Source organism: Stenotrophomonas sp. RS-48, assembly GCF_030053245.1.
GTDB lineage: Bacteria > Pseudomonadota > Gammaproteobacteria > Xanthomonadales > Xanthomonadaceae > Stenotrophomonas > Stenotrophomonas maltophilia_P.
This window is the reverse complement of record NZ_JASGBV010000009.1, coordinates 56,338-112,250: the sequence shown is the minus strand read 5'-3', so window position 1 is coordinate 112,250 and position 55,913 is coordinate 56,338. Positions and strand designations below refer to the sequence as shown.

54 protein-coding genes, 1 pseudogene and 1 riboswitch (2 of these 56 only partly in view) are annotated in these 55,913 nt (G+C 68.0%); of the genes and pseudogenes, 34 read left to right on the top strand and 21 right to left on the bottom strand.

Translation table 11 applies throughout. The features are described from left to right. A protein-coding gene (locus QMZ25_RS02360) for a TldD/PmbA family protein (RefSeq protein ID WP_074902370.1) crosses the window boundary here: on the bottom strand, positions 1–498 show its beginning. It extends 1,137 nt beyond the left edge of the window; 498 of the gene's 1,635 nt are visible here — the first part of the coding sequence; its start codon is at positions 496–498; the stop codon falls past the left edge of the window. 28 nt (positions 499–526) lie between these two features. Continuing rightward, positions 527–2,158 carry a TldD/PmbA family protein gene (locus QMZ25_RS02355; RefSeq protein ID WP_277381262.1) on the bottom strand — a complete coding sequence of 544 codons (1,632 nt, stop codon included), beginning with the start codon at positions 2,156–2,158 and terminating at the stop codon, positions 527–529. 659 nt (positions 2,159–2,817) lie between these two features. Between QMZ25_RS02355 and QMZ25_RS02350 the strand changes: the two genes are divergently transcribed. After that, complete coding sequence (locus tag QMZ25_RS02350) at positions 2,818–3,432, top strand: DUF938 domain-containing protein (RefSeq protein WP_164152952.1); 615 nt, start codon at positions 2,818–2,820, stop codon at positions 3,430–3,432. 39 nt (positions 3,433–3,471) lie between these two features. Here QMZ25_RS02350 and QMZ25_RS02345 read toward each other — a convergent pair whose 3' ends face one another. Next, positions 3,472–7,158 carry an indolepyruvate ferredoxin oxidoreductase family protein gene (locus tag QMZ25_RS02345; protein WP_283219062.1) on the bottom strand — a complete coding sequence of 1,229 codons (3,687 nt, stop codon included), beginning with the start codon at positions 7,156–7,158 and terminating at the stop codon, positions 3,472–3,474. Positions 7,159–7,330: 172 nt separating this feature from the next. Between QMZ25_RS02345 and QMZ25_RS02340 the strand changes: the two genes are divergently transcribed. Continuing rightward, entirely contained in the window at positions 7,331–7,969 is a 639-nt protein-coding gene (locus QMZ25_RS02340; protein ID WP_065182080.1) for a tetratricopeptide repeat protein, read from the top strand. A 72-nt stretch (positions 7,970–8,041) separates the two neighbouring features. Here the strand turns inward: QMZ25_RS02340 and QMZ25_RS02335 are convergent, their stop codons facing one another. Further along, positions 8,042–9,526 carry an AAA family ATPase gene (locus QMZ25_RS02335; RefSeq protein WP_065182079.1) on the bottom strand — a complete coding sequence of 495 codons (1,485 nt, stop codon included), beginning with the start codon at positions 9,524–9,526 and terminating at the stop codon, positions 8,042–8,044. A 123-nt stretch (positions 9,527–9,649) separates the two neighbouring features. Between QMZ25_RS02335 and QMZ25_RS02330 the strand changes: the two genes are divergently transcribed. The 9 genes from QMZ25_RS02330 (at position 9,650) to QMZ25_RS02290 (ending at position 18,645) form a co-directional block, all read left to right on the top strand. After that, positions 9,650–10,279, top strand: a complete 630-nt coding sequence (locus tag QMZ25_RS02330; protein ID WP_053519980.1) for a ParA family protein — start codon at positions 9,650–9,652, stop codon at positions 10,277–10,279. A gap of 51 nt (positions 10,280–10,330) precedes the next feature. After that, entirely contained in the window at positions 10,331–10,807 is a 477-nt protein-coding gene (locus QMZ25_RS02325) for a histidine phosphatase family protein (RefSeq protein ID WP_053519979.1), read from the top strand. A 4-nt stretch (positions 10,808–10,811) separates the two neighbouring features. Next, positions 10,812–11,429, top strand: coding sequence for a YceI family protein (locus QMZ25_RS02320; RefSeq protein ID WP_283219061.1), 618 nt, complete (start codon positions 10,812–10,814; stop codon positions 11,427–11,429). Next, positions 11,426–13,498 (top strand): phospholipase D family protein, encoded by a 2,073-nt coding sequence (locus QMZ25_RS02315; RefSeq protein WP_283219060.1) that lies wholly within the window; start codon positions 11,426–11,428, stop codon positions 13,496–13,498. The genes QMZ25_RS02320 and QMZ25_RS02315 overlap by 4 nt, the downstream gene beginning before the upstream one ends. A 10-nt stretch (positions 13,499–13,508) precedes the next feature. Then, positions 13,509–13,943, top strand: coding sequence for a hotdog fold thioesterase (locus tag QMZ25_RS02310; RefSeq protein ID WP_065182077.1), 435 nt, complete (start codon positions 13,509–13,511; stop codon positions 13,941–13,943). A 120-nt stretch (positions 13,944–14,063) separates the two neighbouring features. After that, the gene (locus tag QMZ25_RS02305; RefSeq protein ID WP_053519975.1) at positions 14,064–14,855 is read left to right on the top strand and encodes a lysophospholipid acyltransferase family protein; all 792 of its coding nucleotides are present in this window, start codon (positions 14,064–14,066) and stop codon (positions 14,853–14,855) included. A gap of 7 nt (positions 14,856–14,862) precedes the next feature. Further along, entirely contained in the window at positions 14,863–15,897 is a 1,035-nt protein-coding gene (locus tag QMZ25_RS02300) for an alpha/beta fold hydrolase (RefSeq protein WP_080375346.1), read from the top strand. A gap of 56 nt (positions 15,898–15,953) precedes the next feature. Next, on the top strand, positions 15,954–18,023 hold the full coding sequence (locus QMZ25_RS02295) for a tetratricopeptide repeat protein (RefSeq protein WP_283219059.1): 2,070 nt from the start codon (positions 15,954–15,956) through the stop codon (positions 18,021–18,023). 10 nt (positions 18,024–18,033) lie between these two features. Further along, positions 18,034–18,645, top strand: coding sequence for a YbhB/YbcL family Raf kinase inhibitor-like protein (locus QMZ25_RS02290; RefSeq protein ID WP_180876358.1), 612 nt, complete (start codon positions 18,034–18,036; stop codon positions 18,643–18,645). 83 nt (positions 18,646–18,728) lie between these two features. On the opposite strand, the gene QMZ25_RS02285 is transcribed toward QMZ25_RS02290, so the two are convergent. Both QMZ25_RS02285 and QMZ25_RS02280 read right to left on the bottom strand, forming a co-directional pair. Continuing rightward, positions 18,729–19,556, bottom strand: a complete 828-nt coding sequence (locus QMZ25_RS02285) for an META and DUF4377 domain-containing protein (RefSeq protein WP_128990212.1) — start codon at positions 19,554–19,556, stop codon at positions 18,729–18,731. A 73-nt stretch (positions 19,557–19,629) separates the two neighbouring features. Beyond that, entirely contained in the window at positions 19,630–20,424 is a 795-nt protein-coding gene (locus tag QMZ25_RS02280; protein ID WP_053520271.1) for an undecaprenyl-diphosphate phosphatase, read from the bottom strand. A gap of 219 nt (positions 20,425–20,643) precedes the next feature. Between QMZ25_RS02280 and glnA the strand changes: the two genes are divergently transcribed. The 12 genes from glnA (at position 20,644) to QMZ25_RS02220 (ending at position 33,923) form a co-directional block, all read left to right on the top strand. Continuing rightward, positions 20,644–22,053, top strand: coding sequence for a type I glutamate--ammonia ligase (gene glnA, locus QMZ25_RS02275; protein ID WP_053520266.1), 1,410 nt, complete (start codon positions 20,644–20,646; stop codon positions 22,051–22,053). A 319-nt stretch (positions 22,054–22,372) separates the two neighbouring features. Further along, on the top strand, positions 22,373–22,711 hold the full coding sequence (locus QMZ25_RS02270; RefSeq protein WP_004134334.1) for a P-II family nitrogen regulator: 339 nt from the start codon (positions 22,373–22,375) through the stop codon (positions 22,709–22,711). A 22-nt stretch (positions 22,712–22,733) separates the two neighbouring features. After that, a complete protein-coding gene (amt, locus tag QMZ25_RS02265; RefSeq protein WP_053520267.1) occupies positions 22,734–24,161 on the top strand; it encodes an ammonium transporter in 1,428 nt (475 codons plus the stop codon). A gap of 137 nt (positions 24,162–24,298) precedes the next feature. Then, positions 24,299–25,045: an N-acetylmuramoyl-L-alanine amidase gene (locus QMZ25_RS02260; protein WP_283219058.1), complete on the top strand. Its 747-nt coding sequence runs from the start codon at positions 24,299–24,301 to the stop codon at positions 25,043–25,045. A 144-nt stretch (positions 25,046–25,189) separates the two neighbouring features. Next, a complete protein-coding gene (locus QMZ25_RS02255) occupies positions 25,190–26,350 on the top strand; it encodes an MltA domain-containing protein (protein WP_283219057.1) in 1,161 nt (386 codons plus the stop codon). A gap of 184 nt (positions 26,351–26,534) precedes the next feature. Beyond that, positions 26,535–27,488 (top strand): alpha/beta hydrolase, encoded by a 954-nt coding sequence (locus QMZ25_RS02250; RefSeq protein ID WP_065182072.1) that lies wholly within the window; start codon positions 26,535–26,537, stop codon positions 27,486–27,488. A gap of 144 nt (positions 27,489–27,632) precedes the next feature. Beyond that, positions 27,633–27,914 carry a hypothetical protein gene (locus tag QMZ25_RS02245; RefSeq protein ID WP_053520269.1) on the top strand — a complete coding sequence of 94 codons (282 nt, stop codon included), beginning with the start codon at positions 27,633–27,635 and terminating at the stop codon, positions 27,912–27,914. Between the two features lie 82 nt (positions 27,915–27,996). After that, entirely contained in the window at positions 27,997–30,042 is a 2,046-nt protein-coding gene (locus tag QMZ25_RS02240) for a TonB-dependent receptor (protein WP_065182071.1), read from the top strand. 65 nt (positions 30,043–30,107) lie between these two features. Next, positions 30,108–31,169: an ATP-binding protein gene (locus QMZ25_RS02235; RefSeq protein ID WP_053518064.1), complete on the top strand. Its 1,062-nt coding sequence runs from the start codon at positions 30,108–30,110 to the stop codon at positions 31,167–31,169. After that, positions 31,162–32,610 (top strand): nitrogen regulation protein NR(I), encoded by a 1,449-nt coding sequence (gene ntrC / locus QMZ25_RS02230; RefSeq protein ID WP_065174140.1) that lies wholly within the window; start codon positions 31,162–31,164, stop codon positions 32,608–32,610. The genes QMZ25_RS02235 and ntrC overlap by 8 nt, the downstream gene beginning before the upstream one ends. A 93-nt stretch (positions 32,611–32,703) precedes the next feature. After that, entirely contained in the window at positions 32,704–33,270 is a 567-nt protein-coding gene (locus QMZ25_RS02225) for a superoxide dismutase family protein (protein ID WP_053518061.1), read from the top strand. 32 nt (positions 33,271–33,302) lie between these two features. Continuing rightward, positions 33,303–33,923 (top strand): superoxide dismutase family protein, encoded by a 621-nt coding sequence (locus QMZ25_RS02220; protein ID WP_283219056.1) that lies wholly within the window; start codon positions 33,303–33,305, stop codon positions 33,921–33,923. A gap of 151 nt (positions 33,924–34,074) precedes the next feature. Here QMZ25_RS02220 and QMZ25_RS02215 read toward each other — a convergent pair whose 3' ends face one another. Further along, the gene (locus tag QMZ25_RS02215; protein WP_128989265.1) at positions 34,075–34,962 is read right to left on the bottom strand and encodes a hypothetical protein; all 888 of its coding nucleotides are present in this window, start codon (positions 34,960–34,962) and stop codon (positions 34,075–34,077) included. Positions 34,963–35,055: 93 nt separating this feature from the next. Here QMZ25_RS02215 and QMZ25_RS02210 point away from each other — a divergent pair, with 93 nt between their 5' ends. Next, positions 35,056–36,351 (top strand): acetyl-CoA C-acetyltransferase, encoded by a 1,296-nt coding sequence (locus QMZ25_RS02210; protein WP_111186508.1) that lies wholly within the window; start codon positions 35,056–35,058, stop codon positions 36,349–36,351. 97 nt (positions 36,352–36,448) lie between these two features. Here QMZ25_RS02210 and QMZ25_RS02205 read toward each other — a convergent pair whose 3' ends face one another. The 3 genes from QMZ25_RS02205 to QMZ25_RS02195 form a co-directional block, all read right to left on the bottom strand. Continuing rightward, entirely contained in the window at positions 36,449–37,759 is a 1,311-nt protein-coding gene (locus QMZ25_RS02205) for a heme biosynthesis HemY N-terminal domain-containing protein (RefSeq protein WP_053518053.1), read from the bottom strand. Continuing rightward, a complete protein-coding gene (locus tag QMZ25_RS02200; RefSeq protein WP_283219055.1) occupies positions 37,756–38,745 on the bottom strand; it encodes a uroporphyrinogen-III C-methyltransferase in 990 nt (329 codons plus the stop codon). Before QMZ25_RS02200 ends, QMZ25_RS02205 begins: the two co-directional genes overlap by 4 nt. 104 nt (positions 38,746–38,849) lie before the next feature. Then, entirely contained in the window at positions 38,850–39,656 is an 807-nt protein-coding gene (locus QMZ25_RS02195) for a uroporphyrinogen-III synthase (protein WP_283219054.1), read from the bottom strand. A gap of 35 nt (positions 39,657–39,691) precedes the next feature. On the opposite strand from QMZ25_RS02195, the gene QMZ25_RS02190 reads away from it, so the two are divergent. From QMZ25_RS02190 to QMZ25_RS02170, 5 genes are all read left to right on the top strand, one after another. Further along, entirely contained in the window at positions 39,692–40,159 is a 468-nt protein-coding gene (locus QMZ25_RS02190; protein ID WP_053518047.1) for a YiiD C-terminal domain-containing protein, read from the top strand. A gap of 32 nt (positions 40,160–40,191) precedes the next feature. Further along, the gene (locus QMZ25_RS02185; protein WP_065182065.1) at positions 40,192–40,617 is read left to right on the top strand and encodes a hypothetical protein; all 426 of its coding nucleotides are present in this window, start codon (positions 40,192–40,194) and stop codon (positions 40,615–40,617) included. A 56-nt stretch (positions 40,618–40,673) separates the two neighbouring features. Continuing rightward, a complete protein-coding gene (locus QMZ25_RS02180) occupies positions 40,674–41,111 on the top strand; it encodes a rhodanese-like domain-containing protein (RefSeq protein ID WP_053518043.1) in 438 nt (145 codons plus the stop codon). 100 nt (positions 41,112–41,211) lie between these two features. Then, entirely contained in the window at positions 41,212–41,730 is a 519-nt protein-coding gene (secB, locus tag QMZ25_RS02175; protein ID WP_004153553.1) for a protein-export chaperone SecB, read from the top strand. 19 nt (positions 41,731–41,749) lie between these two features. Continuing rightward, the gene (locus QMZ25_RS02170) at positions 41,750–42,775 is read left to right on the top strand and encodes an NAD(P)H-dependent glycerol-3-phosphate dehydrogenase (protein WP_283219053.1); all 1,026 of its coding nucleotides are present in this window, start codon (positions 41,750–41,752) and stop codon (positions 42,773–42,775) included. Positions 42,776–42,926: 151 nt separating this feature from the next. Here the strand turns inward: QMZ25_RS02170 and QMZ25_RS02165 are convergent, their stop codons facing one another. The 5 genes and pseudogenes from QMZ25_RS02165 to QMZ25_RS02145 all read right to left on the bottom strand — a co-directional run bounded on the left by QMZ25_RS02165 (position 42,927) and on the right by QMZ25_RS02145 (position 46,270). After that, entirely contained in the window at positions 42,927–43,406 is a 480-nt protein-coding gene (locus QMZ25_RS02165) for a nuclear transport factor 2 family protein (protein ID WP_283219052.1), read from the bottom strand. Positions 43,407–43,502: 96 nt separating this feature from the next. Beyond that, positions 43,503–43,814 (bottom strand): annotated as a pseudogene (locus QMZ25_RS02160) (hypothetical protein); the annotation flags it as partial. A gap of 523 nt (positions 43,815–44,337) precedes the next feature. Beyond that, positions 44,338–45,384 (bottom strand): ACR3 family arsenite efflux transporter, encoded by a 1,047-nt coding sequence (gene arsB, locus QMZ25_RS02155; protein ID WP_283219051.1) that lies wholly within the window; start codon positions 45,382–45,384, stop codon positions 44,338–44,340. Between the two features lie 14 nt (positions 45,385–45,398). Further along, positions 45,399–45,902 (bottom strand): arsenate reductase ArsC, encoded by a 504-nt coding sequence (locus QMZ25_RS02150; RefSeq protein WP_065182163.1) that lies wholly within the window; start codon positions 45,900–45,902, stop codon positions 45,399–45,401. Positions 45,903–45,940: 38 nt separating this feature from the next. Further along, the gene (locus tag QMZ25_RS02145; RefSeq protein WP_053518034.1) at positions 45,941–46,270 is read right to left on the bottom strand and encodes a metalloregulator ArsR/SmtB family transcription factor; all 330 of its coding nucleotides are present in this window, start codon (positions 46,268–46,270) and stop codon (positions 45,941–45,943) included. A gap of 17 nt (positions 46,271–46,287) precedes the next feature. Here QMZ25_RS02145 and arsH point away from each other — a divergent pair, with 17 nt between their 5' ends. Then, positions 46,288–47,028, top strand: a complete 741-nt coding sequence (gene arsH / locus QMZ25_RS02140) for an arsenical resistance protein ArsH (RefSeq protein ID WP_065182062.1) — start codon at positions 46,288–46,290, stop codon at positions 47,026–47,028. A gap of 34 nt (positions 47,029–47,062) precedes the next feature. Here arsH and QMZ25_RS02135 read toward each other — a convergent pair whose 3' ends face one another. After that, positions 47,063–47,587 carry a DUF6622 family protein gene (locus QMZ25_RS02135; protein WP_283219050.1) on the bottom strand — a complete coding sequence of 175 codons (525 nt, stop codon included), beginning with the start codon at positions 47,585–47,587 and terminating at the stop codon, positions 47,063–47,065. A 321-nt stretch (positions 47,588–47,908) separates the two neighbouring features. On the opposite strand from QMZ25_RS02135, the gene QMZ25_RS02130 reads away from it, so the two are divergent. From QMZ25_RS02130 to QMZ25_RS02120, 3 genes are all read left to right on the top strand, one after another. Then, the gene (locus tag QMZ25_RS02130) at positions 47,909–48,484 is read left to right on the top strand and encodes an Ax21 family protein (protein WP_065174160.1); all 576 of its coding nucleotides are present in this window, start codon (positions 47,909–47,911) and stop codon (positions 48,482–48,484) included. Between the two features lie 220 nt (positions 48,485–48,704). After that, complete coding sequence (locus QMZ25_RS02125; protein WP_283219049.1) at positions 48,705–49,679, top strand: Dyp-type peroxidase; 975 nt, start codon at positions 48,705–48,707, stop codon at positions 49,677–49,679. A gap of 73 nt (positions 49,680–49,752) precedes the next feature. Continuing rightward, the gene (locus tag QMZ25_RS02120) at positions 49,753–50,172 is read left to right on the top strand and encodes a hypothetical protein (RefSeq protein WP_283219048.1); all 420 of its coding nucleotides are present in this window, start codon (positions 49,753–49,755) and stop codon (positions 50,170–50,172) included. A gap of 16 nt (positions 50,173–50,188) precedes the next feature. On the opposite strand, the gene pnuC is transcribed toward QMZ25_RS02120, so the two are convergent. The 5 genes from pnuC to QMZ25_RS02095 all read right to left on the bottom strand — a co-directional run bounded on the left by pnuC (position 50,189) and on the right by QMZ25_RS02095 (position 55,626). Further along, the gene (gene pnuC / locus QMZ25_RS02115) at positions 50,189–50,761 is read right to left on the bottom strand and encodes a nicotinamide riboside transporter PnuC (protein WP_053518445.1); all 573 of its coding nucleotides are present in this window, start codon (positions 50,759–50,761) and stop codon (positions 50,189–50,191) included. 8 nt (positions 50,762–50,769) lie between these two features. Further along, positions 50,770–52,959 carry a TonB-dependent siderophore receptor gene (locus QMZ25_RS02110; protein ID WP_283219047.1) on the bottom strand — a complete coding sequence of 730 codons (2,190 nt, stop codon included), beginning with the start codon at positions 52,957–52,959 and terminating at the stop codon, positions 50,770–50,772. A gap of 70 nt (positions 52,960–53,029) precedes the next feature. Next, a riboswitch (TPP riboswitch) is annotated at positions 53,030–53,124 on the bottom strand. A gap of 43 nt (positions 53,125–53,167) precedes the next feature. Further along, complete coding sequence (locus QMZ25_RS02105) at positions 53,168–54,292, bottom strand: phosphotransferase (RefSeq protein ID WP_283219046.1); 1,125 nt, start codon at positions 54,290–54,292, stop codon at positions 53,168–53,170. A 123-nt stretch (positions 54,293–54,415) separates the two neighbouring features. After that, positions 54,416–54,799, bottom strand: a complete 384-nt coding sequence (locus tag QMZ25_RS02100) for a glycine zipper 2TM domain-containing protein (RefSeq protein ID WP_283219045.1) — start codon at positions 54,797–54,799, stop codon at positions 54,416–54,418. A 188-nt stretch (positions 54,800–54,987) separates the two neighbouring features. After that, a complete protein-coding gene (locus tag QMZ25_RS02095) occupies positions 54,988–55,626 on the bottom strand; it encodes a response regulator transcription factor (RefSeq protein WP_053518414.1) in 639 nt (212 codons plus the stop codon). Between the two features lie 75 nt (positions 55,627–55,701). Here QMZ25_RS02095 and QMZ25_RS02090 point away from each other — a divergent pair, with 75 nt between their 5' ends. After that, positions 55,702–55,913: the 5' end (the start) of a transporter substrate-binding domain-containing protein gene (locus tag QMZ25_RS02090; RefSeq protein WP_283219044.1), read on the top strand. 3,391 nt of this gene lie beyond the right edge of the window; the window shows 212 of its 3,603 coding nt (coding positions 1–212); the start codon lies at positions 55,702–55,704; the stop codon falls past the right edge of the window.

Genomic DNA, 55,913 nt, shown 5'->3' with positions numbered 1-55,913 from the left:
GTCGACCTTCTCCTTGATCGGCACCTCCATCGCATTCTTGCGGATCGGCGTGCGCCAGCTGACCTCGCCCACGCCGGGCGTGCTGGCCAGCTGCACCGGCGCGCTCTGCACGCCTGCGTTGGCCTTGGCGATGGCCGCAGCCTGCTGGGCGGCCCTGGCCACGTCGGCAGTACCCAATGCGTTGGTGGCGGCGAAGCCCCAGGCACCGTTGACGATCACGCGGATGCCCACACCGGTGGACTCGGTGTTCACCACGTTCTGCACCTTGTCTTCGCGGGTGATCACGAACTGCCGCAGATAGCGGCCGATGCGCACGTCGCAGTAGGTGGCGCCGGCACTGCGGGCGGCCTGCAGGGCAGCATCGGCCAGGCGCTTCTTCAGCGCGGGGTCAAGGCTGGACTGCAGCTGCTCGGCGGCGATCACTTTGCCGAAGAAGGACGGCACGATCAGGCCGCCCGCGGTAAGCCCGGTCAGGGCCAGGAAGTCACGTCTGTGCAAGGCTGCTCTCCATGAACGATGGGGTGGCTCAAGCGCCGAGACTGCGCGCGGTGTTGATGATGTTGATGCCGTTGAAGCGGGTGGTGGACGAACCGTGCGACACCGCCGAGACCTGGCCCGGCTGGCCCTTGCCGTCGAAGAACGAGCCGCCAAGGCGGAAGTCGCGTTCGTCGCAGATGGCCGTACAGGCGTTCCAGAACTCCGGCGTGCGGATCTGGTAGGCCGCGTCCTCGACCATGCCGGCGATCTTTCCGTCCTTGATCTGGTAGTACAGCTGGCCGCCGAACTGCGCGTTGTAGCGCTGCTGGTCGATGGAATAGGAACCACGGCCGTGGATGTAGATGCCGTTCTCCACGTCCTTGATCATGTCCTCCACGCTCAGTGACTGCTTGCCTGGCGCCAGTGAGACATTGGCCATGCGCTGGAACTGCACGCTGGACCAGGAATCGGCGTAGCTGCAGCCATGCGACGCATCGCGGCCGAGGATGTGTGCCTCATCGCGCGTGGCCTGGTAATCGACCAGGATGCCGTCGCGGACCAGGTCCCAGCGCAGCGTCTTGACGCCCTCGTCGTCATAGCCGACGGCACCGAGGCTGCCCGGTTGGGTCTTGTCGGCAAAGAAGTTGACGATGTCGCTGCCCCAGCGGAAGCCAGCATCGCGCTTGTCCAGGGTGGCGAAGCTGGTGCCGGCGTAGTTGGCCTCGTAGCCCAGCACGCGGTCCAGCTCCAAGGGATGGCCGACGTTCTCGTGGATGGTCAGGAACAGGTTGGAGGGATCCAGTACCAGATCGTACTTGCCGGGCTTCACCGACGGCGCCTTCAGCTTCTCGCGCGCATGCCGCGCCGCTGCGATCGCATCTTCAACCGGATCGTAGGAGTCGCGGTAGGCGGTGATGCCGCCGGGCAGCTGCACCTTGCCGCGCGCGTCGCCATCGAGGAACTCGTAGCCCATGCCCATCGGCGAGGACAGACCGGCGCGGGTGCGGAACTTGCCGGTGGCCTTGTCGATGGCGGTGGCCGTGAAGGGCAGCCAGATGCGATGGATGTCCTGATCGATGAACGAGCCGTCGCTGGAGGCGAAGTACTTCTGTTCGTTGACCAGGAACAGGGTGGAATTGATGTAGTCGGCACCGGCGTTCATCGCCGCCGCATTCAGGCTCAGCAGCAGGTCGACCTTGTCCTGGATCGGCACCGCCATCGCGTTCTTGCGGATCGGGGTCTTCCAGCTCACATCGCCGACGCCGGTGACCGGTGCCAGCTGCACCGGCCGGCTCTGCAGGGGGGCGTTGGCGCGTGCGATGGCGGCGGCCTGCCCGACGGCGGCCAGGACCGCGGCGGGGGTCTGCTCGCGGGTGGCGGCGAAGCCCCATGCACCGTTGACGATGACCCGGATGCCGATGCCGGACGACTCGCTGTTGGTGACGTTCTGCACCCGCGCTTCGCGGGTGATCACGGCCTGGTTGAGGTAGCGGCCGATGCGCACATCGCAGTAGGTCGCCCCGGCCCGCTTGGCAGCGGCCAGCGCGGCCTCGGCCAGCACCTTCCTGCGGGCCACGTCGCCCGGTTCGAGCAGCTGCTCGGCGGCGATCAGCCGCGCGTGCGGCAGCAGCAGGCCGGCCATGCCCAGACCGGATAAAGCCAGGAACTCACGTCGTTGCACAGCGCTCTCTCTCACTCGCGTGCGGCCGGCAACGGGCCAAGCCGATCACGTCAACTGCTCGACTTTCGCCAGCGGAGGGCAATCAGCACAAGTGACTGCAGTCATGGGTGGGGCGCGGCAGGGCTTGCCGCCCTGCACTTGCTGGAATCAACGTCAACGTCAACGTCAAAAGCGGGCATTCCGTGGGATGGCGGGGTGGGTCCGGTTGCGGGGGACGGCGTGAATACGTCCCTGTAGCCTCGGTCGCGCCATCCATGGCGCTCACGCCCCCGCAACCGGACCCACCCCGCCTTCGACAGTTGGCCGGTGGCCAGCAGATCCACGTCATGCGTGGATGAAAGCTGTTGGATATCGAATCAAATTCCGGGGTCAGATCCGTTCTCCTGCGGAAAACGGATCTGATCCCAAGAGTATTTCCGACAGATCGCGGCCAACTGTCGAAGGCGGGGCGCTGTGGGTTTGCGGGGTGTGAGCCGCATGGATGCGGCGACCAAGCCCCCATGGACGGGTTCACGGCGCCCCCGCAAACCCACAGTGCCCCGCCATCCCACGGAATGCCCGCTTTTGACGTTGATGTTGCTTCGGTGGGTGCAGGGCGCAGCCCTGCCGGACACCCTCCCTCGTGCACAATGGCCCGACCCCGTCCGGATGCCATCCCGATGTCGAGCAAGCCGTATTCAGAAGCCTGCGAACGAAACCGCGAACCGATCGCTGCCGCGCTCGATCCGTGGATGGGCGACCGCCACCGGGTACTGGAGATCGGCAGCGGCACCGGCCAGCACGCCGTGTTCTTCGCCGAACGCTGGCCCTGGCTGCGCTGGCAGCCCAGTGATCACCCGGACCATCTGCCGGGTATCGAGGCGTGGCGCGCCGAGGCGGCACTGCTGAACCTGCTGCCGCCGGTGGCGCTGCAGGTTGAACTGCCACCGGCAGCAGGGCTGCCGGTGCCCGAGGGCAGTCTGTTCGACGCCGCATTCAGTGCCAATACGCTGCACATCATGAGCTGGGAGCACGTGCAGGCGCTGTTTGCCGCGTTGCCGTCGGTGCTGCGACATGGCGCACTGCTGGCGGTGTATGGCCCCTTCAACTACGGCGGCCGCTACACCAGTGACAGCAATGCGCGGTTCGATGAGTGGCTGAAGGCGCGGGATCCGCGCAGCGGCGTCCGCGATGCGGAGGCCGTGCAGGCGCTGGCCGCGGAAAGCGGCTTCACCCGCCTGCGCGATGTGGGGATGCCGGCCAACAACCGCCTGTTGGTGTGGCGGTTGGGCTAGGCAACCGCCGCGGCTGACGGTGGCCGGTGCTCCTCCGGCTCAAGCCACCTGCACGATATGCAGCGCCTTCGGGTTGCGCCACTGCGCCAGCAGCGCAGCTTCCCGCGCCTTGGCGCTCTCCACATGCGCTTCCTTGACGTGGCCGAAGCCGCGGATGTGCTCGGGGATGCTGGCGATCTCCACGGCCAACGCCAGGCGACCGTCGTCCAGCCCGTCCAGCAGCAGCTGCACGGTGGCTTCGTAGTCGCCGATCAGCTTGCGCTCCATGCGGCGCTCGGCAGTGCGGCCGAACACATCGAAGGCACCGCCCCGCAGGAACTTCAGCTTCGCCAGCAGGCCGAACGCCTTGAACATCCACGGGCCGTACTCCTTCTTCTGCAGCCGGCCCTGTTCATCCTTCTTCGCGAACAGCGGCGGCGCCAGATGGAAGCGCAGCTGGTAGTCACCCTCGAACTGCTGCTGCAGCCGGCGTTGGAAATCACCGCTGGTGTACAGGCGGGCGACTTCGTATTCGTCCTTGTAGGCCATCAGCTTGAACAGATAGCGGGCCACGGTCTCGGTCAGCGCGGTCGAGCCGCCGATGCGCTCGCGTTCGGCGGCGCGCACGCGTTCGACCACGCTGCGGTAGCGATCGGCGTAGGCGGCGTCCTGGTAGTCGACCAGGAACGCGGCGCGGCGTTCGATCATTTCATCCAGCGAGCGCGACAGGCGCGCGTCGTCCAGCGGCAGGAAGGCAACCTCGCCGCCATGCGAGGGCAGGCCACGCAGTTCGCGTTCGTCGCCGGTGTTGCGTGGCGCAGCGGTGGCACCCCACTCGTTGCCTTCCCACTCGCCCGGTGGCAGCGGATGCAACGGGCCGGGCGTGGATTCCGTATCGGTATGGCGGTTGCGCACCAGGCCGGCGGCCTCCTGCACGGCCTGCGGATCGATCGCCGCCAGCCGGCCCCAGGCGAAGGCCTGCTGGTTCATCGCCACCGCCGCGCCGTTGAGCTCGATGGCACGCATCAGCGATTCGAACGACAGCGGCACCAGGCCCTGCTGCCAGGCGTAGCCGAGGATGAACAGGTTCGCGGCGATCGCATCGCCCAGCAGCGCCGTGGCCAGTTGGGTGGCATCGAGCAGCAGCGGCTCATCGCCGCCCAGCGCCACGCGCACGCCAGCGATGATGTCGGCCGCCGGGAACTGCATGTCGGGACGGGTGGTGAACGTGCCCGGCATCGCTTCGTAGGTGTTGAGCACGACCTGCGAGCGGCCCGAGCGCACCTTCGACAGTGCCCAGTAATCGTTGACCACCACCATGTCGCAGCCCAGTACGAGGTCGGCCTCACCGGCGGCGATGCGCACGGCGTGGATGTCCTCCGGCCGGCGTGCGATGCGGATATGGGTGGTCACCGCGCCGCCCTTCTGCGCCAGGCCGGTCTGGTCGAGCACCGTGGCGCCCTTGCCCTCCAGGTGGCCGGCCATGCCCAGCAACGCGCCGATGGTGACCACGCCGGTACCGCCCACGCCGGTGATGAGGATGTTCCAGGGCTGCTCCAGGCTGCCGCGCACCGTCGGCGCCGGCAGGTTGTCCAGCAGGGACGATGCATCGCGCCGGTTGCCCTTTCGCGGCTTCCCGCCATGCACCGTGACGAAACTCGGGCAGAAGCCATTCACGCACGAGTAGTCCTTGTTGCAGTTGGACTGGTCGATCTCGCGCTTGCGCCCGAACTCGGTTTCCTTCGGCAGCACCGAGACGCAGAAGCTCTTCTTGCCACAGTCGCCGCAGCCCTCGCAGACCAGCGAGTTGATCATCACGCGCTTGGCCGGATCTTCCAGCTTGCCGCGCTTGCGGCGCCGCCGCTTCTCGGTGGCGCAGGTCTGTTCGTAGATCAGGATCGAGACCCCCTTCACCTCGCGCAGGCGCTTCTGCACCTCGTCCAGCGCGCTGCGGTCGTGGAACTCGACGTCACTGGGGAAATGCTCGCGCTGGCGGGTCCACTTGGCGATGTCGTCGGACAGCACCACGATGGTGTGGATGCCTTCGGCGCGCATCTGCCGGGCGATATCCGGCACGCTGAGCGGGCCATCCACCGGCTGGCCACCGGTCATCGCCACCGCATCGTTGTAGAGGATCTTGTAGGTGATGTTGACGCCGGCCGCGATCGCCTGGCGGATCGCCAGCGAGCCGCTGTGGAAATAGGTGCCGTCGCCCAGATTCTGGAACACGTGCGGGGTATCGGTGAACGGCGCCTGCCCTGCCCAGGTCACGCCTTCGCCACCCATGTGGGTGAATGTGTCGGTGCTGCGGTCCATCCAGGTCACCATGTAATGGCAACCGATGCCGGCCAACGCACGTGAACCGTCCGGCACCGTGGTGGAGGTGTTGTGCGGGCAGCCCGAGCAGTAGTGCGGTACGCGCGGGAAGCTGGCGCGCGGCAACGCGAGCTCGGCCTCCTTCTGCTGCATCCACTGCAGGCGCTGTTCGATCGACTCGTTGTTGAAGAACCGCTGGATGCGCCGGCCGATCACGCCGGCGACGGTGGCCGGGGTCAGCTCGCCGGTGGACGGCAGGATCCATTCACCGGCTTCGTCGTACTTGCCGACGATGGACGGGCGCGGGCCCCAGCTGGCCGGCCAGTTGAAGAACTGCTCCTTCATCTGCCGCTCGATGAAGGCGCGCTTCTCCTCCACCACGATGATGTCGTCCAGGCCCTGCGCGAAGCGGGCGATGCCTTCCGGCTCCAGCGGCCAGGTCATGCCGACCTTGTAGACGCGGATGCCGATGTCGGCGCAGGCGGCCTCGTCCAGGCCCAGGTACTCCAGTGCCTGCAGCACATCCAGGTAGCTCTTGCCGGTGGTGACGATGCCCAGCCGTGCACGCGGCGCGTCCATCACCACCCGGTCGATGCCGTTGGCGCGGGCGAAGGCCTGCGCCGCCTTCACGGCATAGCGGTGCAGGCGCATCTCCTGGTCCAGCGGCGGGTCCGGCCAACGGATGTTGAGGCCGCCGGCCGGCATCGGGAAGTCGTCCGGCAGCACGATGCGACGCGCCAGCGGATCCACGTCGACCGATGCCGACGATTCCACCGTCTCGGCGATGGTCTTGAAGCCGACCCAGCGCCCGGTATACCGGCTCATCGCCCAGCCGAGCAGGCCCATGTCGAGAATGTCCTGCACGCCCGCCGGATTCAGCACCGGCATCATCGCGCTGACGAATTCATCCTCGCTGCCGTGCGGCAGGGTGGAGCTGCGGCACGCATGGTCATCGGCCGCCAGCGCCAGCACGCCGCCATGACGGGACGTGCCTGCCGCATTGGCGTGCTTGAAGACGTCGCCGCAGCGGTCCACGCCCGGGCCCTTGCCGTACCACATGCCGAACACACCCTGTACGTTGGCGCCGGGGAACAGGTTGGTCTGCTGGGTGCCCCAGACCATGGTGGCGCCCAGGTCCTCGTTCAGGCCCGGGGTGAACTTCACCCGCGCGGCCTCCAGGTGCGTGCGGGCGCGCCACAGCTCCAGATCGAAGCCGCCCAGGGGGCTGCCGCGGTAGCCGCTGATGAACCCCGCGCTGTCGATGCCTTCGGCGGCATCCCGCAGCCGCTGCATCAGCGGCAGCCGCACCAGCGCCTGCACCCCGCTCAGGTAGATCCGTCCCTCGTTGCGGGTGTACTTGTGATCGAGCGTGTAATCACGGTCGATCAGGTCGGCGGAAGAGGGCGAGGTGAGTTGCGCGGTACTGGTCATGGCTGGCCCGGTCAGGATCGGCTGGCACCGGCCGCGTGCAGGCACGCGACGGGGAAGGCGCGAATTGTAGCAGTGAGGCCGCGCAGGCCCCGGCACTCGCGCCGGCGGCCATGCTGCGGTTAGGATCGGGAGGAGAGAGAGGGGCTGCGGTCGCAGCCCGGGGGAAGAAGGAATGTCAGTGGCAGTAAAGATCCTGACCGGCATCCTGCTGGTCTCGGGGGCGGCCTCCGCGTGGGCGGCGCCGGTATTGCCGGCGCCACAGGAGTTCTATTTCGACAACGATGCCGCGGCTGCGCCGATGGTGGTCGTGCAGCAGTCGCAGGGCGATGCCCTGGTGGCGCAGCTGCTCAAGCAGCGCGAGCGTGGCCGGCGCGTGGTGGAAGCGACCGTGCAGCTGGCCTCGGTGGCGATCGCGCAGGGCCGTACCGAACTTGGCGAGCAGCTGTACCGCGAAGCATTGAAGGATGCCCCGGTGCAGAGCAGCGTCGGTCGCGGCGTACGCTGGAACTATGGTTGGGACCTGCTGCGGCAGGGGCAGCCGGAGGCCGCGCTGGAGCAGTGGCAGGCCGCCGCCGGCAGTACGCTCAGCAAGCCGAGCTGGTTGCCGCCAAGCTACGCGTTGGCACTGTGGCGCCTGGGGCAGAAGGAGCAGGCAGTGCAGTGGTACGCCGCTGCCGTGCGCACCGAACCGTCGCAGTGGAGCGACAGCAGCCGCTACGCGCAGCTGCTGCCGCAGTGGCGCGAGGACGAGCGCGCGTCGCTGGCCGAAGTACAGCAGGCCTGGGCTGCCGCGCCGCCGGCCTGGCCCTGAGGGCAGGCGTGGTGCCGGGGTGCACCCGGCACCTGCAGAGGGCAACAGCCTGCGGCGCGGGTGGCAGACCGCTCAGTCGTCCGCAGACACCGTGCGACCGGACGCCCACTCGCGCAACGCCGCCACCTGCTCGGCCATCAGCACCGACAAGGGCCGTGTCGCCCGGATCTCGCCCATCAGCGTTTCGGTATCCAGCGGCCGGTTCTCGGCATGGGCCGCATACAGCCCGGCCACGATGGCCTGCTCGATCTCCGCACCGGAGAACCCGTTGGACGCTGCGGCAAGCGCCGGCAGCGCGAAGTCGTCCGCAGTGAGCTGGCGTCGCCCCAGGTGCAGGCGCAGCAGTTCCACCCGCACCTCGGGCGAGGGCAGGTCAACGAAGAAGATCTCGTCGAAGCGTCCCTTGCGCAGCAGCTCCGCGGGCAGCTCATGCACCTGGTTGGCGGTAGCGACGATGAACACCGGCGCCTTGCGTTCGGCCATCCAGGTCAGCAGGTAGCCAAGCACGCGGCGCGATACCCCACCGTCGTCGCCACCACTGGCCAGGCCCTTCTCGATCTCGTCCATCCACAGCACGCAGGGCGCCAGCTGCTCGGCCGAGGCCAGGGCCTGGCGCAGGTTGGACTCGGTCTCGCCGTGGTACTTGTTGTACAGCGCGCCCACGTCCAGGCGCAGCAGCGGTACGCCGAACCCGGCGGCGGTGGCCTTGGCCAGCATCGACTTGCCGCAGCCCTGCACGCCCAGCAGCAGCATGCCGCGCGGTGGATCCAGCCCTGCCGGTGCCGAGCCGGCGATGAACGCGACACGGCGCTGGTTGATCCAGCGCTTGAGCCGGTTGGCGCCGGCCACGTCACCGAAGCGCGCGCTGTCATGCTCGAAGAACAGGTGGCCGCTGCGGTTGAGCAGCTCGAACTTCAGCCGCGCCAGCTGCGGCAGGTCGTCGTCGCGCAGCGCACCGTCGGCGTAGATGAGCTGCCGGGCGATGCGCCGGGCGTCGACCAGGCTCAGGCCCTGCAGGTTCTTCAGGATCTTCTTCACCGCCTCGCTGTCGACCTCCACGCGGCGGCCACCGTGCTCGCGTGCATAGGCATCGGCCTCTTCGCGCAGCATCTTCAGCAGCGCATTGGCGTCGGGCAGGCGCGGGTTGAAGCGCACCGCCAGGGCTTCCAGCTCGGCCGGCAGTTCGACCTTGGCACCGATCAGCACCAGCACATGGGGTTCGCTGTGGCGGCGCTGGATCAGGTCGCGCAACGCGCGCTGGTGGCTGGCATAGCCCAGATAGGGATGGAAATCGAGCAGCAGGTACACCCCGCGCTGGTCGGCCTGGCGGATCATCTGCAGCGCCGCGCTGGCATCGGGCGGTCCGACCGGCGCATCCTCGCTGTCCAGATCGATGCGGCGCAGGCCCTCGGTGATCGACCAGCGGTGCAGGGCCCGCCATACATGCATCAGTGTCTGCCGGAACAGCTCGACGATGCGGCCCTCGTCCTGGGTCTCCACCACGATCAGGGGGGTGTTGGCGCGGATCAGCGCGCTCAGGTCCTGCAGTTCGCTCATGCGGGTTCGATCCTTCGGGGGCGCCACCATAGCAAAGCCGATGCCGACAGGTTCAGCGCGGCTCTACCTCCCGTCACCATCGCCGGTGTACGCTCGGGGCACGTACCCGGAAGCGAGGCTGGCATGAAGACGATCCTGGTGGCCGGTTCCAAGGGCGGGGTGGGCAAGACCACCGTCGCCACCCACCTGGCCGCGTACGCGGCATTGCAGGGCAAGGCCACGGTGATCGCCGATGCCGACCCGCAGGGCTCCAGCACCCGCTGGGCACAGCGCCGCGCCGGCCTGGAAAGCGCGGTGCTGCCGATCGACGTGTACCGGAAGAAGCAATGGGCGCAGAAGCTGCCCGATGGCACCGAGACCGTCATCATCGATGCGCCTGCCGGCGCGTTGGCCGACGATATCCCCCATTTCCTTGATGCCGCCGATGCGGTGGTGGTGCCGGTGCTGCCCTCGGCGCTGGACATCGAAGCCATCGTCGGCTTCCTCAACAGCCTGGCCCAGGTGCCGCGCGTGCACAGCCGCAAGCTGCCGGTGGGGCTGGTGCTCAACCGCACCAAGCCCTGGACCCAGACCTCGCAGCAGGCGCTGCAGATGCTGGCCGAATGGCCGTACCCGGTGGTCGCACAGCTGCGCGACAGCCAGAGCTACGTGGTCATGACCGGCCTGGGCCGCAGCCTGTTCGACTATCGCTCCGCCCAGGTGCGCGAGCACCAGGCCGACTGGGAACCTCTGCTGTCCTGGCTGAAGCTGTGACCGTTCACGCCTGGGCCCTTGCTCCACTCCCCGATTCCATGGATATCCGCGATGCGTGAACTGATCCTGCTGCGCCATGCCCACGCCGAACCGGCCACCCCGGGCCAGGCCGACCTCGACCGGCCCCTGTCGCCGGTCGGGCTTGCCGAAGCCGAAGCCGCCGGCCGCTGGCTGAAGGAGAACAAGCTGCTGCCGGATTGCGTGCTGTGCTCGCCTTCGCGGCGGACCCGCGAAACCCTGGAAGCGGTGATGGCGGCCATCGGCTATGTCGAAAAGCGCCTGGAAGACCGCATCTACGAAGCCACCCCGGGCACCCTGGCGGCACTGGTGGATGAACGCCGCGATCTCGACCGCGTGCTGGTCGTGGGCCACAACCCCGGCCTGGAACGGCTGGTGGCCCTGATGACCGAAGGCAGCAGCAGCGATTACCGCGGCATGCCGCCGGCCGGCATCGCGGTGCTCGGCTTCCCGCGCGAAGCGGCGATCGAGCCGGGCGTGGCCAGCCTGAACGCCTTCTGGTGGCCGTGAGCCGATGAGCCTGCGGTGGCCCGGCCGCTGCCTGTTGCCCCTGCTGCTGGCACTCGCCCCGGCCTGGGCGGGCGTGCCCCATCCAACCACGTTGCCTCCGGTGCGCGCCGATGGCCCCCGCGTGCTGCTGCTCGACACCCAGCATTCGCGCATCGGCTTTGAAGTACGCACCCGCTTCGGGCAGCGCATCGAGGGGGTGTTCCCGCAGTTCGAGGGGCGCATCGAGGTGCTCTCCGACGGCCGCCACCAGGTGCACCTGAAGATGTTCACCCGGTCGGTGGAGATTCCCGGCAAGGCCCGCTACACCGGCTGGATGCGGGGCGAGGAGTTCTTCGACGCCGGGCGGCACCCCATGGTGGAGTTCGATTCGCTGCCCTACTGGCCCGACACGGTGGCCGAAGGCGGCGACATCGAAGGCCGTCTGACCCTGCGCGGGGTCAGCCATCCTGAATCGCTGCGGGTCGAGAAGGCGCAGTGCGCCCGACCCGGCTATGATTGCGACGTCGTCAGCCGCGGTACCGTGCAACGAGGCCGGTATGGCATGGACAGCTGGCAGCTTGCCTTGAGTGACCGAGTGACCTTCGTATTGCGAGCGCGCCTGAGCGAGGCGCCGAAACCGTGAATCTGCTGCTGCGGGTGCTGGCGCTGGCAGCGGTGTTGCTTGGCAGTGGCTGTGCGTCGCTGTCGCACGCCGAGCGCGACCGTGCCGAAGCGATTGCCGTGCAGGCGCGCTCCACCGAGGTCGAGTGCCAGCGTGCCGACCGCTGCGCGCAGGAGTCGCCGCTGCGCGCGCTCGCCGGCCGCGCATTCAGCGAGTCCACCGAAACCCGTCCCCGTCATTACGCCACCCTGCTGGACGAGGGGGAGGGCGCACTGGTCGCGCGCCTGAACCTGTTGCGCAGTGCCACCCGCAGCATCGATCTGCAGACCTATATCTTCGACAAGGACGACAGTGCCCGGCTGGTGATCGATGAACTGCTCGCCGCCTCGAAGCGGGGAGTGAAGGTGCGGCTGCTGATCGACCAGCTCTCGGCCATCTCCGACCTGCAGATTCTCGGCGCCCTGTCCGGCGCCCACGAGAACTTCCGGCTGCGGGTGTACAACCCCACCTTCGGCAAGGCGCGGCTGAACTACTTCGACTATGCCGGCAGCGTGCTGTGCTGTTTCCGCCGCTTCAACCAGCGCATGCACAACAAGCTGCTGGTGATTGATGACGCAATCGGCGTGGTTGGCGGCCGCAACTACCAGGACGACTATTACGACTGGGACCGCGAGTACAACTTCCGCGATCGCGACGTATTGATCGCCGGCCCGGAAGTGCGCGAGATGGCGGCCAACTTCGATGCGTTCTGGCGCGCCCGCCGCAGCGTGCCGGCCGAACGCCTGAACGACGTCGGACGCACGCTGCTGCGCGAGGGCGTGCCGAACCTGCCGCCCGCCACCTTCCGCCGTCCCGAGCGGGTGCAGCGGGTCAGCGCGGAGGCCAACGACATGGACTTCGTCACCCGCTCCTTCGTCGACACCGCGTTGCCGGTGGCGTCGGTGCGCTACGTCGCCGACCTGCCGCGAAAGCATCGGCGCGAAAAGGTCGATGCGCCGCTGGCCAGCCAGCACGTCACCGAGCCACAGCTCGACGCACTGATCGCCAGCGCGCAGCACGAAGTGATCCTGCAGACGCCGTACCTGGTGCTGTCCAAACCCGCGCAGACATTGTTCCGCGATCTGCGCAAGCGTCCGCAGCCGCCGCGCGTGCTGGTGTCCACCAACAGTCTGGCGGCCACCGACAACCCGATCGTCTACGCGCTGTCGTACAAGTACAAGCGGCGCAACATGCGTGAGCTGGGCTTCAACATCTTCGAATACAAGCCGTTCCCGCTCGATGCGCCGGTCGACTACCGCAACCTGCTGCCGGACCCGATCGAGGCGCCGCCGGGCCAGGACAGTGGCGGACGCAATCCGTTGATCGGCGGCAGCGCTGCCGGCAGCAATGCCCGCAGCGGCGGCACGTCCACCGCCACCGACGCCACCGCCACCACGAGTGGCGCCGACGAAGCGCCGGCGGTTTTCCGCCCCCGCACCGGCAGCGCCTACGAGAATGCGCGGGCGCGCCGCCGCGCCGCCGGCAGTGAAGTGGAAACGCGTCTGCTGCGCACCGAGACGCGGCCCTCGTTCCTGGGCAGCAAGGCGGTCAACAAGCCGCTGCCCGTGACCCGCAAGGGTGCGCGCATGGGGTTGCACGCGAAGTCGCTGGTGGTCGACCGCCGTATCGGCGTGGTCGGCACCCACAACTTCGATCCACGCAGCGAGAACTACAACACCGAAGGTGCGGTGATCATCGACGATCCGGTGTTCGCCGAGCAGCTGGCGCAGAGCATCCTGCGCGACATCCACCCGCAGAACTCCTGGACGGTTGCGCCACGCGCCAAGCCGCCGGTGCTGTCCGGGCTCAACTACAGCGTCGGCAAGGCCTCCGAGGCGCTGCCGATCCTCGATTTCTGGCCGTGGCGCTACGCCACCGACTACGAGTTCAAGCCGGGTCCGGACTGCCCGCAGCCGCTGCCCCGGCAGAGCCCGGACTTCCACCAGTGCTACGTCGCCGTGGGTGACTTCCCTGAAGTCAACGTCGGACCAAAGTGGCTGCTGGTGCGCATGCTGACCGCATTCGGCGCCGGCCTCGTCCCCATCCTCTGAAGGTGCCCGCATGACCCAGGTGTTCCGCGAAGCCGTATCCCTAGAGCAGCTCAACGCGCTCAGCCGCAACACGGCCATCGCGTCGCTGGGCATCGTCTTCAGCGCTGCCGGTGAAGACTGGCTGCAGGCCACCATGCCGGTGGACGAGCGCACCCGCCAGCCCTACGGCATCCTGCATGGCGGCGCATCGGTGGTACTGGCCGAGACCCTGGGCAGCAGCGCGGGCAATCTGTGCGTGGAGGCCGGAAAGCAGGTCTGCGTGGGCCTGGAGATCAACGCCAACCACGTGCGCGCGGTGCGTTCGGGCACCGTCACCGGTACCGCACGCGCGCTGCACGTGGGTCGCAGCACGCAGCTGTGGGAGATCCGCATCGAGGACGAGCAGGGCCGGCTGGTGTGCATCTCGCGGCTGACCCTGGCCGTGGTGGCTGCCGGCCACGGCTGAGCCCCCGGCCAGGCCCGCGACAGCGGCGGAACCCAGCGTTCCCCGCCGATTGCCCCGATCTAGCGGATTTATGGCCTGAACCAGCTGGCAGCGATGGCAGCCCTCCGGTATCGTGCGCGGATGACTTCCCCCACTCCGGCCCCCCGCGGCGGCGTGGCGCGTGTGTGCCGTTACCTGTACCGCGTACCGCTGCTGTTGGTCCACATCCTCGTGTTCCTGCCGCTCACCCTGCTGGGCATGCTCGCGCCGTGGGCGAACCTGCGCGTGGGCCAGGACCGTCTCGGTGCCAAAGTGGTGAACGCGTGGCAGGGCGGCCTGATGTGGATCTTCGGTTTCCGCCTGGTGCGCTTCGGCCAGCCGCTGCCCGGCGCGGTGCTGTTCGTCGCCAACCACGTCAGCTGGGTCGACATCAGCATCCTGCACAGCCAGCGCATGATGGGCTTCGTCGCCAAGCGCGAGATCGCCGGCTGGCCGGTGGTCGGCTGGCTGGCCGCGCGCGGCCAGACCATCTTCCACCAGCGTGGCAACACCGAGTCGCTCGGTGGGGTGATGCAGGTGATGGCCGATCGCCTGCGTGAAGGCAAGGCCGTGGGCGTGTTCCCGGAGGGGCGCACCCGCGGGGGCCACGAAGTGGGCCCGTTCCACGCCCGGATCTTCCAGGCGGCAGTCGAGACCGGTGTGCCGGTGCAGCCGGTGGCGCTGGTGTACGGAACGAAGGGCGACGCGCAGACGATCGTGGCCTTCGGCCCGGGCGAGAGTTTCTTCGCCAATTTCCTGCGCCTGCTCGGTGAGCCGGCGCGACGTGCGGAAGTGCACTTCCTGGCGCCGATCGGTGCCCAGGACCTGGAAGGCCGTCGGCGCATCGCGGAGACCTCGCGCGCGCGCATCGTGGCGGCCATGAGCGGGGAGTGAGGCCGTGGTGGCCCTGGTCCCGCCACCGCCTGTCGACGCATCCGCGTCGATGCTGACCGCGGCCGATTACCAGCCGCCGCGCTGGCTGCGCAATCCCCACCTGCAGTCGATGCTCAGTTCCAGCCGCATGCGCCTGCAGCGCGGCCTGCTGCTGCTGGCCGCCACCGGCGCGGTCAGCGAGGAAATGATCCTCGATGGTGGCGAGGGCGTGCGCCTGCAGGGCTGGCACAGCCACGTCGAGGGGCGCGAGCCGCGTGGCATCGCACTGCTGCTGCATGGCTGGGAAGGCAGCGCCGAGTCCAGCTACATGCGCATGGCCGCCGCGCGCATGCTCGAGCAGGGCTTCGACGTGGTGCGGCTGAACTTCCGTGACCATGGCAACACCCATCACCTCAACCCCGGCATCTTCCATTCCAACCTGATCGACGAAGTGGTGCATGCCGCGGGCGATGTCGCCCAGCGCTGGCCGCACCTGCCGCTGGTCGCCGCTGGCTACTCGCTGGGTGGCAACTTCGTGCTGCGCCTGGCCCTGCGTGCGCCGGCAGCCGGCGTGCCGCTGCTGCGGGTGGCCTCGGTGTGCCCGGTGCTGGACCCGGCGTTGACCATGGAGAGCATCGAGAACGGCCCGGCGATGTACGACTGGTATTTCCGCCGCAAGTGGACCGTCTCGCTGCGCCGCAAGCGCGACCTGTTCCCCGAGTTGAGTGATTGCGACGATCGCGTGCTGAAGCTGGACATCCGCGCGCTGACCGCATGGCTGGTCGAGCGCCATACCACCTTCGGTTCGCTGCAGGCGTACTTCGACGGCTACTCGATTGCCGGTGATCGCCTGTCCGGGCTGCAGGTGCCGGCCGACATCCTGATGGCACAGGATGATCCGGTGATCCCGTATTCGACATTCCGCGACTGGCAGCTGCCACGCCAGGCGCATCTGGAAACGGCGTGCTGGGGCGGTCACTGCGGTTTCCTGGAAAACTGGCGCGGTGACGGCTTCTCCGAGCGCTGGGTGGCGCAGCGCCTGCGGCGGGTTCTGCAGGCCTGAACCGGGACCGGCGCGCAGGCCGCTACAATGCGGGTTTGCCCTTGAACCGGACCGCCATGCAAGACCAGATCATCCAAGCGTTGCGCCAGAACGAGGCCGGCCAGGCCGTGCAGCTGGCCCAGGCGTGGACCCGTGACGAACCCGGCCTGGCCGCGGCCCACCGCTGGCTGGCGCTTGCGCTGCAGCGGCAGGGCAAGCCCGGCGACGCGATGGACGCCCTGCAGCAGGCGCTGCGGCTGGCCCCCGACGATGCCCAGCTGCATCTGCAGCATGCCGGCCTGCTGTTGGCGCTGCGCGAATACCAGGGCGCCGACGAGGCGCTGCTGCGTACCACCGATCTCAATCCGAACGCATTTTCCGCCTACCTGATGCAGGCGCACCTGGCGATCGGCCGCAATGACTTCGACGAAGCCCAGCGCCTGTCGACCCTGGCCGCGCGCGTCGAACCGGATCATCCCGATCTGCTGCACATCGACGGCATGATCGCCCTGCGCCGTGACGATCCTGATCGCGCGCTGGCCCTGCTGTCGCAGGCCAACCAGGCCCAGCCGAATGATCCGCGCGTGCTGTATGCACTGGGCTTTGCCTATCTGGGCAAGGACATGCTGGCATTCGCCGAGCAGGCCTTCCGCCGCGTGCTGGAGCTCAACCCGTCGCTGTCGTCCCTGCACGGGCTGGTCGTGCAGCTGGCGTTGCGGCAGGGCAATCTCGAGGCCGCCGCCGAGGCCATGCAGGTGGCGCTGCAGCAGCCAGGCATGGACCACGCATCGCTGCGGCGCCTGGCCGGTGAGCTGGCGCTGCGCAGCGGGCAGCCGTTGCAGGCGCTGGAGCATCTGCTGCCGCTGCTGGAATCGCAGCCCGCAGACCGGCAGATGCTGCAGCTGCTGCTGATGTCGTGGCAGCGGCTGGGCCGCGAGGAAGAAGCACGCGCACGCCTGGATGCGGCGCTGGAAAACAACCCGCAGCTGCATGACCTGTGGCTGGCACGCCTGTCGGTGGAAGAGGTGGGCAGCGATGCGGCGGTTGCCGTGGTCGAGCGCTGGATCGAAGCGATGCCTGGCCATGTGCCCGCCCTGGAGGCGCGTCTGCGGCTGCACGACATGGCGGGTGAGCACGCACAGGCTGAAGGCATCGCAGAACGCATCGTCAGCCTCGAGCCGGGCCGTGTCAGCGCCGAGTCCCGCCTTGTCGAGGGCCTGCTGCAGCGCGACCCCGCTGCTGCCGTCGCCCGCGTGCAGGCGCTGATCGAACAGGCCGCGGAGGGCCATCGCGCTGACCTGCGCACCTGGCTGGGCGAGATCCAGGATCGCGCCGGGCAACCGGATGCCGCCCTGGCAACCTGGCTGGCGCTGCAGGCCGACCAGGCGCCGCAGCGCCTGCCGCTGCCGCCGCAGGCGAAGGCACCGCCGAGCTGGCCGGACAAGGGCAGTGTCGACGAATCCAACACGTCGGCGCCGATTTTCCTGTGGGGCGCACCGGGTTCGGGTGTGGAGCGCGTGGCGACCGGCCTGGCCGCTGCCAGCCCGGTGCTGCGCAGTGATCGCTACACCAGCAACCCGCCGGATGACGCGTTCCAGAACTACCACACGCTGCAGGACCTGGCGTCCGGCGTGCTGACGCCGGAGCGGCTGGTGCAGCGCTGGCGCGAGCAGCTGCCGGCGCGCGGCGTGCAGGGCGACACGATCATCGACTGGCTGCTGTGGTGGGACAACGCGCTGCTGTGGGCGCTGCGCCCCCAGCTGCCGCAGGGCCGCCTGCTGATCGTGCTGCGTGATCCGCGCGACATGCTGCTGGACTGGGTGGCCTATGGCGCTGCCGCGCCGCTGGCGATGACCTCGCTGGCCGAGGCCGGCGAATGGCTGGCGCGTGCGCTGGCCCAGGTCGCGACCCTGAACGAGGAAGATCTGTACCCGCATGTGCTGCTGCGGATCGATCACATCGGCAATGATGCGCAGGCGATGGCCGAGCTGCTGGGACGCCTGTTCGAGCGCCCCATGCCCGTGGCAGCCCAGCTTGGCGTGCCGCGCTTCCCGCCGGGCCACTGGCGCCACTACCGCGACGTGATGAGCGCCGCTTTCGCCCAGCTGACACCGATCGCGGTGCGCCTGGGCTACCCGGAAGAGTGAGGACCGTCCGATGAAACTGAGCAGCCACAGCCTGACCAACGGCGCACCGATCGACCGCGAATTCGCCGCCGGCGACACCGCCGGTTTCGCGCCGGACCGCAATCCCCACCTGGCCTGGAGCGATGTGCCCGAGGGCACCCGCTCGTTCGTGCTGATCTGCGTGGACCCGGATGTGCCGACCGTGCCGGACACCGTCGGCCGCAGCGATATGACGGTGCCACGCGACCAGCCGCGCTGCGACTTCGTGCACTGGGTGATGGCCGACATCCCTGCCAGCGTGCACGAGATCGCCGCGGGCAGCTGCAGCGATGGCTTCGTGGTCAAGGGCAAGGCCGCACCGGCCGGTCCGGCCGGCAGCCGGCAGGGCCTGAACGACTTCACCGGCTGGTTCGCCGGCAATCCGGACATGGCCGGTGATTACCTGGGCTACGACGGCCCGTACCCGCCGTTCAACGACGAGCGGCTGCACCGCTACTTCTTCCGTGTGTTCGCGCTGGACGTGGCCGTGCTGGCGTTGCCGGAGCGCTTCACCGCCGCGGATGTCCATCGCGCGATGCATGGCCATGTGCTGGCCGAGGCGGCGCTGCACGGCACCTACACGTTGAATCCGGCGCTGGCCTGACCGCGCAGCGTGTTTCTGCAGCGCCGGGCAATACGCCCAGCGGCAACGAAGAAGGGCGGCCCTGCGGCCGCCCTTCTGCATGCTTACTTCTTCTCGACGGCCGACTCGACCACCATGTCCAGCACATACGCCTGCGACGGCGCATCGGCCGGCGGGTTCTTCACCTCGTAGCGCTTCACCCGCACGACGTTGCGCACGCCGTCTTCGTGGGTGTAGCCCTCGATGTTGCCGTAGAAGTTCTCGAACTTGCCCGGCTCGCCCTGCTTGAGGCCCTTGTCGTCATACTTCACCTCGCGGACCTGCAGGCACTGGTAGTCCGGGATCAGCGGGTGCGAGCACTTCTCGGTCCGGGCGGCCACTTCCAGGAACACGGTTTCGCCGGCGCCGCCATAGCGGGTTTCAGCGGTGGGTTCCGGAGCGAAGACCAGCGTGTCGCCCTGTGCGCCGGTCAGGGTCAGCATGCCGGCGGCATCCTGCTCCGCCTTCAGTTCGCCCTGCAGGCGGCTGGATACGGCCTCGTCCAGCGCCATCAGCGACTTGTCCGCGCAGGCCATCATCGTCGAGGCCATCGCGCTGACACTCAGCTTTCCGTCGGCCAGGGTGTAACCGCCACTCATGCGGTTGCAGGTATTGCTGACCGACAGGCGGCCATCGACGAAGTCCAGGGTGACCGGCTTGTCTTCACGGGCGAACAGCGCGTCGATGCGCTTGCCGTCGGCGGCCGTGGCCTTCTGCAGCCGCCAGTGCTGGCTCTGCAGGCGCTGCGCGTCCAGATGCGCCAGCGTCTGCTGGTCTGCCGCCTTGGTCGCCGCCGGGGCCACGTCGTCGCCGCCGGTTCCGGCCGGGGCCGGGGTCTGGCTGCAGGCGGCCAGCAGGGCCAGCGGGAGGAGCAGGGTGAGCTTGCGGTTCATGGTGATTCTCCTTGGGGAACCGAGGGGGAAACGGGGCGGGGCCGGCAACGGGGTTGCCGTTCCCCGCCGCTGTTCAGGTGCCGGACGGCAACCACAGCAGCAGTGCGGCACCCAGCGCGATGCGGTACAGGGCGAACGCGGTGAAGCGGTGCGATTTGATGTAGCCCAGCAGCCACTTCACTACGATGAAGCCGGTGATGACGGCGGCAACGAACGCCACGCCGACATCGGCCCAGTTCTCGCTGGCCAGTTGTCCCTTCTTGGCCAGCTCGAGGAACGCATAGGCGCTGGCGGCGAACATGGTGGGAATGCCGACCAGGAACACGAACTCGGCGGCGGCTGCGCGACGGCTCAGGCCCAGCAGCATGGCCAGGAAGATGGCCGACGCCGAGCGCGAGGTGCCGGGGAACACGCCGGCCACCACCTGTGCCAGACCGACACCGATCGCCACCGTCCAGGTGACCTGGTCGCGGTCGGGCAGGCGCGCGGTATACAGCTCCACCAGCAGCATCCAGATGCCGCCGATGATCAGCGCCCAGGCGATCGGGCTGACCGTTTCCGGAAGTTCCCAGCCGAGCAGGCGCACCGGCAGCCCGACCACGGCGGTGACCAGGAATGCCGCGCCCAGCTTGAACACGTAGTCGCGGTTCTCGCGCTGCCCCAGGCCGGTGGCCAGACTCCACAGGCGCTGGCGGAACACCAGCACCACGGCCAGGATCGCGCCGGCCTGGATGATGATGTTGAAGAAATCCGAACGTGCGCCCAGCCAATGCTGGGCGATCAGCAGGTGGCCGGTACTGGAGATCGGCAGGAATTCGGTCAAGCCTTCGAGGATGCCCAGCAGCAGGGCGGAGAGCAGGTCGGACATGGACAGTGCGGGCGCGTGCGGCGGAAGAAGGTCGAGAGGATAGACCATCCATGCCGCACCAAAGGGGTGCATCCGCGTGCCTGCGCACCCCTTTGGTGCAGGCTGTGCCGCACTGACGCAGTGCACGCTGTGTGAAATCAAGGACTTGCAGGGCGCAAAAAGTTGGCACGGTCATTGCTGTACCTCAGCAGGCATTCATTCCCATCCGAGGTCGTACCGATGTCCGTGGAAAACGTTGAGAAGCTGATCAAGGACAACCAGATCGAGTTCGTCGATCTGCGCTTTGTCGACATGCGCGGTGTCGAACAGCATGTCACCTTCCCGGTCAGCATCGTCGAAGCGTCGCTGTTCGAAGAAGGCAAGATGTTCGATGGCAGCTCGATCGCCGGCTGGAAGGGCATCAACGAATCGGACATGGTCCTGCTGCCGGATCCGTCCAGCGCCTATGTCGATCCGTTCTACGCCGATCCCACTCTGGTGATCAGCTGCGACATCCTCGATCCGGCCACCATGCAGGCCTACGGCCGCTGCCCGCGCGGCATCGCCAAGCGCGCCGAGGCCTACCTGAAGTCCTCGGGCATCGCCGAATCGGCGTTCTTCGGCCCGGAGCCGGAATTCTTCATCTTCGACTCGGTCCGTTTCGCCAATGAAATGGGCAACACCTTCTTCAAGGTCGACTCGGAAGAAGCCGCCTGGAACAGCGGCGCGAAGTACGACGGCGCCAACAGCGGCTACCGCCCGGGCGTGAAGGGCGGCTACTTCCCGGTGCCGCCGACCGACACCCTGCACGACCTGCGTGCGGAAATGTGCAAGACGCTGGAACAGGTCGGCATCGAAGTGGAAGTGCAGCACCACGAGGTGGCCACCGCCGGCCAGTGCGAGATCGGCACCAAGTTCAGCACCCTGGTGCAGAAGGCCGATGAGCTGCTGCGCATGAAGTACGTCATCAAGAACGTCGCGCACCGCAACGGCAAGACCGTCACCTTCATGCCCAAGCCGATCGTCGGCGACAACGGCAGCGGCATGCACGTGCACCAGTCGCTGTCCAAGGGCGGCGCCAACCTGTTCTCCGGCGACGGTTACGGCGGCCTGAGCCAGCTGGCGCTGTGGTACATCGGCGGCATCTTCAAGCATGCCCGCGCCATCAATGCCTTCGCCAACTCGGGCACCAACAGCTACAAGCGCCTGGTGCCGGGCTTCGAAGCACCGGTGATGCTGGCCTATTCGGCGCGCAACCGTTCGGCGTCGTGCCGCATTCCGTGGGTCTCCAACCCGAAGGCACGCCGCATCGAAATGCGCTTCCCCGACCCGATCCAGTCCGGCTACCTGACCTTCACCGCGCTGATGATGGCCGGCCTGGACGGCATCAAGAACCAGATCGACCCGGGCGCACCGAGCGACAAGGACCTGTACGACCTGCCGCCGGAAGAAGAGAAGCTGATTCCGCAGGTCTGCTCCTCGCTGGACCAGGCGCTGGAAGCGCTGGACAAGGACCGTGAGTTCCTGAAGGCCGGCGGCGTGATGAGCGATGACTTCATCGACGGCTACATCGCGCTGAAGATGCAGGAAGTGACCAAGTTCCGCGCGGCGACCCACCCGCTGGAATACCAGCTGTACTACGCCAGTTGACCGGGCGGCGATGGCGGCGGGCTTCCCCCTCCCACCCGCCGCCATCGCCTCCGATCTTTGCGGCTGGGGAGCCGCAGGGTGGGCTCCGGCCCACCGTGGTAGAGCGGACCGTGGGTCCGTTGATCCAGGGGCAAGAGAGACCGGATACGCGACATGGGCCGCCCTCCCTCCCGCGTCGGTCGTGCAAGGAGAGAGGCACGACCGTCCCGGCCCCGTTCGTGTCCGGTGCAACAGCCACGGCCATCGATGTGATGGCCCGTGGTTGCCTGATGCCATCGCGCGTTGGCGCGCTGGCCCCATCCACCATCGGGACATGCGCATGAAACTGATCTCCGCCATCATCCGACCGTTCAAGCTCGACGAGGTCCGCGAGGCCCTCTCCGATGCTGGCGTGTCGGGCATCACCGTGACCGAAGTGAAAGGCTTCGGCCGCCAGAAGGGCCATACCGAGCTGTACCGCGGCGCAGAGTACGTCGTCGATTTCCTGCCCAAGATCAAGATCGAAACCGTGGTCACCGACGAGCGCGCCGATGCGGTGATCGAGGCGATCCAATCGTCGGCAGGTACCGGCAAGATCGGTGACGGCAAGATCTTCGTCACCGCCGTCGAACAGGTCATCCGCATCCGCACCGGCGAAATCGGTGCAGACGCGCTGTAACCCCCTTCCGGAGACTCCCCCAATGAAGATGCGCCTTCTTACCGGGTGGCAAGCCCGGTTCCATCTCGTGTGCCTGCTGATGCTGCTCAGCGCGCTGGCCGCGGGCGTCTGGCCGGGCAACGCCCACGCCCAGGCCCAGGTGACACCGTTGAGCAGTGAACCGGTAGCGGTCGAGCCGCTGCAGGCACCGGCCGCCGCCGCTCCCGCGGCTGCCGAGGCTGCGGCCCCGGCCTTCGATCACGGTGACGTCGCCTGGATGCTGACCTCCACCCTGCTGGTGCTGTTGATGGTGGTGCCGGGCCTGGCCCTGTTCTACGGCGGCCTGGTGCGTTCGAAGAACGTGCTGTCCGTGCTGAGCCAGATCCTGGTGGTGTTCTCGCTGGTGCTGCTGCTGTGGGTGTCCTACGGCTACAGCGCGGTGTTCAGCGCCGGCAATCCGTTCTTCGGTTCATTCACCGAGTTCGCGTTCCTGAAGGGCTTCACGCCCGACTCGGTGGGCAACACGCCGATCGCGGGCCTGCCGGATTATCTGTTCGTCGCCTTCCAGTCGACTTTCGCCGGCATCACCACCGCGCTGATCGTCGGTGCCTTCGCCGAGCGCATCAAGTTCCGTGCGGTGCTGCTGTTCTCGGCATTGTGGTTCACCTTCAGCTACATCCCGATGGCGCATATCGTCTGGGGCGGTGGCTACCTGGGTGAGCTGGGCGCGATCGACTTCGCTGGCGGTACCGTGGTGCACATCAACGCCGGCGTTGCCGGCCTGGTCGCCGCGTGGTTCGTCGGCAAGCGCCTTGGCTACGGCCAGACCGCGCTGAAGCCGCACAACGTACCGTTCACCTACATCGGCGCGATGCTGCTGTGGGTGGGCTGGTTCGGCTTCAACGCCGGCTCCGCCGCCGCGGCCGATACCGTGGCATCGCTGGCCTTCCTCAACACCGTGCTGGCCACCGCCGCCGCAGTGCTGGGCTGGACGCTGGTGGAAGCCATCGGCAAGGGCAAGCCGTCGGCGCTGGGTGCGGCCTCCGGCGCGGTGGCCGGCCTGGTCGGCATCACGCCCGCGTGCGGCACGGTCGGGCCGCTGGGTGCCATCGTCATTGGTTTCGTCGCCGGCACCGTCTGCGTGTGGGGCGTCACCGGTCTCAAGCGCCTGCTGAAGGTGGATGACACGGCCGACGTGTTCGGCGTGCACGGCGTCGGCGGCATCGTCGGCGCGATCCTCACCGGTGTGTTCAGTGCGCAGTCGCTGGGCGGCACCAAGGCCGATCTGGATATCGGCCACCAGGTGTGGGTGCAGGTGGTCAGCGTCGGCCTGACGGTGGTCTGGTCCGCCGTGGTGACCGCGGTCATCCTGCTGCTGGTGAAGGTGGTGGTCGGCCTGCGCGTGACCGAAGAGGCCGAACGTACCGGCCTGGACGTCACCTCGCACGGCGAATCCGCGTACGAGGCCTGATGCAGGGGCGGGCGGTCCGGAAGGGCCGCCCGCACGCTGTGCAGCCGGGGCATGCCCGGCTGCGTCCGTCAGGGCACCGGCCACGCGCCGCGTGCCCCTCCATGCACGATCCATCCCGATCGCGCACAATCAGGGGCATGCACCCGATCCGCACGTCCCTGCTGCTCTCGGCCTGCCTGCTGCTGGCCGCCTGTGCGTCCGCTCCGCCGGAGCCGCGCAATCCGCTCGCGACCTGGGTGCCCTCGCCGAACCACAACGCGCGGGGTCCGGTCATCATCGTCATCCACCACACCGAACAGGATTCGGTGCAGCAGAGCCTGCGCACGCTGCGCACCGCCAACAGTGGCGGCCGGGGCAGCGCGCATTACCTGATCGGCGCCGACGGCCATCGCTACCAGCTGGTGAGCGATCAACGTCGTGCCTGGCATGCCGGCACGGGCCGATGGGGCACCATCACCGACCTCAACTCGGCGTCCATCGGCATCGAGCTGGACAACAACGGCCGCACACCCTTCAGCGCGGCGCAGATCGAATCGTTGATCGTGCTGCTGCGCGACCTCACCGCGCGCTTGGACATTCCGCCGCGGCAGGTCATCGGCCACGCCGACCTGGCGCCGACGCGCAAGCAGGATCCCAGCCGTTTCTTCCCGTGGCAGCAGCTGGCAGAGGCCGGCTTCGGCGTGTGGCCGCGTGCCAGCGATGGCCCCGCACCGGAAGGCTTCGATGCCTGGAATGCGCTGGCCCGCTTCGGTTACCCGCTGGAGGATCGGGACGCGGCGGTGGCCGCGTTCCACCGTCGATTCCGTGGCAGCGATGATCTGCCGAAGACGCTGGATGCGGAAGACGCGCGCATCCTGTACTCGCTGCTGCTGCAGACGCCGTGACCGGCAGCGCCGGGTCGGAATGCCGGTAGCGCCGGGCCATGCCCGGCGAGCGCACAGCGCGGGATCCGCTTTCCGCCGGCCATGGGCCCGCGCTACACCTGCATGAGGTTGCCGGGCCAGCACCCGCCCCACTACATTGCGACCATGATCACTGTTAAGTCGTTGCCGCACGCGCTGCTCCTCCTGCTCGGTGCAGCCCTGCTCGCCGCGTGTTCCACCACCGGCACCCGCCCAGGCACGCCTGCCGCTGCCACGCCCGCTGCGGCCACCTACGCCAGGGTTGAATGGAGTGCGCTGCCACCGGTCTCGGACAGCGACCTGCAGGCCGGCTTCGTCGCCTGGCGCAGCAGCTGCACCCGCCTGAAGAACGATGCGGTCTGGGCCAGACCCTGCGCCACAGCCGCTGCGGTTTCAGACAAGGACCCGGCCGACATCCGCCAGTTCCTGCAGCGTGATCTGGACGTCTATGCGCTGCGTGCGGGTGGCCAGCAGGCCGAAGGCCTGATCACCGGCTACTACGAGCCGATCTACCCCGGCAGCCTCAGCCGCACGGACACGGCAACAGTGCCGGTCTATGGCACCCCCGACGATCTGATCGTGGTGCAGCTGGACAGCGTCTACCCCGAACTGAAGGGCAAGCGCCTGCGCGGCCGCCTGGACGGCAAGGTACTCAAGCCCTATGACGACGCAGGCACCATCGCCGGCAAGGGTGCCAAGGCGCCGGTACTGGCCTGGCTGACCGATCCGATGGATCTGCAGCTGCTGCAGATCCAGGGCTCGGGCCGGGTTCGCCTGGCCGATGGCACGCAGGTGCGGCTGGCCTACGCCGAGCAGAACGGCCATCCCTATCGCGCGATCGGCCGCTGGCTGGTGGAGCAGGGCGAGCTGCGCAAGGAAGACGTCACCATGGACGCCATCCGCACGTGGGCGAAGGCCAATCCCGCGCGTGTTCCGGAGCTGCTGCGCAGCAATCCCAGCTACGTGTTCTTCGTGCGCAGCGCGGACAGCCCGGAAGGCCCGCGCGGTTCGTTGAACGTACCGCTGACTGCCGGCTACAGCGTTGCCGTGGATCGCACCGTGGTACCGCTGGGCAGCCTGCTGTGGCTGTCGACCACCCGTCCGGACGGTACGCCGCTGGTACGCCCGGTGGCCGCGCAGGATACGGGTGGCGCCATTGCCGGCGAAGTCCGCGCCGATCTGTACTGGGGCACCGGTGATGCCGCTGGGAAGCTGGCCGGCGACATGAAGCAGCAGGGCAGCCTGTGGATGCTGTGGCCGAAGGGTGTGGCATTGCCGGCCCGCTGACCGCTGACCGCTGACCGCTGACCGCTGACCGGGCTGCGGCGATGCCCGCGCGAGGTAGCGGTCGCGGGCCATGGGGATTGGCGGACGAATGGTCAAATTTTAAGGATTTTACGTAGCAAATAGTCCTGGAAAGGGGCGCAAAGTGGACCTGTCGAAACCCACTCACTTCGCAGGAGATTCCACCATGAACACCGTCACCCGCACCCTGGCCGCCACTGCCCTGGCTCTGTCCCTGCAGGCCGGCCTGTCCGCCCAGGCTGCGCAAGCGGCGCCCTCCACCGCCGTCACCGCCGTCGCCCGTACCGCCAGCACCCTCACCACCGCCGATGGCGTGCAGCTCTACTACAAGGACTGGGGTCCGAAGGATGGCCCGGTGGTCACCTTCAGCCACGGCTGGCCGCTGGACTCGGACAGCTGGGAATCGCAGATGATCTTCCTGGCCGACCATGGCTACCGCGTGATCGCGCATGACCGCCGCGGTCATGGACGCTCCAGCCAGCCGTGGGAAGGCAACGACATGGACCACTATGCCGATGACCTGGCCACGGTGATCAACACGCTGGATCTGCATGACGTGACGCTGGTGGGCTTCTCCACCGGGGGGGGCGAAGTGGCGCGCTACATCGGCCGCCATGGTACCGGCCGGGTGAAGAAGGCCGTGCTGATCAGCTCGGTGCCGCCGCTCATGCTCAAGACCGCCGACAACCCCGGCGGCGTACCGATCGAAGTGTTCGATGGCCTGCGCAAGGCGCAGCTGGAAAACCGCTCGCAGCTGTACCGCGACATTCCCTCCGGCCCGTTCTATGGCTTCAACCGCCCCGGCGCGAAGGTTTCGCAGGCCATGATCGACGCCTGGTGGGCGCAGGGCATGCTGGGCGGGCACAAGAACACCTACGATTCGATCGCCGCATTCTCGGCAACCGATTTCCGCCAGGACCTGAAGAAGTTCGACGTGCCGACGCTGGTGATCCACGGTGATGACGATCAGATCGTGCCGATCGATGTTGCCGGCCGCATGTCGGCCAAGCTGATCAAGGGCGCCCGCCTGATCGTCTACCCGGGTGCGCCGCATGGCCTGACCGAAACCCACAAGGACAAGGTCAACCAGGACCTGCTGGCCTTCCTGCAGCAGAAGTGAGTGCAGGGCCCCGGCGGTGAGCCGGGGCCTTCTGCCGTGATCGACGGGCGCATGGCAGGTCATCGCCGGGCCCCTGCGGTGCCCGCTGGGCGATAATGCCGTCCTCTGAACTCTCCGGCTGCCTCCACAGCCAGGACTCCGGCAATGAAGAACGCAAAGAAGTACTACAAGCACTGGGCCGAATCGGGCCTCGGCAAGGGCAACGTGCTGATGGAAGCACGGGGCGACAGGATCGTCCGCCAGGTGGAGATCTACGGCTCCAAGCTGGTATGGGCCGATGAAAACGGCCAGAGCGATGACCGTTTCATGCTGGCCGACCAGCCCGTCTCGTTCCTGGATTTCGATTCCGACGATGAGATCAGCGCGCGCGAATTTGAAATCGCGTGGAAGAAGGCCAGGGAAGCGACCGGTTATCCGTCTGCCTGACGCCCGGCAAACCGGCGTCCCCGATGGCTGCCAGAACTGAAATGTTATAAAGTTTCATTTTTGGCACTCGATCTCCTTCCCCATGAAGACCCCCACGCTGCTGGCTGCCCTGGCGGCGGCTCCCCTTGCCCCTGACGCATTGGCGCAGTCAGCCGACGCGGCGCTCACCCTGGGCAAGGTCGATGTCCACCAGCACCGGGAAGGCGCCCTCAGCGCGCACCAGGTACTCACCTCCGTTGACGTTCTGGGCGCAGACCAGATTGAAGACCGCACCGTGTCCCACAGCTGGGAACTGCTGGGGCAGATGCCCGGCATCCAGCTGACCGAAACACGCCAGGGTGCCGAGTCGGGCAAGGTCAGCTTCCGCGCCTTCAATGGCGAGGGTTACCTCAATGCCATCAAGACCCTGATCGATGGCATCCCGAGCAACGTCAACAGCGGCAACCAGCGCTTCATCGACATGCTGTTCCCGCTGGAAATCAGCTACATCGAGGTGGTGCGCGGGACCAACGATCCGCGTTATGGGCTGCACAACATCGGCGGCAACGTGAACTTCGGCACCCGCCAGGGCGGCAGTTACACCGATGCGCGGCTGGCCTATGGCAGCTACAACACGCGCGATGCGCAGCTGGCGGTGGGCCGCGAATCCAACGGCTTCGCGCAGAACTACTTCATCGGCACCCAGGCCAGCGACGGTTATCGCGAGCACGACACCTCCAGGAAATATTCGCTGGGCGGCAAGTGGTTCTACGGTTCACTGGACGATGGCCTGCGCGTGGGCCTGACCGCGCGCGCCTATCACCACGAGGCGGACGAGCCCGGCTTCATGACGGCCGAGGAACTGCGCACGCACCGCCGTGGCAGCGACCTGCGCAACGCCCATGACGGCGACGACCGCGACATGCGCCAGTTCGCTGCGCATCTGGACCTGAAGCTGTCCGACGCGCTCGTTCTCGGCACCCGGCTGTACTACAACCGTTACCAGGACGATCGGCGCGTGACCTTCAGCGACCTGCCCACCGGCAACCTGCCGCGCCAGCGGCGGCTGTGGGACGAGCGCCAGGCCGGCCTGCTCACCACGCTTACCTGGCAGCCCGCAGCCACGCTGACGGTGGAGGGCGGGTTGAACTACGAGCAGCAGGACAACGGTTACATCCGCGAGCGGTATGCCTACGCCGAACCCACCGATTTCACCCGCCCGCCGGCCCGCGTGCAGAACGACGACCGCCACAGCTTCGACAACGTGGGCGCTTATCTGCAGGCCATCTATCAGCCAGCCGCCGCCTGGAAGATCGTGCCGGCCTATCGCGTGGACCGCTTCAATGGTCGCACGCGGTTGATGGATGGCACCCGCGGGCGGCTGCAGGACTACGGCACCATCGGCCAGCCCAAGCTGAGCGTCATCCACAGCCTGGGCGACACCACCCACGTCTACGCGAACTGGGGCCGCACGTTCCAAGTGCTGACCGGCGCCACCGCGCCGGCCTATCTCACGCCCGGGCAGACGCCGATGCGCCCTTCCACCAACACCGGCATGGAGCTGGGCCTGAAGTTCCAACCCTTTGACGGCGCCCAGGCCCGCCTGGCGATATGGCAGCAGGATGCGGAGAACGAGGTGTCCAACATGCCGGCCACCGGCACCACCGTCACCCTGGGCAAGACCCGGCGCCGTGGCGTGGACGCGCAGTTGAGCCTGCAGGTGGGCGACGATTGGACGGTGTGGGCCTCGCATGCGTACCAGGAAGCGAAGATCACCCGCGACAACCGCGCCCCCGGCGTGTCCCTGCAGGGCCGCGAAGTGGCCGCCACCCCGCGCCACATCAGCAACCTGGGCGTGGACTACCAGGCCAGCCAGGCACTGCGGCTGGGCCTGCAGGCGCGCGCGCAGGGCGACTACTACCTGGAAGAGCGCAACGTGGCCGGCAGATTCGGCGGCTTCGCCGTGCTCGACCTCACTGCCGCGTACCGGATCAATCCGCGCTGGAGCGTGGACCTGCAGCTGAAGAACGTCACCGGACGTGAGTACGCTTACGCGTGGTACGACAGCTTCTTCTGGGACAGTGCCCGGCCGATGTTCTCGCCTGCCCCCGGCCGCACCGTCTTCGTCGGCCTCAGCATGAAGCTGTAGCCCGGCGGGGCGCTTCGGGCTGCGGAAGGAACGCATCTGCCACGCTTTTGCACTACATTGGTGCAATGTCCGACCCCGCGCCGCCACCGTCCCTCGATGCCCTGGGTACCCCCTTGGCCTGGGCCGCTGCCGACGGCCGCATCACCGGCTGCAATCCGGCCTTCGGCCGCTGGCTGGGCGTCAGCGGCCGTCGCCTGCTGGGCCAGCCCCTGGCGGCGCTGGAGGTGCAGGGAGAGGCGCTGGCCCACTTCCTGGCCCGCGACGAGCGTGACAGCCTGCGCCTGCACCGGCTGGCACTTGCGGTACCGGGAGAGGCACCCCGCTTCGCCGAAGGCTGGATGAGCCGCCGTGATGATGGCGGCTGGCTGCTGGAGGCGCATCCGGTCGATGAGTTCCCCGGGCTTGACCCCACCCAGGCCTTGCCGAGCGCACTCAGCGCGGCGCTGAAGGGCCTGGCCCACGAACTGCGCAACCCGCTGGCTGGCCTGAAAGGCGCGGCGCAGCTGCTGGCGCGCCGTGCCGCACAGCGCGATGCCAGCGAGCGCGAACTGATCGAACTGATCGGTTCGGAAATCGAACGCCTCAACGGGTTGCTTGACCAGCTGCTGTCGCCGGCGCCGGCCGCACCGCATGCCGCCTTGAACATTCATGCAGCACTGGAGCGCGTGCTGCGCCTGGCCGAGAACGAAGCGGGCTGGGCGGTGCGCCTGCAACGCGACTACGACCCCAGCATTCCCGAGCTGGATGGCGACGCCGACCGCCTTACCCAGGCAGTGTGGAACCTGGTGCGCAATGCGATCCAGGCCGGCGCGGGCACCATCACCCTGCGCACGCGCGTGGAGCATGGTGCGCGGGTTGCCGAGCGGCTGCATACGCTGGCGCTGCGGCTGGAGATCGCCGACGACGGTCGTGGCGTACCCGAGGAGCTGGCCGAACACCTGTTCCTGCCCCTGGTCAGTGGTCGCGCCGAAGGCACCGGCCTGGGCCTGGCGCTGGCCCAGCAGGTCGCGCGCGAGCATCGCGGCACGCTGACCTACCGCTCGCGGCCCGGCCATACCGTATTCACCCTGCTGCTGCCGATCGGCAGCGGCACCGTTCCGGCCGAGGAGGCCCCGCGCGATGTCTGACGCGTCCCCTTCACCCCAGCGGATCTGGGTGGTCGACGATGACCGCGCCGTGCGCTTCGTGCTGTGCACCGCGCTGCGCGAGGCGGGCTACCGGGTCGATGATTTCGACAGCGCCGCCGCCGCCCTGCAGGCGCTGGCCGAGGGCTCTCCGCCGGCACTGCTGTTCACCGATGTGCGCATGCCCGGCGATGACGGCCTGGTGCTGCTCGACAAGCTCAAGGCTGCCTTGCCACAGCTGCCGGTGGTGGTGATGTCGGCCTACACCGATGTCGCCAGCACGGCGGGCGCCTTCCGCGGCGGCGCGCACGAATTCCTGTCCAAGCCGTTCGATCTGGATGATGCCGTAGCGCTGGCCCAGCGCGTGCTGCCGGCGGTCGCGCCGGCACTGGCCGCGCCGGTACCGGCCACGGAGGCCTCCGCCGACCCGTCGCCGCAGCTGGTTGGCGATACGCCGCCGATGCGCGCGCTGTTCCGCGCCATCGGCCGGCTCGCGCAGGCGCCGCTGGCAGTGCTCATCACCGGTGAAACCGGCACCGGCAAGGAGCTGGTGGCCAACGCGCTGCACCGCGAATCGCCGCGTGCGCAGGGCCCGTTCGTGGCATTGAACACCGCCGCCATTCCCGCCGAGCTGCTGGAGAGTGAACTGTTCGGCCATGAAGCCGGTGCGTTCACCGGCGCACAGCGCCGGCACATCGGCCGCTTCGAGCAGGCCGACGGTGGCACCCTGTTCCTCGATGAAATCGGCGACATGCCCCTGCCGCTGCAGACGCGCCTGCTGCGCGTGCTGGCGCAGGGCGAGTTCTTCCGTGTCGGCGGTCGCGAACTGATCCGTGTCGATGTGCGCGTGATCGCAGCGACCCACCAGGACCTGGAAGGACGGGTGGCGCAGGGGCTGTTCCGCGCCGACCTGCTGCATCGCCTGGACGTGGTGCGCCTGCAGCTGCCGCCGCTGCGTGAGCGCCGCGAGGACATCGCGCAGCTGGCCACCACCTTCCTGGCGGCGGCCGCACGCCGGCTGGATACGCCGACCAAGCGCTTGACCGCCGCTGCCTTGCAGGCGCTGCGCGAGCACGACTGGCCGGGCAATGTGCGCGAACTGGAGAACGTGTGCTGGCGGATGGCCGCACTGGCCGCCGCCGACACCATCGGCGTGGCCGACGTGGATACCGCGCTCAACCGGGCACGCACCCGGCGCAGCAGCACCGGCGGCACCGACCCGGGGCAGTGGGAGGCGCTGCTGTCGGAGTGGGCGCGGCGGCAACTGGCGGAGGGCGTGGAAGGGCTGCATGCGCAGGTGCGCGAGCGCGTCGATCACGCCCTGCTGGACGCTGCCCTGCAGATCACCCACGGTCGCCGCGCGGAAGCAGCGGCGCGGCTGGGCCTGGGCCGCAACACGCTGACCCGCAAGCTGGGCGCAGGCCGCCGCCGCGGCCCCCATTGAACGGTCCCTGCACGCGATCCTCGCATCCGCTTGCCGAACCGTTGATCCCTCATGGACGATGCCGTCCGTAGTGTCACCTGCAAGGAGTCTTCGATGCGCCTGTTACCTGCCCTTCTTCCGCTGTCCGCCGCCGCGCTGCTGTCCGCGTGTGGCAGTACGCCGAAGCCGCAGCCCACGCCACCGCCGCCGGTCGTGACCAGTACCGCACAGCAGGCCGAGGCGAATCTGGCCCCGGCGTCGGCCAGCATCGTCAGTGGCCGGCTGGTGCTGAAGGTCGAACCGGCAGGCGTACATATCACCGGCCTTGTCGGTGGCCTGCAGCCGATGCAGCAGGCAGGCTTCCATATCCACGAGCGTGGTGATTGCAGCGCTGTGGATGCCAGCAGTGCGGGCAATCACTTCAATCCCGGCGGCGTCGCGCACGGTCGCGCCGGTGCCGGCACGCATCACCTGGGCGACATCGACAACCTGCGTGCCGATGCCCAGGGCCGCGCCAACGTCGACATCCACCTCAAGGGCGTTACTCTGGGCGGAGGCGCCGCCACCGATATCGCAGGACGCGCATTGGTCGTGCATGCCAATGCCGATGACTATCGCAGCCAGCCTGCCGGCAATGCCGGCGTTCGCATCGCCTGCGGCGTGATCCGCGTGACGCGCTGATCGCCGCCGGCCATCTTCCAAGGAGAGCATCCATGCGTCTGATCCATACTTCGCTGTTCGCGGCCATCGCCACCCTGGGCCTGGCGGCCTGCGGCAAGCCGGCCGACACCCCGCAGACCGAGACGCCGCCGGCCGCGCCGGCCGAGAGCGCAACCACCGAACCGGCGCCCGCTGCAGAACCGGCGTCCACCGCCGATGCCTCGGCCACGGCCGAGCTGGCACCCACCCAGGGCAACGAGACCAAGGGCAGCGTCACCTTCAAGCGGGTTGACGGCAGAGTGCACGTCACGGGCCAGATCAGTGGCCTGAAGCCCGGCAGCGAACACGGTTTCCACATCCACGAGAAGGGCGACTGCAGTGCGCCGGACGGCACCAGCGCCGGCGGTCATTTCAACCCGGGCAAGCAGGACCATGGCAGCGTGGCCAGTGATCCGCACCACGGTGGCGACATGCCCAACATCAAGGCCGACGACAAGGGCGTGGCCACCATCGATGGCCCGGTGTCGAGCAACGTGAACATCGGCAAGGGCGATGATTTCGACATCATCGGCCGTGGCCTGATCGTCCACGCCGATCCGGATGACTACACCAGCCAGCCGACCGGCAACGCCGGTGCGCGCCTGGCCTGCGCAGTGATCCAGAAGGCCCCGTAAGGCCGGCCCCGCTGGATTGGAAAACGCCGGCGCAGGCCGGCGTTTTTCTTTGCATCCCTTTCTGTAGAGCCGAGCCCCGGCTCGGCTGCTTTTCCGGCGGCCTGAGCCGAGCATGGGCTCGGCTCTACAACACGCGGCCGCCGTTTCCTTTTCAGCGCGCCAGCAACTCGCGCGCGTCCTGTCCGGCCTCGCAATGCACGAACAGCACCGGCACACCGTGTGCTTCCAGCACTGCCGCCATCTGCCGCTGGCGCATCAGGAACTGCTCATAGATGCCCTGCAGGCGATCGCAGTCGCCACTGTCATGACTGTAGTGGGCGCACCAGCCGGCCGGATCGAACAACGCCATGCGCGCCTCGCCATGGCTGTAGCGCAGCAACGGCTCCGGTGCGGCCTCAAGCCACTCATCCTCGCCCGGCGCCATGATCGCTGTCTCGATCAACGGCCACAGCGCGGCCAGGCCCTGGTTGTCGTACTGCATCGACATCATCGCGGCCAGGTCGTTCACGGTGAAATAGCGCGCATGCTCGATGCGGGCACCGAAACTGTTCTGCGCCATCAGCGCGGTATCGGCATGGGCCATGCCATTGGCCAGCAGCACCTCTTCCAACGCATCGGCCACCGCACGGGTGGTCGCCACATCACTGCCGGTCAGCAGGAACGGCAGCACACGCAGGCCGCCACCCACCAGCGTCGCATCGGCCTGGAACGGCAGCGGCACATCGCCATTGGCATCGGTACCGAAGGCCAGCAGCCGCGGGCCCTGGTTGCGGCCCGGCGCGCGCATCTGCAGTTCTTCCAGACGGCGATGGATCGGCCAGCCCGGTCGCAGCACTTCAGCCGGGTCGAAATGGGCGGCGGCCAGGACCAGGTCCAGCTCGGCCACGGCCGGCACCAGCTTGGACAGGTCTCGGCCGACGCGCTCGGCCAGTTCACCGGCCTGGTCTGCGCTGAGTACCGCCTGGCGGGGGATCTCGCCGCCGGCCAGTTCCAGGGCCAGCACGCCAAGGGCATTCATCGCGGGGTCGGGTTTGCTCATGGTTCCACGGTTGGCCCATCACAGGGCGGCAGCTACACTTGGCCCCATTATGCCTGCTCTGTCGTGCAGGCCATGTTGCAGACACCCTCATCCATGCCAGGTATCTCCATGCCCAACGCTCGTCCCGTCGCCATTCTCGGTGGCGTCCGCATTCCGTTCTGCCGCCAGAACACCGCGTATTCGGATGTCGGCAACCTCGGCATGTCGGTACGCACGCTGGGTGCGCTGGTCGAACGCTTCGGCCTGCACGGCCAGCAGCTGGGTGAAGTGGCGATGGGTGCGGTAATCAAGCACTCCAGCGACTGGAACCTGGGCCGCGAAGCCACGCTGTCCTCTGGGCTGTCGCCGCTCACCCCGGGCATCACCCTGCAGCGCGCCTGCGGCACGTCGCTGGACAGCATCATCACCGTCGCCAACAAGATTGCCCTGGGCCAGATCGAATCGGGCATCGGCGGCGGGTCGGACACCACTTCCGACGTGCCGATCGTGTACGGCAAGAAGCTGCGTGCACGCCTGCTGGCCGCCAACCGCGCCAAGAGCACCGGCGACAAGATCCGCGCGCTGACTTCCGGCTTCAAGTTCTCCGAACTCAAGCCCGAGTTCCCGGGCGTGGCCGAACCGCGCACCGGCAAGAGCATGGGCGACCATTGCGAGGACATGGCCAAGGAATGGAACATCTCGCGCGACTCGCAGGACGAGTGGGCGGTGTCCTCGCACAAGAAGCTGGCCGCCGCCTATGAGCGTGGCTTCTTCAACGACCTGATCGCGCCGTTCCGCGGCGTGGAGCGCGACAACATCCTGCGCCCGGATACCTCGCTGGAAAAGCTGGCCACGCTGAAGCCTGCGTTCGACAAGGTGTCCGGCCGCGGCACCCTGACCGCCGCCAACTCCACGCCGCTCACCGATGGTGCCGCGGCGGTGCTGCTGGCCAGCGAGGAATGGGCCCGCGCCCACGGGCACGAGCCGCAGGCCTACCTGCGCGATGCGCATGTCTCGGCCGTCGATTTCGTGCACGGCGAAGGCCTGCTGATGGCACCGACCGTGGCCGTGCCTGAGATGCTCAAGCGCAATGGCCTGACTCTGCAGGACTTCGACATCTACGAAATCCACGAAGCGTTTGCCGCACAGGTGCTGTGCACCCTGCGCGCGTGGGAGAGCGAGGATTACTGCCGCAACCGGCTGGGCCTGGAGGCACCGCTGGGCCGCATCGATCCGGACAAGATCAATCTGCTGGGCTCGTCGCTGGCTACCGGTCACCCGTTTGCCGCTACCGGTGCGCGTGTGATCGCCACGGCCGCAAAGCAGCTGGCCGAACGCGGCGGCGGCCGCGCGCTGGTGTCGATCTGCACGGCAGGCGGCATGGGCGTGGTGGCGATCGTCGAGCGCTGATCGCTGCAGAAGGCTGTACATGGAAAAGCCGCCCGGATGGGCGGCTTTTTCGTTGCGGACCCGGTGGGGTGCCGACCCTTCGCCGGCACTGCACCGGTCAGGGAAGACGGGGGTTGCCGAACTCGTCGCGCTCTTCGTTGGCGTTGTACACCGGCGGTTGCGGCACCGTCGGCAGATCTTCCACGGTGGCGCGCGGCGGCACTTCATCGGCACCGGCCCCTGCCGTGCGCACCAGCGCCACACTGTCCTCGCCGCGCTGCAGGCGCAGCGCGTTGGCCAGGCACTGTGCAGCCAGGGCATGTTCACCCCGCTGGGCGAACAGCTCACCCAGCGCTTCCCAGGCCGGGGCACCGGCGCCGCTGGCGATCGCTTCGTGCAGGAACGTATCGGCAGCGTCCCATTGCTGCTGGGCCAGGGCGACGCGGCCCTGTGCCAGGCGCAGCGCCGCCGAATCGTCATGCACGTTGCGCCAGCGCTGCAGGTTGGCCTGGCGGGTGGCGAGGCGTTCGGCCGGCAGGCGGCCATACAGGGCCACCAGTTCGTCGTCCCACCGCTGGTCCAGGGCGTGCTCCAGCGCCAGCAGCGCCGGCTCGTCCCAGTTCAGCGCCACCGCGCGGCTGGCATAGGCGCCCACCACGTCGGGGGTCGGCCGCAGCGCTTTCGGCGTGGCTTCCCACTGCGCGGCCAACGCATTGACGTCGGCCGCTTCCAGCAGCGCCTGCGCGGCCAGGCGCGCTTCCAGTTCGCTGTTGGATTCGGCCGGCAGCACCTTGCTCTGACGCAGGGCGCCCAGCTGTCCATACGCTTCGTGCGCACGACCGGCGCGGGCCAGTGCCTCGGTGCGCAGCCACAGGCCACGCGGCGGAAGCGGCTGGATCGCGGCCACGTCCAGCACGTTGATCGCGTCCACCGGCAGGTCGCGCGCCAGCAGTTGCTCGGCGCGCAGCAGCGCCTGCAGGGTGGCATCGGATTCACCCAGCCGCTGCAGCAGCGCCTCACCTGCGCTGGCGTCAGCACGTGCCTGTGCACTGCGCACGGCATTGGCCAGCGCCACCGCGCTCACTTCCGGATCCTTGGCGGCGCCGTCGAGCAGCTTTTCCGCGCGCTGCCACTGCCCGTGCTCGTAAGCCTGCAGGCCATCGATCAGGCGCACCCGGCCCTGCTTGCGGCGGTAGCGGCCCCACGCACGGAACGGTGCGGCGATCAGGCTCCACAGCAGCCACAGCACCAGGACTGCAATCACAGTCAGCAGCGCCACCTTCGGCAGGTTGCTGTGATAGTCGTAGCCGCCATAGCGCAGAATCACTTCGCCGTAGCGGTTGAGATCGTCGGTGCCGAGCCATTGCGCGGCGACCACACCAATGGCCACGGCCAGCAACAGCACGACCAGGGATTGCAGGGGTTTCATTCGGGTAGCCTCCGGTCGGTCTGGGTGCGCAGCTGTTGCAGGGTGCTGCCTAGGACGGTGTTGCTGGTCTGCAAGGGAAGCTCGCGCAAGGCCTGCAGTTCAGCACGCTGCGCGCGCAGGGCCGGTGAATCCGGCCAGCGCCGCTGTGCCCACTGCTCCACGCGCGACAGCGCGGCGTCACGGCCGGCACGGTCGCCGCGCTCGATCGCCGCCCGGGCCAGGGTCAGTTCCAGTTGCAGCGCATCGTCGGCGTTGCGCCGTTCGGCGGCGGTCAGCGGACCGTTCTGGCGGCTCGGGCTGATATCGACGAAGGGCGCCAGAGCGGCCTGCCACCACGCTCGCGTCTGGTCGCCGGCCGGCGTACTGGCCACCTGGGTCGGCAGCCCCTGCAGGGCGCCGGCCAACGCATCCAGTCGCTGCAGCGCCTGAACGCGGGGTCCGGCACCCAACGCATCGAGGGCATCGCGCTCCTGTACCAGCGCCTGGCGCAGGTTCAGGCCCTCGCTGTCGGGCAGCGCGGCCAGCGCGGTCGCGGCCTGTGCATAAAGACGGCGGGCACCTTCGACATCGTCGGCGTAGTTCAAGCGCTGTGCGGCCTGGGTCAGCAGCAGTTCGGCCTCGTCGCGCTGCACGGCCTGCCGGCCCTGGTTGGCGCTGTCGGCGAGCTTGGCGAGGTTTTCCTCCAGCAGCGCGCTGCGCTGCGACAGGCCCAGCATCTCGTCGCGCAGCACACGGTTGGTTGCGGCCGCGTCCTGCAGGCGTTGGCTGGTTGCGCGCTGGTGGCGACGCAGCGCATCCAGCGTGGCCTCCAGGCCCTGCAACTGCACCGCCATCGTCCGCGACTGTGCTTCCTGCTCATGCTGTTGCTGCTGCCAGAAACGCCAACCGGCATAGCCCCCTGCACCGAGCACGGCCACCACCGCCAGCGGCAGCAGCAGCCAGCGCAGGGAGCGGCGGGGTGGGGAAACGGGGGCGGTGTCGTTCATCAGGCTTCCTTGTCGGCGGCGTCGCCGGAAGGGTTCCGGCAGGCAGCGTCAGGCACAGCATCCCTGTTGCCGACGACAGCGGCAAGCGTGACCCACGTCCCTGTTCAGGTCGCTGCCGGCCCGGTGAGCGTGGTGTGTGCAGCGGCGATCAACTGCGGGGTGGTCGGCCCCGCGCTGCGTACCACCCGCAGGCCCAGCGCCTGCACCTGCACGCCCAGCCGTTCGCTGGCGACCAGTGCGGTGGCATGGGCCTGCAGCCGCTGCTGCCACTGCGGCGACAGCTGCTCCCACACACGTTGCAGGGCTTCACCGCTGCTGACCGCCATCAGCCAGGGCGCAGAACACTCTCCCAGCCGTGACAGGGCGCGAGGCGACAGGCGCAGTGGTTGGCGCCGATAGACATCGGCACGTTCGATGCTGGCACCCGCCGCCTGCAGCCGGGCGGCAATCAGGCCCCGGCCACCGGGCGCGGTGACCAGCCCGATCCGCAGGCCCTGTACCGCCGCCAGTACCGGCAGGGCCAGCAGCCCCTCGCTGTCCATCCGCTGCGGCGCGTGGACCTCGCTGATGCCGTGCGCCTGCAACGCGCGTGTGGTGCCCTCGCCGACCGTCAGCCACGGGCTGTGCTGCGCCGGGCGCAGCGGCAGCAGCGCGGCAGCCGCCGTGACGGCTGCGGGGCTGGTGAACACCACCCGATCGCAGTTCAGCGCGCGTTGCAGCTGGCGCACCACGGCAGGGCCCTGCAAGCGTTGCAGCCGCCACGGCGACAGCGCCACCAGCTGCCCGCCGAGCCCAGCAACGGCGCGGCGCAGCGCCGCATGTTGGCCCTGCGGACGCAGCGAGATCAGCGTCCAGCCCGCGCCGCGGCACGCGCTGCCAGTGGGTATCGTATGGTCATCCATTGCCTGCATTATGCGGGCCCGCCGTTGTCGTGGTTGCTGCTCCGATGTCTGTTGATGCCCTGAGCTCCTCGTTGGCCTCCCTGCAGGAGGTGCTGGACTGCATGCCTGCGGTCCGTGCCATGCAGATCCGCCTGGACGGCTATGCCGATGGCGTGCTGCGCATCACCGCGCCGCTGACGGCGAACGTCAACGACAAGGGCAACGCCTTCGGCGGCAGCCTGGCCTCGGTGCTGACCCTGTCCGGCTGGGCGCTGGTCAGCCTGCGCCTGCGCCTGGCCGGCCACGACGCCGAGGTCTACGTGGCCGACAGCAACCTGCGCTACCTGGCACCGGTCTACGAAGACCTGCACGCGCAGGCCGAGGCGGCCGAAAGCGGTGCCTGGGACACTTTCCTGGCCACCTTCCGCCAGCGTCGCAAGGCCCGCATCAGCATCATCGCTACCCAGCCGGCCGCCGACGGCCGGGCCGCTGCCGAGTTCAGCGGTCGCTTCGTTGCCTTCGCCAAAGGGTAGGATGGCAGGCTGACGCCCTGCGGAAACCCCTGATGCGCCGCCTCATCCAGATCCTGTTGAGTTCCCTGCTGCTGGTCAGCGCCATGGCCGGTGCCGACGAGCTGAGCCGCAAGCAGCGCAAGATGCTGGAAGAGACCCAGATCGCCTACGGGGCGACGATCCGCTGGGGCAGCATGGACGACGCCATCGGCTACCTGGATCCGGTGCTGCGCAAGGAAAAGCCGCCCACCGAGTTCGAGCTCAACCGTTATGCACAGCTGCGGGTGTCCTCCTACCGCGAGCGCAGCAGCGCCTCGCTGCCCGATGGCCAGGTCGAGCGCCGGGTGGAAATCGGCGTCATCAACCAGAACACCCAGGCCGAGCGCACCGTGGTGGTGACCGAGCGGTGGCGCTGGGATGCCGAGGCCAAGCGCTGGTGGCAGGCCGGTGGCCTGCCGGATCTGTGGCAGGGGCAGTGACGGGCCGCGTCCGGCTTGTGCGACAATCGGCGCCCGCTTATCGACCCGTGACCTGAGTGAATTACGAAGAGTTGCTGGCCTTTGCAGGCCGAAACCCGATGCTGTCCGCGGCCCTGGTCGGCCTGACCGTGGCCCTCATCGTCACCGAAATCCGCCGCCTGTTCCGGGGCTTCAAGGGCATCAAGCCCGCCGAACTGACCCAGCTGATGAATGCGGGCGGCACGGTGGTGGTGGACCTGTCCGCCAGCGGTGACTTCGAAAAGGGCCACATCGCCGGCAGCCGCAATGCGCAGGCCAGCGCGTTCGGCCCGGAGCACAAGCTCGTGGCCAGCGCCAAGCAGGCGCCGGTGGTTCTGGTGTGCCGAAACGGCAACGCATCGGAAACCGCCGCCAAGGCGCTGAAGAAGGCCGGTTTCGAAAAGGTCTTCGTGCTCGAGGGCGGCATTCCCGCCTGGCAGCAGGCCGAACTGCCGCTGGTCAAGGGCCGCAACTGATTGCCGCAGGTGGCGGATCCGGCCTTGTATGGGCCTGATGCCGCCCCCATCGCAGTAATTCGACCCTAGTTTTCATTGCATTCACCTGGAGTTACTGGAAATGTCCGAAGAGATCACCAACGGCGCCGCTGCGCCGGTCGATGCCGCTACCGGTCCCGCTTTCACCGTCGAGAAGATCTACGTCAAGGACGTCTCCTTCGAGTCGCCGAACGCACCGACCATCTTCAATGACCAGGTGCAGCCGGAGCTGCAGCTGAATCTGAACCAGCAGGTGCAGCGCCTGGGTGAGAACGCGTTCGAAGTCGTGCTGGCCGTCACCCTGACCTGCCAGGCCGGTGAGCGCACCGCCTACGTGGCCGAAGTGAAGCAGGCCGGCGTGTTCGGCCTGGTCGGCCTGGACCCGCAGTCGATCGACGTGCTGCTCGGCACCCAGTGCCCGAACATCCTGTTCCCCTACGTGCGCCAGCTGGTCAGCGATCTGATCCAGGCCGGCGGCTTCCCGCCGTTCTTCCTGCAGCCGATCAACTTCGAAGGCCTGTACGCAGAAACCCTGCGCCAGCGCCAGGAGCAGGGCGACGCACCGTCGCTGGCTGACTCCGAGCCGGCCGGCAACGCCTGAATCCGCCGCGACGTCACGGATGAGCACTACCGCTGACAAGATCGCCGTGCTGGGCGCCGGTTCCTGGGGAACCGCGCTGGCCAGCCTGCTCGCCCGGCACGGTCATCCGACCGTGCTGTGGGGGCGTGATGCCGCCGTGGTCGAGGCCATCGACCAGCGCCACGAGAATCCGCGCTACCTGCCGGGCATCCCGCTGCCGGACAGCCTGCATGCCACCACCGACCTGGCGTCGGCGGTGCACGGTGCCGCCTGGATCCTGGTGGTGACCCCGTCGCACGCGTTCAACGAGACCGTGCGCGCGCTGGCGCCGCTGCGTCCGGCCGGTGCCGGCTTGGCCTGGGCGACCAAGGGTTTCGAGCCCGGCTCCGGCCGTTTCCTGCATGAAGTCGCGCGCGAGATCCTCGGCGAGGACGTGCCGCTGGCTGTCGTCACCGGGCCGTCGTTCGCCAAGGAAGTCACCCAGGGCCTGCCCACCGCGATCACCGTGCACGGCGACGTGCCGGCGTTCGCGCAGACCGTGGCCGAAGCGATGCATGGCCCGGCGTTCCGTGCCTACACCGGCGACGACATGGTCGGTGCCGAGCTGGGGGGCGCGATGAAGAACGTTCTGGCCGTGGCCACCGGCGTTGCCGATGGCATGCAGCTGGGCCTCAACGCCCGTGCCGGCCTGATCACCCGCGGCCTCAACGAGATGCTGCGGCTGGCCGCGGCAATCGGTGCCAAGCCGGAAACCCTGATGGGTCTGGCGGGCCTGGGCGATCTGGTGCTGACCTGCACCGGCGACCTGTCGCGCAACCGCCGCCTGGGCCTGGCCCTGGGCCGCGGGCAGACGCTGCAGGATGCCGTGCGCGAGATCGGGCAGGTGGTTGAATCGGTGCAGACGGCCGATGAGGTGATGCGTCAGGCACGCCGACACGGCATCGACCTGCCGATCTCCGATGGCGTACGCGCCGTACTGCACGGCGAGCAGACCCCGGCAGAGGGCCTGCGCGCATTGCTGGCGCGCGAACAGAAACCGGAATATCCGGACACGCTGTTCAAGTAACCGAAAACCCCGGCCAAGCGCCGGGGTTTTTTCATCAGGGAGTACCCCATGCGGGTGCCGGACCGGACACAGGCTTTGGTGGGTGCCAAGCTTGCTTGGCATCACGCGTGCAGCATATCCACGCATGGCGTGGATCCACTGCAACGCCCGATCACCGCGCCCGTGGCGGCGCGTTGCCGTTGTCCATGTCCGAGAAGATCAGCCAGGGTCCATCGCCCGCGCGCTTCAGCGTCAGCGTGAACTTTCCGGTATCGCCGACGTTGCCGCCAAACGTGTAGGCACCAATGATGTAGGCCGTGCTCCTGTCCACCGCGTACGCCAGCGCGCGCAGGCGCAGCGGGCTCCCGCCCTGTCCGGCGTAGGCGGCCGCGATCGCGTCGCGCCCGCGCACCGGCGGCTGGTGGCTCTGCAGGATGAATCCGTCTTCGGCGAACAGCGCCGCCAGTGCCTTGCCATCGCCCGCGCTCCACGCCCGCTCGTAGTCGCGCAGCACGCGATCCAGTGCCCCAGGCAGTGCCACGTCGGGCAGGCGTTCAGCGGGCGGCGGTGCGCTGCTGGCGTGCTGCGCGAGGGCAGGACCGGCCAGCAGCACGGTGGCAAGAAGGATCGCGGCATGGAAGGGTCGGCGCATGCGAAGAGTCCCGGGCGGTGGCAGAAGCCTGGCCCCAAGAATAACCACACGGGCCGGCCCCGGATCACGCGGCCGAGGGTGCGCGAAACGTCCCTGTCAGCCCGGACGCAGCAAGGTGCCGGCCTGCACTGACAGTGACAGGCAGGCCATCACCAGTCCTTCCATCACGCGATCGCCCACGTACTGCTCCTCCGGCCCGTTCTGCCGGACACGCTCGGCGGCCAGCAGCATCTCCAGCGCCACCCGCAGGCCGGCGTGCGCGCAGTCGGCGTCGGCCAGCGCCAGCTGACGGCCAGGCAGCGGATGGCGTTCCGGCCAGGGCAGGCCATCGGCGGCTGCGCCGCTGCCGATCCGTTTCAGCGTGGCGACGAAGGTGTTGGGGTCGGACGGGGACTGTTGGGGGGTCGCATCGGCGTCGTTGGCCGGCGCGCTGTCGGAATGCGGGGGGGGGAAACTCGGGTGTGGTCATTGATGAGGCTCCGTGCAGGACAGACGGTAGCCGCCACGGATAAAGGTGGCGGGCGGAGACGTGGCTCGAAAACCGGGAGGTTGCTAGGCCGGCAGGCACAAGGCCTCCACGCTCCGCCCGCCATGGCCGGCGGACGCGTTGCCAGCCGGCACCACACGAGGTGACACCGGCTGGCAACCGTAATCAAGCAACTCCACGGGTTTTCGATGCCCGGCCACCTTTTGGGGTGGCACCGCATCTGTACCTGTGTCACTGCGCAACGCCAATGAGCCGAGTTGTATTCAACCCACGATGCTCGACGCTTTCAGCATCCTCGCACACGGTTAAGTAGTCGCAGACGTTGATGGCGCAAGGGCCTCACGCATTCGGGGAATTTGCGACACGAGTCGTGGTTGAGTGCTTCGGGGTGCCGCGAAACTTGGACGATTGCGACAGCGCGGGCCAGAAGCAGGCATCGGCCCTCTACGACCGCCCGCGGTCACCCGCACCCTGCCTCTCGTACCAGCCTTCAGTACGGTTCACGATACGAACGACCGACAACATCACCGGCACCTCGATCAGCACACCGACAACGGTGGCCAGCGCGGCACCCGAATGCACACCGAAGAGCCCGACGGCGGTTGCGACCGCCAGCTCGAAGAAGTTGCTCGCGCCGATCAGCGCCGACGGGCCGGCCACGCAATGGGCGACGCCCAGACGACGGTTGAGCAGATAGGCCAGGCCCGAAGTGAAATAGACCTGGATCAGGATGGGCACGGCGATCAGTCCGATGACCAGCGGCTGCTCGACGATCTGCTGACCTTGAAAGCCGAACAGCAGCACCAGTGTCAGTAGAAGGGCCGACAGCGAAACCGGGCCGAGTCGGGTCAGCGCCAGCTGCAGACCAGCCTCGCCGCTGCGCGAAAGCATCCAGCGCCGCAGCAGGGTGGCAAGACCGACAGGTGCAACGATGTACAAACCCACTGACAGCAGCAGGGTGTCCCACGGAACAGTGATCGCGGACATGCCGAGCAGCAACGCGACCACCGGCGCATAGGCCACCACCATGATCGCGTCGTTCAGCGCGACCTGGCTCAACGTGAAGTTCGCATCGCCGCGGCACAGGTTGCTCCACACGAACACCATCGCGGTGCAGGGCGCGGCTGCCAGCAGGATCAGGCCGGCGATATAGCTGTCGATCTGGCCGGCTGGCAGCCACTCCGCGAAGAGGTGACGCAGGAATACCCAGCCCAGCAGTGCCATCGAAAAGGGCTTGACCGCCCAGTTGATGAACAACGTTACGCCGATGCCTTTCCAGTGCTGCTGCAACTGGCGCATTGCGCCGTAGTCGACCTTCAGCAGCATCGGGATGATCATCAGCCAGATCAGTGCCGCGACCGGCAGGTTGACCTTGGCCACTTCGGCGGACGCCAGTGCCGCAAAGGCGCCGGGCAGGAGGTGTCCCAGCAGGGTACCGGCCGCGATGCACAGCGCGACCCACAGGGTAAGGTAGCGCTCGAACAGGCGCATGCGCGCGGGCGCCGTCACGGTGTGCTGTCGGTCGGCTGCAGCCGGCCGATCTGATCCAGAGCGTTCTGCATTGCCTCGCGGTCGGACCACAACGATCCGGGCAGATCGATCAACGCACGCAGCCGCGATTTCACAATGGCATGCGCGCGTGCAAACGCGGCTGCTTTCTCGGCATCGCTGCCTGCAACTGCGGCCGGATCCGGCTGGCCCCAGTGGCTGCGAATGAAGTCGCCAAACACCACCGGGCAGGCGTCTGCCGCAGCCGAATCGCACACGGTGATCACCAGGTCCATGGGCGCAGCATCCACGAACTCATCCCACGATTTGCTGCGCAGCCCATCGATGGTGATTCCTTCGGCCTGCAGCTGTGCGAGCGCGAATGGGTTGACCTGGCCGGTGGGGTGGCTGCCTGCGCTGAATGCATTGAAACGTTCAGCGCCCCAGGCTCGCAGCGTGGCCTCGGCAAGGACGCTGCGCGCGCTGTTGCCGGTACAGAGGAACAGGACGTTGCGTGTCATGGTGCAGTCGTTGTGATGGCAGGAGGTTGGATCGGGCTTCAGCACTTGCATGCGGGCGCAGTGGGCCCGCACTCCTCGCTCGGCGAACCCGCGCAGCAGTTGTGCGTGAGGTACTCGATCAAGCCGGTCATGGCGGCGAAGTTGGCGCGGTAACAGACATTGCGGCCCTGGCTCTCGTTCTCCACCAGGCCGGCCTGTACCAGCTCCTTCAGGTGGAAGCTGAGTGTGGCCGGTGGCACCTGCAGGGCCGCCGCGATGTCACCGGCCACGCGCCCCGCTGGACCGGCTTCCACCAGCAGGCGGAAGGCCGCCAGGCGGGTGGCGTGGCCCAACGCGGTGAGCGCGACGATTGCATTTGACGTTTCCATATTTCTAGAATAGTCGAATGAATAAGACGATCGCAAGTACCCAGCTGCCGAATCTGAGGGAAGCCTCGCTGCCCCAGCCCGACCCCAGCCTGCTCGCCGCGGGGAATCTGGGACCGCCCCGCATCCTGCTGCTCTACGGTTCGCTGAGGCCGCAGTCGTTCAGCCGCAAGCTGGCCCTGGAAGCCGAGCGGCTCCTGCAGCATCTGGGTTGCGAAACCCGGGTGTTCGATCCGCATGCGCTTCCGATGGTGGACAGCGTGGACAGGAGCCACCCCGAAGTGCAGCGACTGCGCGCGTGGTCGCAGTGGTCTGAGGGGCAGGTGTGGGTCAGCCCGGAACGGCACGGTACCGTCACCGGCGTGTTCAAGAACCAGATCGACTGGTTGCCGCTGGAGGACGGCAGCGTGCGGCCCACGCAGGGCAGAACGTTGGCCGTGATGCAGGTGAGTGGCGGCTCCCAATCGTTCAACACCGTCAACACCCTGAGGGTGTTGGGGCGCTGGATGCGCATGCTGACCATCCCCAACCAGTCTTCGGTGGCCAAGGCCTGGCAGGAGTTCGATGAGGACGGACGAATGAAGCCCTCGCCATACTACGACCGGGTGGTGGATGTCATGGAGGAACTGGTGAAGTTCACCCTGTTGACGCGGGGCCGGGCGGACTACCTGGTGGATCGCTACAGCGAGCGCAAGGGCGACGCTGCAGCGGCAGTGCTGGCGCAGGCCGCAGGGGCGACGACCGCAGCCGGCACCGGGTGACGGCGCCGTGCGCCGCCTCCCGGGTACGCCAGCCTCAGCCCGCAGCCCCCATCCGGGTGCTCCCCTCAAGGCGCGCCGCCGACAGATACCGGCAGTAGCGGCCGATGAAGATGCCGGTGAAACCACCGGACAGCAGCAGGTAGGCAGCGCTGAAACCTGAGTTCGCGCTCAGCGCGGGCGACACTGCGAGCGCCGTTTCGAAGCCATACTTCACCAGGAACGTGATCAGCAGCAGCGGCAGCAGGCTGTAATCCGCGCTGCGCCACAGCCGTCCCGTCGCACGGTTCATGGCCACACGCGCCCGGCGCAGCAACAGCCAACCCAGGCCCGTTCCTGCGCCGACGCCGACCAGCCACTCGCCCCAGGCCGACCACGATGCGCCGTAGCGGTGGCTGATGGACCACACCCCCCATGCCGCGAACACCGCCGGCACGATTGCCAGCGCGGGCAACGAGGTTTCGCCGGGCTTCATGGCGGCGATGCCCCGGGTGATGAGAAACACCATCAGCACCCAGACCCAGATCGGAGTATGCGAAAGGAGTTGCTGGAACAGGCTCATGACAGGTCCCCTTGGGTGAGTGCCGGCGCAGTGGCGCCGGGCGGTGACGCCTACTATTCGCGCCGGAGCCTTTCCGAACCAGTGACAGGTGTCAGCCGCCTGAAGGGACATGACGGGTAGGTGGCGCTGGCATGCAGCAGCATGCTGCTGTCGACCAGCCCCGGAGTTCCCTGAACAGCAACTTCATTCATGTACCGGTCAGTTCAATATTCAGGGCTGATTTCGCCAACAAACGGATAATTCACACCTGTCGACCGCCTCTCCTCTCTCCCCCTCCCGGGAGGCGGTCGACGAAACCAAAATAATTAAAGGTGTGTCCCGATGAACAAGAATTCGCTGCTTGCCCTGGGTCTGCTGGCTGCCCTGCCGTTCGCTGCATCGGCTGCCGATGGCCTGTCGTACAACTACGTTGAAGGCGGCTACGTGAACACCGATGCCAAGGGCGGCGACGCCGATGGCTGGGGCGTGAAGGGCTCGGTGGCCGTCCACCCGAACTTCCACATCTTCGGCGACTACAGCGCGCAGGAAACCGACCGCTTCAAGAATGACGTCGACCAGTGGCGCCTGGGTGTCGGCTACAACTACGGCATCGCACCGAACACCGACCTGGTGGCCCGCGTGGCCTATCAGAAGTACGACGAGAAGCGCGGCCTGGACTTCAATGGCTACTCCACTGAAGTGGGCGTGCGCACCGCGTTCAACCCGTACCTGGAAGGCTACGCGCTGGCCGGCTACGAAGATTTCAGCAAGAAGCACGGCTACAACCCGGACGGCGAGTTCTACGGCCGCGTCGGTGCCACCGCCAAGTTCAACCAGAACTGGGGCCTGAGTGGCGAAGTGAAGCTGGCCAAGGCGGGCGACCGCGAGTGGTTCGTCGGCCCGCGCTTCACCTGGTAAGAAACGCTCTGTCGTTAGTGCGTGTAACTGGCGTGTGACTCTCTCTCTCTCCCGCACGCCATCGAAGCCCGGCCTAGCGCCGGGCTTCACTTTTCTGCGCCCCAAGCGGCTGGCGCGCGACTGAGAACCGCTCCGTCGCAGCGGAAGCCGTTCCGCTATGATCGCCCGCACATCGCTGCACCATGCGCGATGCGCCCGCCTCAAGCCCGCAGGAACTGCCGTGAATTCCCAGCCCGCACCGATCACCGCCCTCAATCACACGCTCGACAACGAGCCGCAGCAGATCACTGCGCCGCTGACCCACTCGGCCGCCTTCCTGGTGCTGAAGGTGAAGGATGATGCGGACTCGATCGCGAAGGTACGCGACGTGCTGGCCAGCACCGATGACCTGATCAAGAACACGGCCATCCGCGAGATCGAACGGACCTTCACCTGCAATGTGGCGATCGGCCACCGTGTGTGGCAGCCGCTGGTTGGCAGCACGCCGCCGCGCGAACTGCATCCGTTCCGCGAGATCAAGGGCGCCACCCACACCGCGGTGTCGACCCCGGGCGATCTGCTGTACCACATCCGGGCACGCACGATGGACCTGATCGTGGCGTTCGAGCGCAACCTGCTGATGGCGTTCGGCGATGCGGTGGAGACGGTCGATGAGGTGGCCGGCTTCCGCTATTTCGACGGCCGCGACCTGCTCGATTTCGTTGACGGCACGGCCAATCCGGAAGGGTTGTCGCTGCCGGACGCCACGATCGTCGGCGACGAGGATCCCGCGCATGCCGGCGGCAGCTACGTGGTGGTGCAGAAGTACCTGCACAACCTCGACGCATGGCGCGCGCAGAAGACCGAGGTGCAGGAGGCGATCATCGGCCGCACCAAGCACGACAACACCGAGCTGGACGATGCGCCGGCCGACGTGCAGAAGTCGCACAAGACGCTGTGCACCATCGAGGACGCCGACGGCGAGCACGACATCCTGCGTGACAACATGCCCTTCGCCAATCCGGGGCGCGGTGAGTACGGTACGTACTTCATCGGCTACACGCGCCGCCTGTGGGTGATCGAGAAGATGCTCGAGCGCATGTTCATCGGCAACCCTGCGCCGCTGCATGACCGCATCCTGGACTTCTCCACCGCGATGACCGGCGTGACCTTCTTCGCGCCTTCGCGCAAGGTGCTGGCCGACCTGGGCGGGTGATGCCTGCCCGCCATCTGCCTGTCATCCGCGCCGTCGACGATGGAGCGCTGGACGACTGCATGAGGGTGCTGCCATGGAATCCGTACTTCGCGCCGACCGCCGCCGCTGGTGGCGACCGCTGGCGTCGCTGATCGGCCTTCTGGCGCTGGGCGGCGCCGGGGCCGTCTCGGCCGATGAGGCTCCACCGCACTGGATGGCCTACGCCGCCACGGCAGGCAGTGAGCTGCAGCAGCGCCTGCAGCAGGAGCAGGACCCGAAGGTGCAGCGCGTGCTGGCCTGGCTGCAGGCGCACCCACAGGTGCCCACGCCGCTGCCGGTCAGCCTCTGGATCGCAGTCGATGGCCGCATCGCGAAACTGGAATTCGACAGCCTCGGCGATGCGCAGGCGGACGCGGATCTGCGCGCGACGCTGCAGTCGGCGCCGCTGTCGTCGGCGCCACCGGGCGACATGCGCCAGCCGTTGCGGTTGGGGCTGGTGCTGCAGCCGAAGTGAGGTGTACCGCGCGGCACTACCGCGCCGGCAGCAGCTCGCGCTCCCGCGCCGCCGCACTCCAGGCGCGCAGGCCGAATACTGCCAGCCCCAGGAAGAACACATACAGCGCGGCCGTGACGTGCAGCGACTTGAACAGGTACGCGCCCACATAGACCACGTCCACCCCGATCCACACCCACCAGCACGCCACATGGCGGCGCGCCTGCCACCACTGGCCGACCAGGCTCAGGGCGGTCAGCATCGCGTCCAGCCATGGCAGCGCGGCATCGGTGAAGGTGTGCATGACCGTGCCCAGCGCCACGCCACCGCACAGGCCGATGATCAGGTCACGCAGCAGTTTCCCGCGCGCCAGGGGCACGATGCGGATGCTGCCCTCGTCGGCGGCGTGCTGGCGCCAGTTGATCCAGCCATAGACCAGGAAGCCGGCGAAGGCGACCTGCAGCAGCGTGTCGGAGTACAGCCTGGCCTCGGCGAACACCAGGCCGTACAGCGCCACCGACAGCAGGCCGACCGGCCACGCTGCCAGCCGCCGGCGCGCCATCAGCCATACGCCCAGCACGCTGCACAGCGCGGCGGTCCACTCGAGCATGGCGCCGCTCACAGCGCGAACGTCACCGACAGGCGTGCCTGTCGCGGTGCGCCGGGGAACAGGTAGTAGTCACCGCCGCTGCTGCCGGTGTCGCGCCAGTAGAAGCGGTTGAACACGTTGTCCACCGACAGGTTCCAGGTCACGGCGCGCTCATGCACGCGGTGGCGGAAGCGCAGGCCGGCATCGAACACCGAATAGTCCGGCGCACGCACGCCGCCGTCGGCACGGGCCACATTGGCGGCGGCATAGCGCCAGCCACCGGTGACATCCAGGCCCTGCACGAACGGCAGTGCGTAGGCCAGATGCACACTGGCGCGTACCTTCGGCACGTTCACCAGCTGATGGCCTTCCTGGCCCGGCGTGCCGGTATCGCGTGCCCGCGCCTGCAGCACGCTGGCGCTGGCGACGATCTGCAGCGCATCGGTCAGCTGGCCGTTGGCGGTCAGCTCCAGGCCGGTATGGGTCTGCGTGCCGCGCTCGACGAAGGTGTAACCGGCATCGCTGTCATCCGGCATGGCGTACTGGTAGGGCTGCGAGATGCGGAACAGCGCGGCGCCCAGGGTGAGCGACGCAGCTGGCACGTACTTGACGCCGGCTTCCAGCTGCCGTGACTGCACCGCCGGCAGGAAGGCATCGGCGTTGGAGGTCCAGAACGGTGCCTCCTGGCCCAGCGCAATGCCGCGCACATAACTGGCGTACGCATTGAGCTGGTCGGTGGCCTTCCATACCAGCGCGGTCTGCGGCAGGAAGCGCGACAGCCGGCTGTGCCGCTGCGGCGTGCCGCGCTTGTCGTACGCGCGCTCGTCCAGGCGGACGAAGCGGCCACCGGCCAGCCACTGCCAGTCATCGCCGAACTGCATGCGGTCCAGCGCGAACACGGCGGTCTGGCGGCTGTCCAGACGCCGTGCGGAGGGGCCGGGCATCAGCGGCGAGGGCTCGTACACCGGCACCTGCGTGTCGTGGATGTTGCTGCTGCCTACGTACTCGTTGACGCTCGGTCGCCTGTCCACCGTGCGGCGGAACGTGTCGGCGCCGACCGTCAGCTGGTGGCCGACGCTGCCGGTGTCGAAGCGGCCACGCAGCTCGGCGCGCGCCTGCTGGTTGCGGCGGGTATCGTCCGGACTGCGGTAGTCGTAGATGTCGTAGTCGCCGTTGGGGGCGAAGTAGTTGCCGGGCACGCTGCCATCAGCGCACGCGTCGGCGTAGTAGCAGCCATAGGCGAAGGCGACGTTGTCGTCGATCACCGAGCGGCTGTGGCCCACCGACAGCCGCGACTGCCAGCGCTGGTTGAAGTCGTAGGTGTGTACGGCGGTGATGTTGGTGCTGGCGATTTCCACCGGGCGCTGCCACGGCTGATAGCCCAGCAGGTGCTCGCGGTCGACGCCACGAGGCAGCTCCCGTGCGCCCAGCAGCTGGTAACCGGACACCGAGCGCTGCGAACTGGTCTGGTAGTTGGCGTCCACTTCCAGCTTGCCGCGCTCGCCGATCAGCCAGTCCGCTGCAAGCGAATAGAAGTTGCGGCGGCCGTCGGCATGCTCGACGTAGGACTCGCTGCCCTCCCAGGCGGCATTGAGGCGGATGCCGAAACGCGGCGTGATCCAGTGGCCGACATCGACGGCGGCATAGCGCGAGCCTTCCGAATCGGTGCCAAGGGTAGCCGTGCGCACTTCCGCCGGGCGCTTGCCGATGTAGTTGATGATGCCGCCGGGTGCCATCACCCCCGCGGCGAGGCCGGCTTCACCCTTCAGGATCTCCACCGCCTGCACGTTCTCCAGCGCCAGCCGCTGTTCGCCGGCGATGGCCAGGCCGTTGAAGCGGTAGCCGGTGGCGGCATCGAGCGCGAAGCCGCGGATGGCGACGTTCTGGTAGTAGCCCACTGGCGCGTAGGCATCACCGAGCGAGGCGTCATTGCTGGCCAGTTCGGACAACGAGCGCACCTGTCGACGGTCGAGGTAGTCGCGTTCGAGCACGTTCACCGAGGCCGGGGTGTCCTTCCAGGAGCCGGCGCCGAATGCACTGACCCGCGCGCTGTCGGCCGCCGGCCTGCCGGCCTGCACGCGGACCGCTGCCAGCTCGGTGGGCGAACGTTCGCCGCTGTCGGCTGCCAGGTCGGGGGAGGCTCCAGCCTCGCTGGCATGCAGTGGCAGCGCGGCACAGAGGGCGAGAGCGAGCAGGGTGGGACGCAGGCAGCGGTTCATTCGATTCGTCTTCGGACAACAGGGGAGACGAAGCGACGGCGCGCAGGTGCACCGGCCCGGAACGGGGGTGTGGCTGCGGCTCAAAGCTCCCTACGCCGGTGCAAACCGGATCAGGTTCCAAGGGACTCTCTCAGCCTGCAGATCCAGGCACCCCCGCTTCAGGCCGCTATTTCACTACAGATGGCAGGGATTTGCGAGCCGATGCCCTTCAGGCGGCGGCATGCAGCGCCTGCAGCAGGGCCTGGCCGGGTGCGCTGGCGAACCACGCGGCATGGCCCAGCATGAAGGGATACCAGGCGACATCGGCGTTCGCCGTCGAGCCGGTGATGCCTTCGAAGTACTCCACTTCGGACAGTGCGAAGTCGAAGTGGACCATCGGCAGCAGGTCCGCCAGCAGGTGCAGGCGGGTGGCCGACAACGGCAGCACTTCGCGGTAGCCGTCGAGCAGCGCCAGCGCGATGTCGATGCGCACCGCCTCATGGCCCCGCTCCAGCTCCAGCCAGGCCACGGCATTGCGCTCGATCGCGGTGGCCAGGTCGAACAGCGCGCTGGTGGGTGAGGTGAGGCCGAAATCCAGCACGGTGCTGACGTCGTCGCCGCGCCACAGCAGGTTGGACACATGCCAGTCGTTGTGCGCCCACAGCGGCGGCTCGGCGGACAGGCGCTTGGCCAGGCCGGCATGCCAGGGCAGGACGTCGCGGCGCAGCTGCGCCTGCCACGGAATCCGCGCCAGGTAGCGCGCCAGTCCCGGGCGGTCGGGAAGACCCGCTTCCAGCGCGCCGATGGGGTCGGCGGCGCGGATCAGCTCGTCGCGTGCCACCAGGACATGCGTGCTGCGCTGCGGGGCGTGGTAGCTGGCGGCGGCCTGATGCAGCCGGGCCAGCATGCGTCCGGCAGAGCGCGCCCGTGCGGTGTCCGTCAGCAGCGTCCAGGAGGCGGCGTCGCGGTACAGATCGTCACCCACCCCCGGCGAATGCAGTTCATAGGTCCAAGGCCCATGCTCGATGGCGCTGTCGCCTCCGGCGGTGGGCAGAACCTTCACCACCGGCACGCCGGCAGCGTCCAGATGGGCGATGAAGCGGTGCTCCTCCTGCAGGCAGGCGGCACTGCGCACGCTGCGGTGGTGGCGCTTGATGAACACCCGGCCGCGGGCACCTTCGGCCAGCGCGGCGGCCGACAACGGCCGGGGGCTGTGCCAACGCAGGGCGCTGTCCGCGTCCAGCACCGGATAACGGCGGGCCAGCCAGGCAACCTCGGCTGCATCGATCGCGGGCCAGTCGGCAGCGACCTCATCGTTGTTGAGGCCCTGCACGCGGTGGGCGGTGGAGGTCATGCGGGGGCCGGGGGCAAAGGAGTCATCCAGGGCTGCGCATTCAACGCCATGGACGGCCCGGACGCAAACGGGCGGGTCATCGACCCGCCCGTTGCCGGTGATGCCGGGCAGTGCCGGCGAGGGTTACCAGCTGCGGTGGCGACCGCGGTCGTGGTAGTAGCGGCGGTCGCTGTCGCGCCAGCGGCGGTCATGACCGCGGTCCCGATAGCCATAGCCCCGGTCGTAGCCGCGCTGGTAGCCGCGGTCGTAGCGGCGGTCATAACGACGGTCGTGGCGGTCCGGGGTGGTCAGGTTGCCGATCGCGCCGCCGGCCACGGCACCGCCGACGGTGGCGGCCGGATCGCCATTGGAGATCAGGTGGCCGGCGACGCCGCCCACCACCGCACCGACGACGGTGCGCTTGTCCTTCCTCGACATGGCGCTGGCGTCGCTGACCACGGCGACACCGGCCAGCAGGGCCAGGGCCATCGCCACGCCACGGAAGCTGAGAGCGGAAGTACTGAGCATGTTCGGTTCTCCTGTAGGGGCATGCCACGGTGGGCAGGGAGGGCGCGGGCGCCCTGGCTGCCGTAGTGACCACGCTGGCGCCCGGAGATTGCCGGAACATTGCGTGGGCCACTGGGCGGCGTGCGTATTCATCTAGCGTCAGGCGGCATGAAGCCTGCCTGAAAGTTCAACGGCTGGATGGACAGGATTCAGATTTTGCCGTCACGCAGATAGTCGAACAGCTCCGCATCGCCTTTCAGGCCCAGCTTCAGCATCGCATCGCCCTTCTGCCGGCTGATGGTGCTGACGCTCTTGTGCAGCTGCACCGAGATCTCCTTCACCGTCATGCCGGTGCCGAGCAACCTCAGCACCTCCAGTTCGCGCGGCGACAGCGGTTTGCCGTCGCCTTCGCGCATGCGCCAGCTGCCGGCGGCCTCGACCCGCTCGCGCAGGCTGCGGCTGATATAGAGCTGGCCGCGGTTCACCGCCTGGATCGCCTGCGGCAGCTCGTCCATCGACGAACTCTTGTCGACCAGGCCGAGCACGCCGCTGTCGAGCACCATGCGCAGGATCGCCAGGTTGCTGGAAACGCTGAGCATCAGCACCTTGAGGTCGGGATGGCGGCGCCGGATCATGCCGATCATGGCGAAGCCATCGGCCTGGGGACTGCCGGGCATCGAATAGTCGGTGACCAGCAGGTCGCATGGCTGGCTGGTCAGCAGCGCCATCAGCGCCTGGGCGCTGTCGGCTTCACCGACGACCTGGCCAACGCCGCTGGACTCGATGACGGCGCGGGTTCCGATACGGACCACGGGGTGGTCGTCTGCGATGATGATGCGCAAGCTCATGCTCTAGTATGACCACCGGGCACGCCGGACCGCGACCATCGCGGCTCCTGGCAGGATTCTAGGAGATCAACGCCGATGCGTAGCTGGGCTGTTCGCGGGCGGGTCCTGCTGCTGGCCATGTTGGGTCCTGCCGTCGCTTGGGCGCAACTCGCGCCCGGCCCATTGCCGTTAAGTCCCCTGCAACGCGAATACCTGACCGCGCACCCTCGCATCGTCGTCGGGCAGTATGACAGCGGTTGGCCCCCTTTCGAGTCGATCCACGAAGGCCAGCAGGTCGGCCTGGGACC

Bases quoted from the DNA above. Each gene is read 5' to 3' on its own strand.
- QMZ25_RS02350 (WP_164152952.1), top strand. From the start codon at position 2,818: ATGTCGAGCAAGCCGTATTCAGAAGCCTGCGAACGAAACCGCGAACCG.
- QMZ25_RS02345 (WP_283219062.1), bottom strand. From the start codon at position 7,158: ATGACCAGTACCGCGCAACTCACCTCGCCCTCTTCCGCCGACCTGATC.
- QMZ25_RS02340 (WP_065182080.1), top strand. From the start codon at position 7,331: ATGTCAGTGGCAGTAAAGATCCTGACCGGCATCCTGCTGGTCTCGGGG.
- QMZ25_RS02335 (WP_065182079.1), bottom strand. From the start codon at position 9,526: ATGAGCGAACTGCAGGACCTGAGCGCGCTGATCCGCGCCAACACCCCC.
- QMZ25_RS02330 (WP_053519980.1), top strand. From the start codon at position 9,650: ATGAAGACGATCCTGGTGGCCGGTTCCAAGGGCGGGGTGGGCAAGACC.
- QMZ25_RS02325 (WP_053519979.1), top strand. From the start codon at position 10,331: ATGCGTGAACTGATCCTGCTGCGCCATGCCCACGCCGAACCGGCCACC.
- QMZ25_RS02320 (WP_283219061.1), top strand. From the start codon at position 10,812: ATGAGCCTGCGGTGGCCCGGCCGCTGCCTGTTGCCCCTGCTGCTGGCA.
- QMZ25_RS02310 (WP_065182077.1), top strand. From the start codon at position 13,509: ATGACCCAGGTGTTCCGCGAAGCCGTATCCCTAGAGCAGCTCAACGCG.
- QMZ25_RS02305 (WP_053519975.1), top strand. From the start codon at position 14,064: ATGACTTCCCCCACTCCGGCCCCCCGCGGCGGCGTGGCGCGTGTGTGC.
- QMZ25_RS02295 (WP_283219059.1), top strand. From the start codon at position 15,954: ATGCAAGACCAGATCATCCAAGCGTTGCGCCAGAACGAGGCCGGCCAG.
- QMZ25_RS02290 (WP_180876358.1), top strand. From the start codon at position 18,034: ATGAAACTGAGCAGCCACAGCCTGACCAACGGCGCACCGATCGACCGC.
- QMZ25_RS02285 (WP_128990212.1), bottom strand. From the start codon at position 19,556: ATGAACCGCAAGCTCACCCTGCTCCTCCCGCTGGCCCTGCTGGCCGCC.
- QMZ25_RS02280 (WP_053520271.1), bottom strand. From the start codon at position 20,424: ATGTCCGACCTGCTCTCCGCCCTGCTGCTGGGCATCCTCGAAGGCTTG.
- glnA (WP_053520266.1), top strand. From the start codon at position 20,644: ATGTCCGTGGAAAACGTTGAGAAGCTGATCAAGGACAACCAGATCGAG.
- QMZ25_RS02270 (WP_004134334.1), top strand. From the start codon at position 22,373: ATGAAACTGATCTCCGCCATCATCCGACCGTTCAAGCTCGACGAGGTC.
- amt (WP_053520267.1), top strand. From the start codon at position 22,734: ATGAAGATGCGCCTTCTTACCGGGTGGCAAGCCCGGTTCCATCTCGTG.
- QMZ25_RS02260 (WP_283219058.1), top strand. From the start codon at position 24,299: ATGCACCCGATCCGCACGTCCCTGCTGCTCTCGGCCTGCCTGCTGCTG.
- QMZ25_RS02255 (WP_283219057.1), top strand. From the start codon at position 25,190: ATGATCACTGTTAAGTCGTTGCCGCACGCGCTGCTCCTCCTGCTCGGT.
- QMZ25_RS02250 (WP_065182072.1), top strand. From the start codon at position 26,535: ATGAACACCGTCACCCGCACCCTGGCCGCCACTGCCCTGGCTCTGTCC.
- QMZ25_RS02245 (WP_053520269.1), top strand. From the start codon at position 27,633: ATGAAGAACGCAAAGAAGTACTACAAGCACTGGGCCGAATCGGGCCTC.
- QMZ25_RS02240 (WP_065182071.1), top strand. From the start codon at position 27,997: ATGAAGACCCCCACGCTGCTGGCTGCCCTGGCGGCGGCTCCCCTTGCC.
- QMZ25_RS02235 (WP_053518064.1), top strand. From the start codon at position 30,108: ATGTCCGACCCCGCGCCGCCACCGTCCCTCGATGCCCTGGGTACCCCC.
- ntrC (WP_065174140.1), top strand. From the start codon at position 31,162: ATGTCTGACGCGTCCCCTTCACCCCAGCGGATCTGGGTGGTCGACGAT.
- QMZ25_RS02225 (WP_053518061.1), top strand. From the start codon at position 32,704: ATGCGCCTGTTACCTGCCCTTCTTCCGCTGTCCGCCGCCGCGCTGCTG.
- QMZ25_RS02220 (WP_283219056.1), top strand. From the start codon at position 33,303: ATGCGTCTGATCCATACTTCGCTGTTCGCGGCCATCGCCACCCTGGGC.
- QMZ25_RS02215 (WP_128989265.1), bottom strand. From the start codon at position 34,962: ATGAGCAAACCCGACCCCGCGATGAATGCCCTTGGCGTGCTGGCCCTG.
- QMZ25_RS02210 (WP_111186508.1), top strand. From the start codon at position 35,056: ATGCCAGGTATCTCCATGCCCAACGCTCGTCCCGTCGCCATTCTCGGT.
- QMZ25_RS02205 (WP_053518053.1), bottom strand. From the start codon at position 37,759: ATGAAACCCCTGCAATCCCTGGTCGTGCTGTTGCTGGCCGTGGCCATT.
- QMZ25_RS02200 (WP_283219055.1), bottom strand. From the start codon at position 38,745: ATGAACGACACCGCCCCCGTTTCCCCACCCCGCCGCTCCCTGCGCTGG.
- QMZ25_RS02195 (WP_283219054.1), bottom strand. From the start codon at position 39,656: ATGCAGGCAATGGATGACCATACGATACCCACTGGCAGCGCGTGCCGC.
- QMZ25_RS02190 (WP_053518047.1), top strand. From the start codon at position 39,692: ATGTCTGTTGATGCCCTGAGCTCCTCGTTGGCCTCCCTGCAGGAGGTG.
- QMZ25_RS02185 (WP_065182065.1), top strand. From the start codon at position 40,192: ATGCGCCGCCTCATCCAGATCCTGTTGAGTTCCCTGCTGCTGGTCAGC.
- secB (WP_004153553.1), top strand. From the start codon at position 41,212: ATGTCCGAAGAGATCACCAACGGCGCCGCTGCGCCGGTCGATGCCGCT.
- QMZ25_RS02170 (WP_283219053.1), top strand. From the start codon at position 41,750: ATGAGCACTACCGCTGACAAGATCGCCGTGCTGGGCGCCGGTTCCTGG.
- QMZ25_RS02165 (WP_283219052.1), bottom strand. From the start codon at position 43,406: ATGCGCCGACCCTTCCATGCCGCGATCCTTCTTGCCACCGTGCTGCTG.
- arsB (WP_283219051.1), bottom strand. From the start codon at position 45,384: ATGCGCCTGTTCGAGCGCTACCTTACCCTGTGGGTCGCGCTGTGCATC.
- QMZ25_RS02150 (WP_065182163.1), bottom strand. From the start codon at position 45,902: ATGACACGCAACGTCCTGTTCCTCTGTACCGGCAACAGCGCGCGCAGC.
- QMZ25_RS02145 (WP_053518034.1), bottom strand. From the start codon at position 46,270: ATGGAAACGTCAAATGCAATCGTCGCGCTCACCGCGTTGGGCCACGCC.
- arsH (WP_065182062.1), top strand. From the start codon at position 46,288: ATGAATAAGACGATCGCAAGTACCCAGCTGCCGAATCTGAGGGAAGCC.
- QMZ25_RS02135 (WP_283219050.1), bottom strand. From the start codon at position 47,587: ATGAGCCTGTTCCAGCAACTCCTTTCGCATACTCCGATCTGGGTCTGG.
- QMZ25_RS02130 (WP_065174160.1), top strand. From the start codon at position 47,909: ATGAACAAGAATTCGCTGCTTGCCCTGGGTCTGCTGGCTGCCCTGCCG.
- QMZ25_RS02120 (WP_283219048.1), top strand. From the start codon at position 49,753: ATGGAATCCGTACTTCGCGCCGACCGCCGCCGCTGGTGGCGACCGCTG.
- pnuC (WP_053518445.1), bottom strand. From the start codon at position 50,761: ATGCTCGAGTGGACCGCCGCGCTGTGCAGCGTGCTGGGCGTATGGCTG.
- QMZ25_RS02110 (WP_283219047.1), bottom strand. From the start codon at position 52,959: ATGAACCGCTGCCTGCGTCCCACCCTGCTCGCTCTCGCCCTCTGTGCC.
- QMZ25_RS02105 (WP_283219046.1), bottom strand. From the start codon at position 54,292: ATGACCTCCACCGCCCACCGCGTGCAGGGCCTCAACAACGATGAGGTC.
- QMZ25_RS02100 (WP_283219045.1), bottom strand. From the start codon at position 54,799: ATGCTCAGTACTTCCGCTCTCAGCTTCCGTGGCGTGGCGATGGCCCTG.
- QMZ25_RS02095 (WP_053518414.1), bottom strand. From the start codon at position 55,626: ATGAGCTTGCGCATCATCATCGCAGACGACCACCCCGTGGTCCGTATC.